This window comes from Anabaena sp. EIM26 (assembly GCF_057568715.1).
In genome coordinates this window covers 2,220,172-2,277,842 of record NZ_CM172472.1, presented here as the reverse complement: position 1 = coordinate 2,277,842, position 57,671 = coordinate 2,220,172, and the positions used below count along the sequence as shown (strand labels likewise).

Below are 57,671 nucleotides of genomic sequence, written 5' to 3'. Positions count from 1 at the left end.
CCGGGAGCAAATGCGGTATTAAGTCTCTACAAAAGTGACTTGACTGGCAAGATTTTGAAAACAGCTAAGTTGACGTTAGAAGGTTTTCCTGTCATCCATGATTTTGTGTTAGCGGGACAATATTTAATATTTTTTGCACCTGCGGTACATTTGAATGTTTGGCCTGTTTTGTTGGGAGTTAGTAGTTACAGTGATTCGCTGCAATGGCTACCACAAAAAGGAACTAAGATTTTAGTAATTGACAGAGAAACTTTATCTTTAGTGAGTGAAGGAATTACAGAACCTTGGTTTCAATGGCATTTTAGCAATGGTTATGTTGATGATAGCGGTACGGTAATTGTAGATTTTTCCCGTTATGCAGATTTTCAAACTAATCAATATTTAAAAGAGGTGGCATCTGGAGAAACTCAAACAGTTGCTAAAACTACGTTGACGCGGGTACAACTTAATCCGCTAACAGGGAAGGTGACGGGAATTGAAACTCTGTTAAATAGAACTTGTGAATTTCCTAATGTGCCACGGCAAAATGTGGGTAAGTTTTCTCGTTATAGCTATATGTCTATTTTTCGGGAAGGAACGGATATTGATGGCGAAATATTAAACGGTATTGCTTGTTTTGACTATCAAACTGGAACTCTGTCGGAAGCGGACTTGGGTGAAAATCGCTATCCTTCTGAGCCTCTGTTGGCACAAGACAGTCACAACCCTGAGCAAAGTTGGATTTTGACGGTGGTTTATGATGGTAATACTAATAGTAGCGAGGTTTGGATATTCGAGAGCCAACGCTTGAATGATGAACCAGTTTGCAAACTAGGACTACCTAGTGTAATTCCCCACAGTTTCCACGGTACTTGGAAACCTGGTTAAAATAATTCATAATTCGTAATAATTTGATAGAATGCTTCGATGTTAAAACTAAAACACCCCCAGAAGACAAAATTAGGGTGGTCTTTGGACGAGCGAGATCCAAAGTTCATCGAAAATCTGATGCCTGTATTAGGCGTTTTATATAACTACTATTTTCGAGTTCAAACCAGTGGTTGGGAAAATGTCCCAGAGGGAAAAGTCCTGGTAGTTGGTTCTCATAACGGAGGACTAGCTTCCCCGGATACATCCATGATGATGTATGACTGGGTGCGTCGGTTTGGGGCAGCAAAACCACTTTACGGTTTAATGCATCCTAAAGTCTGGGAAGTTGTTCCCCCGATTGCAGAAATGGCTATGAAAGCTGGAGCTATTATGGCTCACCCCAAAATGGCTTATGCGGCTTTGCATTCTGGGGCTAGTGTGTTGGTTTATCCCGGTGGGCCAGAAGATGTATTTCGACCTCATCAAATGCGGGACAAAATTTATTTTGCTGAACGTCGGGGGTTTATCAAGCTGGCTTTGCGTGAAAATGTGCCAATTGTACCGGCTATTTCCTGGGGTTCTCATGACACTCTGATTGTGTTGGCTGATGTGTATGAAGTTATGCAGCAATTGCACAAATGGGGGATGCCTTGGCTGTTTGGGGTTGATCCTTTGGTTTTTCCCGTTTATCTGGGATTACCTTGGGGTTTAGCAATTGGCCCGTTGCCAAATATACCTATGCCAGTGCCTATGTACACAAGAATTTGTCCACCAATTGTATTTGAACGTTATGGTAGGGAAGCTGCGAGCGATCGCTCTTATGTTAACGAATGCTATGAGTTAGTGAAAAGCCAAATGCAACAAGAGTTGGATGATTTAATCAAGTTAGCTAGTTCGTAGTTATAGCAGGAGTCAGGAGTTCGGGGTTCGGGGTTCGGGGTTCGGAGTTCGGGGTTCGGAGTTCGGAGTCAGGAGGCAGGAGTCAGGAGGCAGGAGTTCGGAGTTAGAATTCAAGGGGAAAGCAGAGTTTGAGTGGTTTTTAGGTAAGTTTCCTAACTATCAAAGCCTAAATCAACCTAAATAAATGTCGTCTTTGGTATATTGTCAAGGAATAATAGAATGGGTAACTGGCTAAGGTATTGCAGTGCTGGGAATAGTTATTGTTTCTCACAGTAAACAATTAGCTTTGGGAGTGCGGGAACTAGCCGCACAGATGGTTCAAGGACAAGTTCCTCTTGCTGTTGCAGCAGGTATGGATGATCCTGAAAATCCACTGGGTACAGATGTAATGCAGGTTTATGAAGCGATCGCATCTGTATTTTCTGATGACGGTGTTCTGGTGTTGATGGATTTGGGTAGTGCTTTAATGAGTGCAGAAATGGCTCTGGAGTTTCTACCCCCAGAACAACAAGAAAAAGTATATCTTTGTGCTGCACCCTTAGTAGAAGGGGCTATTGCAGCTACTGTTGCTGCTGCTGCGGGTATGAATATCCAGGAAGTCATGGCAGAAGCAAACGGGGCATTGTTAGCCAAAACCACACAGTTGGGTTTAGATGCTCATCCATTACCAGTGGTGAGTATTCAACCCATCACTAATGCCGAAGTTGCCACCAGAGAAATACGGCTAAAAGTCAGTAACCGCTTAGGTTTACACGCTCGTCCTTCTGCCCAATTTGTGGCAACTGCATCCCGCTTCCAATCACAAATCCAGGTACAAAATTTAACCAGAAATACAGAAGCTGTCCGGGGTGATAGTATTAATCAAGTTGCCACCTTGGGGGTACGTCAAGGCCATGAATTGCGGATTACTGCCACTGGTGTTGATGCCCAGGAAGCCCTGCAAGCTTTACAAGCATTAATTATCAACAACTTTGGCGAAGATGATAGCATTGTCGAATTAATAGCACCTGCCCAGGAATTTGTCGCCCCGACTCAGGGTGAACTAGGGGGAATTGCAGCTTCTCCAGGAGTTGCGATCGCACCATTATTTCATTATCAATCTGCTTCAGTGGCAATAACCGAATATCATATAGAAAATGTAGAAATAGAGTGGCAAAGATTACAATCTGCTATACAAATAGCAAAACAGGAAATTGCAACTTTACTCTCCCACACATCTATTCAAATTGGTGATGCAGAAGCGGCAATTTTTGATGCTCACCTGCTATTTTTACAAGATCCTGTCTTGCTCGATGCCGCACGTCATCATATCGTAGAACAACATCTGAATGCGGAATTTGCTTGGCAAGCCGTAGTTGATGGAGTGACTAATTCCTACCGCAGACTTGAGGATGCTTACCTACAAGAACGAGTTGATGATGTGGTCGATGTGGGTAGCAGAGTATTAAGAATCTTACTGGGTAATGCTCCCACTGACTTAGAACTGACAGAACCTGCGATTATAGTAGCAACAGATTTAAGCCCTTCAGATACGGCTAAACTTGACCCCTGTAAGGTAATGGGTATTTGCATGACCTCTGGGAGTGCGACTTCTCACAGTGCCATTATTGCCCGGACATTGGGGATTCCTGCGGTTATGGGTGTAGATGCTCAGGTATTAAACTGGGAAAATGGAACTTTGATCGCACTAGATGGCGAAATCGGTAAAGCTTGGGTAGCACCAGATATAGAGACATTAAATATACTAGAATCCAAGCGGCAGATATGGCAGCAAACCCAAGCAGAAGCTCGAAAGCTGGCACACAAACCAGCAATTACTCGTGATGGTCAACACATTAAAGTCTTTGCTAATATTGGTAGTATTGCGGATGCCCAAGCGGCGATAAATCATGGTGCTGAGGGTGTGGGATTACTTCGCACCGAGTTTTTGTATCTAGAAAGGAAAAATGCACCAGGGGAAGAGGAACAACTAGAAGTTTATCAAGCCATAGTCAAGGTTTTAGAAAATAAACCGTTAATTATTCGCACTTTGGATATAGGTGGAGATAAACACCTTCCTTATCTGAGTTCGGGAGTGACAGAAGCTAACCCGTTTTTAGGTGTGCGGGGAATTCGTTTTTGTTTAGAAAATCCCCAGTTATTGAAAACTCAGTTACGGGCAATTTTACGCGCTAGTGTGGGAAAGAATATCAAAATCATGTGGCCGATGATTGCCACTTTAACAGAATTACGGGCAGCTAGGGCAATTTTGGAGGAGGTACAGAAAGAACTGCGACAAGCGGGAATCAGTTTTGATGAAACAATGAAAGTAGGAATGATGATAGAGACACCCGCAGCAGTAGCTATAGCTGACCAGTTAGCAAAAGAAGTTGACTTTTTTAGTATTGGGACAAATGATTTAAGCCAGTATGTCATGGCAGGCGATCGCACAAATCCTAGAGTAGCAACTTTAGCAGATGCCTTGCAACCTGCGGTATTGCGAATGATTCAGCGAACTGTCAAAGTTGCTCATACGGCTAATATCTGGGTAGGATTATGTGGAGAAGTCGCAGCAGAAACCATTGTTGCACCCATTTTATTAGGTTTAGGAGTAGATGAACTGAGTGTCAATCCCCAAGCCATAGCCCCACTCAAACAGGTGATCTCACACATGACTATAACAGAAGCTCAAGCTTTAGCCAAAGTAGCACTACAGCAAGACTCAGCAACCAGTGTTAGAGAACTAGTTTATCCCATCGGTTAAAATCCAATTTCCTCTGCGTTCTCTGCGTCCTCTGCGGTTAGTTCCATCTTTAACCCAAATCCTTCAACTTCTGAACATCCCTATTTATCACCTGCCAAATTTTAACAGTTTTATCAGCACTCCCACTAGCTAGAAACCTACCATCTGTACTTAACGAAATCGAATTCACCACCCCAGAATGTCCCGTCATAGTTTGCAGAACTTCACCTGTAGAAATACGCCACATCTTAATAGTATTATCAGCACTACCACTAAACAAAAATTCCCCATTTAGACTAACAGCAATAGATTTTACCTGATCTGTATGTCCAGTTAAAGTATTTAGCAATTTACCTGTACTCAAATGCCAAATTTTAATTGTTTTATCAGCACTACCGCTAAATAGAAATTTCCCATCTGCACTAATAAATATTGATGTCACCTCACCTACATGACCAGCAATAGTGCGTAAAGGATCACCTGTGTGGGGATTCCACAATCTAATTTTAGAATCAGAACTACCACTAGCAAGAATTGTCCCATCTGCACTTATAGCAATAGCATCAACAGTTGACGAATGCCATAAAGTGCAAATTCTTTCTCCTTTTTGTAAACTCCAAATTTTGATTTTATGACTACCACTAGCCAGAATTGCACCATCTGGACTAATAGCCACTACATTAACAGGTTTTTGATGTCCTAAAAGAGTATGGATAAGTTTACCAGTTTTTAGATTCCATACCTTAACATTACTTTGTGGATGTTCACAAATACCAACAGCAAGAAAATTGCCATCAGGACTCACAGACACAGAAGAAATAGCACCTGAATTACCTGTAAAAGTGCGAATTAATTTACCAGTTTGCAGATTCCACATATTAATAGTTTTGTCTGCACAGCCACTAACTAAAACTTTGTTATCTGGACTTATAGCCACAGAAGAAACTTTACCAGAATGTCCTGTAAGGGTATATTTAAGAGTGACATTTTCTAAACTGCATTTGACTTTAAGAATCGCTATTTCTTCTAAAAGACTTTCCACATAAACAAGATTTTTGCCATCACCAATTTCAGTAAAATATTCTTTTAATTTGCTGATATAAGTTTCATCTTCTACTCTCAACGCTAATTGCATCGCTTTTAAAGGATGAATTACATCTGTTGTTGATACTTGCCGCATCTCTAACCAACTATCAATAGAGTAATCAACTTGTTCTTGTGACCAATTAGAATTAGGAATATGAGATAAACCTTGAGCTAATTGCAAAGCTAACTCTGGAACCCTAGAATTTCGCTCATTTTTCAAAGCTTGGTAAACTTGTTTATAACTATTAGCAATTAGCTGTAATGATTGTAAATCGACCGCATCATTGAGTAAGCTTGGTAGCAATTTTGGTAATAAGGGATTTACATCATAATTAACTAAATGATAAGCATCTGTCACCCAAGCAGTAACTAAACAGTGACAAGCAATTAAAACCTGGAAAAGATGTTCCCAATCATGATGACCAATGTGATATTCTAAAGATAACTGACTAACATCAATTCCTTGAGATTGCCATTTTTCTAATTTTTCTAAAATTTCCAAGTTGAGGTTTCTTTCTTCACCTAAATTGTTAATTACTTCTAAATCCTCTCCGAGTGCTAAAAGTTGATTTTTAACCTTCTTCCATTCCCAAGCCCGATTTTTAGCAGACTCTTGTAAAATTTGCCGATAAGGTAATCGAGAAATAGTTTTATAGTAATAATTTTCCTGTCCTAATCCCCAATAAGCAATGCGGAAATTCAGATAATCTCCATCTTTTTCAGATTCTAAAATTAAAGTCGGTTGATTTTTTAAACTACTAAACAAAGCCTTAATGCTAGATTCACTATGAAACCGCTTACTATCCCAAGCACCAGCTAAAAACTCAATTGGTCTTTCTGGATGATGCAGAGAATAATTATTATTGATAAACTCACGCAAACCCTCAGCCAATTTTAGTTCAATTTCTTCAGTAAGTTGGGAATTTTGAAAATCAAATTTATCAAACTGGATTTGTGGTGCTGCGAGAAAAACTTTGAGGGGGACACGTTGACAGTTGAGAGAAGAATCTAAAAGTTGGGAAGGATACAACCGCAAAGGCCAGCTATCAAGAATTTTATGAACTTCTGGTAACTTAATAGCTGTTTCTCTCTCTTGATTAGCGATTTTTAATTGTGTTGCGTGATGATAGATAGCTAATTGCTGTTGCTGGGTAAATTCAGTTGCAGTAATATCTATGTGTGTAACATTATCTACAGTTTTAATAAAATCTTGGATTGCTTTAGGAAGTGGAGAAATATTGTTTTTTAAATTACCTTCTGTTTGCTTTTGGATGATATTCACCATCACAGGTGCAAACTCTAATACCAGTTGAATGAGTAGATTTAAACCTGGTTGCATAAGTAATTTCCTAGCTAATAACTTACATTAATAGCACAATAAAAAGTTAGGTAATATTCTTTACCAACCTCTATTATGAACAGGACTTACGCAAGATGTGACCGAAAACCTGATTCTTCCGTAGCGGTAATTCATGAATTACCGCTACTTTCGTTGTGTTATGCGTAAGTCCTAATGAATAGAGAAAATAAATAGACAACAGCTATATTACTATCTTAAGGCATAGTTTTTTTTTATAAAAAGAATAATAATAACAGTTAGGTTGGTTAGAACGTAGAGAAACCCAACACACCCATAATAAAGAATACGATAGATAGCTTGAGTAAAATATAGAAAAACCTAACAAATCTCTAAAAATGTTGGGTTGCGTTCCTTAACCCAACCTACACATCTAGAGAAACCTAATAAATCCCTATTACTCACTTCCCACTACCTGTAGACGTAGAGGTCTTAAATCCTTTCATTTACAAAAAAAATCCTTCATTCCGTGCAATCCTTAAATCCGTTAAATCAGTGATAAAAATTAGAATTTAACTCCTAGCTGTCCATTGAAACCACGTACAGAATTATAACCAGCACCAACAAAAACGTGTTTAGTTGCGTTAGCTTGGACACCACCAGAGAAAGCAAAACCCTTATCTTCTGAATAGTAACCAACTCCAACATAAGGAGAAATTACAGGTAAATTGATGAATTTTAGGATATCTACCCCTGTTGCACCGTCAGCACCAGTTCCCACTTCAACACCTAAACTAAAAGCCTTCGCACCCACAGCATAAGTAACATCACCATCTTTTCCACCCACGGAAACCCAAGGTTGGGGTACAATTTGTGCTGATGCTTGACTGGGGTTCAACAACACAAACAAACCCAGTGATGTGATGAGAGTTTTGATCATAACTACTGGTTTCATTTATTCCTCCTCACTATTTGCCACAATAAATAATCGTGACGTATTTCACCTCAACTAAGTGCCTGAATATTTTCGGTATCGCTATAGAAGAAGTATTGCTAAAAGATGTAGGACTTACTCAAAAAACCTCTCAAACTCTTATTTCTCTGCGTCCTCTGCGGTTTGATTTTCCGTAACTGGTGCGTAAGTCCTAAGATGGTTGAATAGAAGATACATATGCCATATTTTTAGTCATATTCAACATTTCTCAATGATTGGGAGAGCAATTTCTAGTTCTTGAGGGTGCGATCGCAGATTTAACTCCCCATAAAATCAAACTACTACACCCACCAGGGTTTTTCTCCAGTCCGGGGATCAATTTCTGTCCAGGGTAATACGCGGTTCAAGCTTCACACCAACAAGCTTGAAAAGCAAAACTCAATCCTAGCCCTTTGGTGGTGCTTTATTCTCTGCCATGCACGGTTCTCTAGTCACCTCCTCCTTAGTGCGAGAAACCACTGAAACTGAATCCCAAAACCAAGGTTATAAATTCGGACAAGAAGAAGAAACCTATAATATTGTTGCGGCTCACGGTTATTTTGGCAGATTGATCTTCCAATACGCATCTTTTAACAATAGTCGTGCTTTACACTTCTTCTTAAGTGCTTGGCCAGTAATTGGTATCTGGTGTGCAGCCTTAGGTGTATCCTCTTTTGCTTTTAACCTGAATGGTTTTAACTTTCACCATTCCCTTCTTGATTCTCAAGGTACTGTAATTAATACTTGGGCTGATATTTTAAACCGCGCTAACTTGGGAATTGAAACAATGCACGAACGCAACGTTCATAACTTCCCCTTAGATTTAGCGGCTGGGGATATTCAACCTGTAGCTTTAGTTGCTCCTGCTATTCACGGTTAATTGATTCTGAATTCAGTTTTTTCTAATCCTATCAAAAACAGTCCAGGCAACCCAAGTAAAAAAGACTTCGGGTTGCTTTTTCATTGATGAACTTTTTCTCATAAATTATTTAAGTAAATTTCATATAACAGTGTGAGATTGATAACTGTAACCTTTCACAAAAACTTTAACCATAATGCTAAAATCAATTTCTGGTGTTGCTGCAATAACATTGATTGGACTCAGCACTGGTCTAATGTTCTCTAACATTGCGATCGCAGAAGAAATAGCCTGTCAAGGAAGCTTAGGTGCAATCACCGTTGATAATGTGAAAGTACCTCAAGGCAAAACTTGTACACTCAATGGCACAACTGTTAAAGGAAATATTGTTGTCGAACAGAGAGCAACCCTCAAGGCCGTGGGTGCAAAAGTAAATGGCAGTATTCAAGCAGAGGGAGCAAGTCTAGTTGATGTAAATTCTGGTGCTACTGTGGGTGGAAGCATCCAAGTCAAGCAAGGTAGTGCTGCACGCGTGGTGAGTACACGCATTACTGGAGATGTGCAGTTCGAGTCAAACTCAGGAAAAATGGTTGCTAACCAAAACCAGATTGGCGGAAATTTACAAGCCGTTCAAAATACTGGAGGGGTGACGATTCAGAAAAATCGCATCAACGGCAATTTGCAGTGTAAAGAAAATGCTCCTAAGCCGACTGGTGGTGGCAATATCGTCCAAGGTAGTAAAGAGGATCAATGTGCAAAGTTATAAAAATCACATTAATTTTTGATAAGAATACTTTGATAAACTCCACTTTTATTTACTCAGGACTTACGCAAAACAGAACGGAAGTAGGGGTAATTCATGAATTACCCCTACGCAAGAATCAGGTTTTGAGTTTAATCTTGCGTAAGTCCTATTACTAACTCTGTACCAAGGAGCGATTCGCTTCCCTCGCAGTAGGATCACTCCTTGGTAAAATTGATTGATACTACCTTAATTAAACTCCGAAAAGAAAGTTTGACTGAATTTATATATGCATAACTAGATTTAATTCATAACTGTAATTAGTTTTATGTGGAATTATCGAAAAATCATATTTACCTCTATTCGGTCAAGAATTTTCATTTTTTATTTTATTTTATTATCTCTATTTTTAGTGATTACAGTACCATTAATATTCAAATTTGTATTTTCTGCAATTGCTAATCGGGTTACTGAAGATATTAGAGAAGAAGTAGAGATATTTGAAAGACTCCTTCATAATGACAGTCATATTAAATCTAAATTAGCTCTCAGGAATCAAGAAATACAATATCCAAAAGATGCCGGGCAACTCGCTAACTTATTTAACATTTATCTCTCACGACGCATCCCAGAAGATGACACTTATCTCATCGGTGTCTTGAATGAAGATTTTTATCGTTCCAGCCCAGAAGCAATGCCTAAGGAATTGCAACCTGAATCATCATTGATGCAGTCTTGGATAAAACTAAAAACAGTCCATGAGGGGATTAAACTGCAACCTAATACGAGGACTGGCAATATTCTATATATCGTTAAACCAATTCGCTTTCAAGAACAGATTATTGGACGCTTGATTATCGCCCATGCTGTATATGGAGAGCAAGAAGAAGCTTTTGATACCCTAAAAATAGTTTTTTGGGTGATGATAGGTGTCTTTATATTATCTGTTGTTGTTACCTGGTTTATGGCAGGAAAAGTCCTTTCTCCTCTTAGCTCCATCATTTCTACAGCAATTAAAATCACTGAGACAAATCTCAACGAACGAATCGAAGTACAAACAAGTGGAGAATTGGCTGAATTAACAAACTCTTTCAACGCCATGATGAATCGTTTAGAGGCTGCCTTTGTCAGTCAAAGACACTTTATGAATGATGTCGGTCATGAACTGAGAACACCGATCACAATCATTCGAGGGCATTTGGAACTAATTGATCTAGATCAGGCTTGTGGTATTGAACAGGAAACTATTAATTTAGTCATTGACGAGATTGACCGCATGAGTAGGTTGGTAGATGATCTGAGTTTACTAGCAAAGTCTGAGCGTCCAGACTTTTTACTACTAGAAACCATTGATGCTAAATCTTTTTTAGACACACTATCTGTTAAAGTACAAGCTCTAGCCAATCGGAGTTGGCAATTTCAGATCAAGGTGAAAGGAATATTAGTAGGCGATCGCCAGCGACTCACCCAAGCCGTCATGAATTTAGCCCAGAACGCCGTCCAGCACACCCAGGAAAGCGATCGCATTACACTAGGTGCTGCTCTCAATCATGGGGAGTTGAAAATATGGGTTCAGGATACGGGAGAAGGAATAGACCTATCTGAGCAAGAACGAATTTTTGAGCGGTTTGCTCGTGTCAAGAATAGTCATCGTCGTTCAGATGGTTCGGGGCTGGGATTATCAATTGTCCGAGGGATTGTAGAGGCTCACCGTGGCTCGATTCAACTCCAAAGTCAACCAGGAACCGGATCGACTTTTTTGATTGTCATACCCCTTAATCCTCTTCAAGAGTAGAAGATAGATGTCACAAATTCTGATAGCAGAAGATGAACCCCGCATTGCCTCCTTTATTGAAAAAGGTCTCAAGAGTCACGGTTTTATTACCACGGTTGCTACTAATGCCCAAAAGGCAGTGTCATTAGGGCTAAGTGGTATGTTTGAACTTCTTATCCTCGATTTAGGACTACCTGGTAAAGATGGTTTTGAGGTCTTGAAAGAGTTGCGCGGACAAGGTGCAACTTTACCCATCCTGATTTTGACTGCCCGTGATGACCTCCAGGATAAGGTATTTGGTTTAGAAGCTGGTGCAGATGACTACATGACAAAACCCTTTCGATTTGAAGAGTTACTTGCCCGTATTCGAGTTCGTCTCAGAACAGTCAATCAAATCTCTACATCAGAACAATTTACTCTGAATGCTCATAATATTGTTTTAGATTTGAGAACTAGAAAAGTAAAAATAAATAATCAGTGGCTAGAACTACCTTTCCGTGAATTTATCTTAGCGGAAACTTTTTTTCGTCATCCAGGACAGGTTCTAAGCCGCCAGCAACTGCTGGATAGAGTCTGGGGATATGATTACGAGCCTGGGTCTAATATTGTCGATGTCTATGTTGGATATTTGCGAAAAAAATTAGGTAGCAACCTCATCGAAACCGTTCGTGGAGCAGGGTATCGCTTAAATACATGAGAAGATTCTTATAGGATTGCTATAGAGTAATTAATAGCTAACTATTCCACCAATCGATCTACAGTCAAAATTTGATCATCAACAACTAACACAACTCCGGGATTGACTGTTACCGATGCTGGTGAATGGACAGGTTAGCATTAAGTAGGGCTTGCTGATAGCGTAACGTGGCGTAAGCCATAAAAGCTATCTGTAAACACGATTAATAATATTAAAATATAGACAAATCGGCAATCAACTATCAAGGAAATAAATGATGCAACAGATAGACATTACCCAAGTTCAAATTCAACTACCTCAATTATTTCAAATTGCCCTGCAAGGAGAAGAGATCATTATTACCCGTAATAATCTCCCTATCCTCAAAATCACGCAAATATCACCTACTAAAAGACGACAACGGGGCAGTGCCAAAGGACAGATAAAAATTGCTCCCGATTTTGATGCTCCTCTCGAAGAATTTAAGGAGTATATGTAGGGCTTGCTGAAAAAGTCTTTCCGTTAGGGCTAGAAGTCAGGAGTCAGGAGTCAGGAGTCAGGAGGAAGAATTAGAAGGAGATCAGAATATTCTCAAATCTGGGTAAATGAACGGTTTTTGATGATTTCATCGCTTATTTCTTGCACCTTCTTCTACTTTTTTAGCCTGAAACTGTTGATATATATAGGTTTTTGGTTTATTCAGCAAGCCCTATGTAATGAAAATACTCCTAGATACCCATACCTTTTTGTGGTTTATTAACGACAGTCCCGAACTCAGCAACAACGCTGCCGAATTACTAGAATCAGATATTGATTTATTGATTAGTATTGCTAGTCTTTGGGAGATTGCCATTAAGGTTAATCTCAAAAAACTAACTTTACCAGATGACTATGAACAGTTTATCCCTCATCAAATAACTCTAAATAGTATGAAAGTTTTACCCGTGAGTTTTCAACACCTAGCTGTTGTTGCCAAACTACCACTACATCACCGAGATCCTTTTGATAGGCTAATTATTGCTCAGGCAATTGCAGATGATATTCCCATCATTAGTATTGACAACAAATTCGATAATTACGCAGTTGATAGACGATGGTGAAAAACTGACAAATTCAATAAATAATCTAACTATATAATTAGCTTTTACAAATACTAATGAACGGAAAAATCAGCGTTAGTTAAATGTATCATTACACAATTTATTTGAGGTAAACCTGATGTTGCAACTACAAATTAAATCCGATTATCCTGATATTAAAATTGTCCAAAACTTAATTAAAGCAGCTATTGAATCTGAGATTAAGAGCTTACAACGCTCATTAGCAAAAACCAATAACTTATTGATGGAATTTGAAGCAAAATATCAAGTTTCATCCGAGTTTTTTTTCACTAATTGGACAGCAGAAGACCTGGCAGGAGGTGACGAAGAATATGTGAGTTGGTCTGGGGAGATAAAAATCAAAGAAAAATTAACTAATTCTCTGCAAAATTTAGAAGCAATTGAATATGTTACTCAACAATTACCAAGCTAATATTATTTCTGTTATTCAAAAAACTGTAGTAAGCGAATAGAATACTACTATCTGTCAGAATAATAGGAGGATAGTCCTTCATTAATTATGTTTTTGATGACGATTTTGGATATATTCTGCAACGGTTCTTTTACGATTTTCTCGTAATGATAAATCAGGTGAAGCATCCTGTAATAGGTATTCAGGGTGGCTTCCTCGTCTTTGAGCTAAGGTTTGACGAGGTTTTAAGGTTTGCCAATGTTGGTAAATTAGGTTTTTTAGCAGTTCTTCAGAGGTAATATTCTCTTGGGTAATGATTTCTGCTAAGTAGCTTTCTGTTTCTTGATCTAGGTTGATAGATAACATTTTCACTTTGTGCAATAGGTTTATATATCCTAAATTATAGTTTGAAAAAGATGATCACCAATATCTAATATAGGGCTTGCTGAAAAAGTTTTCTAGGATAGCGTGATGTTATCCAACAGATCTGTCGGCAATTTTTTTCTGGTTATCACTTACCCTACGCCAAAACCAGGCTTTACGGATTTTTCATAATCTCTGCTGATAGATGCACTCTTTCATTGGCATTTACGAAAACAAAAACTGCCCGTTTTAGTCGAGAAAATTTCGCTATTTTCCCCCTATAAATTACATACGAATTTTATTAATGCTTCATGGTATCCTGGGGAGGATGGTTTCTGCCAAGGATCTACTTGGCTTATGTAGTTAACCCGTGTATCTGATTGAAAATCTCCTTGTCGTACCGCGCGAAATTTACGAGTTTTGCAATTTGTTTGTACTTGTGTATATCCAGCATCGGGATTAATCAAGTCATATGTTAATATGTTTCCTTTCTTTTTGATTGCATTAACGTTGACAAACGCAGGGCTATCATATTCCTCACTTTGATCACCTTCTAATTTCGTGCCAGGAACTTCTTGCCAAGAAGCATTCTTTATTTCTTCAACTTCAGCTTTTGCTGACATTGGGACAGATAAAAAACTAATGAAGAGAAATGCAGGAATAAAACTAGATGTAGCGATAATTTTAGTAAGTTTCTTCATAATTAAATACCCAACTATTTCTGAATATTGATCGCAGGGAGTTATGATATTTTATTTCCGATACTATTAGTCTGTCAAGAAATAAATAATTGATGTGAATTTGCTAAAAGCTATATAAGTAAGTCGGCACGATAAAACCGATGTATGTTGAGTTTTATAAAAACCGTGAAATGACCTATTGATAAGGCATTGATTGAATTTACATTTTGTTACATAGTTATAAATTTTCCCGCCGACTTACTTAATACAATACAAAGCTTCTCGATTATAGCAACCTGTAAAAATAAATTTGTCAGGCTACTAGAGTAAAGTATAATAAATATTTAATACCCTAGCATTAAGATTATATAAAAATCATGAAGTGCATTATATGTAAAGAGAATAAATCTAATGAAGAATTTAGTGAGGAACATATATTTCCTGATAGTATTGGTGGAAATTTAATACTAAATTGCGTTTGCAAACCATGCAATGATTTTCTTGGACATTCAGTAGATTCATTTCTTGTTAATCATGATTTTGTTGAATTATACCGTCTTCTTTTAAAGATACCTGGAAAATCAGGAAAAATTCCAAATCCGTGGAAGAAAGTGCATCTTATTGATACTAATGAAGAAGTTCAATTTATATTCGATAGCAATGGTAATGCTCAAGGACTAAAAGCATTTCCAAAAATCAATAAAAATTGCATAAATGATAATCAAGTAGAATTAAAAATCCAAGTTGACGTAAAAGATAAAGATAAACTACCATCAATTTTTAATAAAAAACTAAAAAGAGAAGGGTTAAATAAATTAACCGAAAAAGAAATAGAAGTAATTGGAAATAATCAATCAATAATCAGCTATCGACCACAAGTTTATAAAAAATTTTCGATTGATTTATTTCTTTATAAACGCGCAATCATAAAGATTGCATATGAATTATCTTATTATTATCTTGGTTGTACTTACCTCAATGATGAAATGGGGGAATTATTGCGCTTGACTATCAAGGATAAATCTCCAGAAGGAAAGCAATTAACTAAATATTCAATTAATGCTTCTATTGAAATTTCAGGAACAATATTATTTCCTTATTTTAAAAATGAAGATGAACATCATATTGCATTAATAATGCGACATGAAGGTTCTCTAAAGTGTTACATTAGGATTTTTGATGTTTTTCAATGTAGAATTACTATTAGTAATGATGCCAATCTATATCCAAATTTTACAGATAAATTTATAGCAATTAATGCTAAAACAAGAAAATCACGACAATTAGAACTTGAAGAAGAAATGTTAAAGATAGCAAACCAAATATGTAACAATTCTTCTAGTTTTGAATCATCTGTTGATTTTTGGATGAAAGCATAGTTATGGCTTGTCCGTTTCTATTTACCTTCATGGTAGATAAAACCCTTTATTTATAAGGGTTTTACTATTCTACACGAAAATGAAATTTTCTAGCATTATCTCGCTTTTACATCCTTTCTAACACCCTAATTCCCAATAAATCTAATCCGAGTTTCAGCGTTTTTGCAGTCAAATCACATAACATCAACCGCGATGTTCTGATTGGTTCTTCAGATTTCAGCACCGGACAATTTTCATAGAACTTGTTAAACTTATCGCTGAGATTATATAAATAATCACATAAACGATTTGGTAATAAATCTTGTTCAACTTCACTAATCACTTCATCCAGTTGTAATAAGTGTTTTGCTAAAGTTAATTCTGTATCTTCTTTCAGAAGAATTTTGGCATCTGTTCCCAAATTACTAAAGTCAATATTACCTTCTCGACTAATGCCTTGAGTTCTCACATAGGCATATATCATATAAGGTGCTGTATTGCCTTTGAGGGAAAGCATTTTATCATAACTAAAAACATAATTGCTAGTGCGATTTTGGCTTAAGTCTGCATATTTCACCGCACTAATACCAACCACATCAGCAACATTATTAATAAATTCTTCAGTCTCTTCTCTACCTTCTTCTTTTAATCTCGCTTCTAAATCTGCACGAGTGCGAGAAACTGCTTCATCTAATAAATCTCTTAATCTTACGGTATCCCCAGAACGAGTTTTGAATTTCTTCCCGTCATCTCCTAAAACCAAACCAAAGGGAACGTGAACTAATTCCACATCATCAGGTATCCAATTCGCTTTTTTTGCTACTTGCATAAATTGAGCAAAATGGTTTGCTTGTCCTGCATCTGTAACATAAATTATCCGTTTGGCTTGATCTTCTTGAATGCGGTAACGGAGAGATGCTAAATCTGTGGTGGCGTAGTTATAACCACTATCTGATTTTTGGACAATTAATGGTAAAGGTTCACCTTCTCTATTTGTAAAACCATCTAAGAAAACACATTTCGCACCTTGGTTTTCTTCGACTAATCCGGCTTTTTCTAAATCTTCTATAACTGCTGGTAAACATGAGTTATAAAAAGATTCTCCTCTTTCTTCTAATTTGACATTCAGCAAATCATAAATTATTTGAAACTCTTTTCGTGACTGTTCACATAATAATTTCCACGCATGAAGTGTATCTTCTGCACCTGCTTGTAATCTCACAACTTCTTGACGTGCAGTTTCTTGAAAATCTGCATCTGCATCAAACCTTTGTTTAGCTTGACGATAAAAATTAACTAAATCACCAATATCTAAAGCGTCAGCGGTGGTAAGTGCTGCTGGGGAAACTTCCCGCAAATAGGTAATTAACATCCCGAATTGCGTACCCCAATCACCGACATGATTTAACCGCAATACATCATGTCCACGAAATTCTAAAATTCGGGCTATGCAATCACCAATAATTGTTGAACGCAGGTGTCCGACGTGCATTTCTTTAGCAATATTCGGACTGGAAAAATCGACAATTTCTTTTTGGGGATTTTTGGCTTTGGGAACTCCTAAGCGAGAATCTGCTTTAATGGCGTTCAGTTGTCCTTCCAGGTAGGATGTTTGCAGTTTAAGGTTAATAAAACCAGGCCCAGCGATTTCTGGTGGTTCGCAAATATCAGATATATCTAGTTTTTCTACAATAGCAGATGCGATCGCTCTCGGTTGCATTCCCAATTTCTTACTCAGGGATAAAGCCACGTTCGCTTGAAAGTCACCAAATTTAGGATTACTCGCACTCACCAAAATCGGATCTACCCCGGTGTAGTCAGCGCCAAACGCAGCTACCAAAGCCTGTGCTAATTTTAGTTTAAGTTGTTCTTGTGTAGCGTTCATATTTAAATATAATCTCTTTAAAGCCGGGATATTCACAAATGCTTGATTATTCTAGCCTTAAAATATATTTATCTCAGCATTTGTTTTCGTTGAATACCCCCTCCTCCTCATTCCTTTCTTCCCTTCGCGTTCTCTGCGCCTCTGCGGTTGGTTAAAGATTTTTTCCCGCAGAACCTAGACAGATATCACCTGAGTTAGGAGTTAGGAGTTAGGAGTTAGGAGTTAGGAGTTAGGAGTTATGATTTTTCAACGAGAGAATAAGGGTTTGAAACTCTTACTGGGGGCGAGTTTTCCACAAATTATCTTATGTCGAACTCAGGTGATATTAACTACTGACTCACACCGAGATTTTTCACCACGGACATACCCTGAATTCGCCATGCACCTTCTTTGCGAATTAAATCATAACGAACTCGCAAGCGTTCCTGAGAAGACTTTTTATTCTGACCCAGTTCAAAAAATTGCGTAACTTCCTTAACTGTAGCTTCTACCACAGCGTTATCTGCAACACTAGGAATCTGATTGACAAATTCCACCTTCAAATCATGTTCATACGTGCGATAGCGGCTGTCTTTGATATCTTGTTGAACTATTAACCGCCATTGAGATACCGCTGAACCAGTCAAAATTTCATCTAAACGATTAATTTCATGATTGGGTCCCAAGGCTGCGGCTTTGGTAGATAGCCAAGTTTGAATTACTTCTTGAGCGATCGCATTTGTTATTATACCCTCAGCTACTTCTGGTTGGCTATTGGGATCAGGAATGCTAATCGGTGGTTGACTCAGTTCTATAGCCAACTGTTCTCCTTGTAGAGATGGTCGAGGGAAAAACAGATTGTTTAACCATCCAAAAGCTGTGGAAACTAGTAACCAAAAAACTAATAAACCCCCCAAAGACAAGAAAACCATCCAAACTAAGCGGGTTTTTGCATCTAAGCTGTGAGCAAAATTGCGCCTTGGTCGAGATTGAGATGGACGATATTCCCCAACACGATTTCGACTATTAGCCGCAGTTGGCTTGCGTCGTTTCCGCTTTTGAAGTTGACCGGGTGCAGTTGTCTGAGTAGGGATATTCATTTGCTGATGATTTCCTTTGGCTGCTACTTCTGCCGTCGCCGAATGTTCTCCAGGCATTGCTGGTGTTTGACTACCACTAGGTCTAGGTGAAGTATGCCATCGAGGTAGGGAGAAATGTCCAGATTCGGGTACTTCACGGTTTACTGGTTCTGCTAACTCAGTATCAGGTGTGTGATTGATGGGTTGAGTAGTTGCATTATGATAGTTGTGATAACGAGGACTATTTATTTGTGGTGGGGTTAAAGGTTGGTTGTTAATTGCAGACCATTCATGAGTTGTTTGGGTATCCGTTGGTAAAGCTTCTAAATAAGCTTGTACCTGGGCATCAGCGAAGTAATCTTTTAAAGAAGCTTGCTTTCTGACTAAATCCCGAAAATGAGGAAATACCTCTTGTTGTAACCACTGTTCACAGTACAAACAAAGTCCTGGTAACAAGTCTGGCGAATCTTGGGATTTTTCCCGAATAATCGCTAAGGCTTCATATTCCTGACTTAATTCTAAAACACGGGTTGCTTCTTCGGTTTGTCCCAATAACAAAGCACACAGGGATTGTTCTAAATGCACATCTTGGCGTTTACCCAAACGAATCAGCATTTGCTTGGCTTGGCGAATTAAAGCTGGTTGACGTTGGGTAAAACCTCTAGCGATTAAGGCATAGACTGCTAGATATGTGGCAACTGCGGAGGGGCGCTTGCTTTCGGCTTCAAAGAGTTTATGTTGTTCTGTAACTGTTAAATGATTGCGTAACTGCTGAATAAATCTGAGAAAATCATCTATATTTAAGCCGGATTGATCATTGCCAGCGCCATCAATTCCGCCCCGTTCTTCTAAAATATTCTGTAATAATTCCAAGCCTTGACGGCGTTCTTTAGTTTTCTCTTGAGGTAGTGCGAGTAACTCCAGAATGCGATATGGTCGCAACTTACAAAGATCCGCTGCAATTTCTGATTGCACGCTAGGGAATATGCCTTCGCGCATTAATAATTCTTCCCCGGTTTCTAAAGATATGGCAGCATTTTCATAATGATTTTGTTGCCATTGTTCACGTCCTAGTTCTAGACAGGCTAAGGCCACGGTGAGAATAATATCTGCTAGTTCAGGACTAGCTGAGTATTCCTCGCCGGATCGATGACTACCGACTCTGACACCGACTCCATTTTTATTGACCAGGTATGGACGACCTAATTTGAGTACTAGTTCGTATTCCCCTAACTCTTGGAGGAGTAATAAAGCACCAACTAATTCCTCAGGGGCAATTTCGATGCTGAGACTTTGAACATCGTGATTACGGCTGTTGTTTTCGGCGCGATTTTCTAATCCAGATGTATTTGCTGCCCGATCTGGATCATAGGCGTGGGCGAGATAAATCTGATCATACCTGCTGCGTTCTTTGGAATCTGATAAAACCACGTAAGCTTCTTCTATGAGTTGTTTACGAGAAGAGATGGCTGTAATTGAATACTCGCGTCGGGGCAATTGAACAATGCGATCGCTGTATGCTTGCCGCAATTGCTCCTCACTTGCCGCTAACGGTAATCCTAAAATTCGGTAGTAATCGAGCGGAATTCGCACAGCCTACTTCCCCTGCACCGTGGTCGCGTAGTGTCTCCTAGAGATAGACATAGTTCACCTAGATGATTCCAGGTATGTAAAACCGTGCCATAATAATAGCTTTATTAATACCGTGTCAAGTATACATCTGAAGTGTATATTATCACAGTGCTTTTTGTTTTTTTCTCCCACAGTAAATCATATCCTCAGAGTTGATTTTTGGCTTTGGCGTAACCCCCCTAAGGTACCGCACCTAGCTTATGATTTGAACTCGCCTCACAAGCTGTAGCCTTTAATTGTGATTCTTAGTATATGCTACTGCAACATAAATACACCCTAGTTATCCCTCAACATCTGCAAGCCCAAGTACCGCTTTTGATAGTGGTCGAGATGTTGCACCCAGTGTAGTCTAAGATTTATGATCTTTTTGGGTTGTTGCCAGTCAGGTAGTTGAATAAACACCACCAGCACTGGTTAGTTATGGATAACTAAAAAAAACAATATATCACGATTAAAATTTAATGGCAATTACCTAGTGCAAAGTGATTTGAGTTACAAATTAAATTGTTTTCCAAGTCAGATAGCGGGCAGCCAGGGAAAAATTTTCCAGCCAACAGGGATCTCAACTTTTTTAATCTCAACTTTTTTAAATTGTTAATGGGTATGCAGACAGACAGCTATCCGAATTGCTAACGTTAAAGACTTCCAGAGCGATCGCTAAAAGCGACGGTTTTTACTTCAACATTCTTATAAAATTTGATTGTTGACTCTTACTAACCCTGGCTTACTAAATAGCTATTTAACTTTTACGATAGGGATACTTTACAAAAATGGTTCAAGAACGCACGTTACCCACATTTGATGCTGCCACAGTCCAAATTACCAAAGCAGAAGGGTTAGGCTTATACGAAGACATGATCCTCGGTCGCTTTTTTGAAGATAAATGCGCCGAAATGTACTACAGAGGAAAAATGTTTGGTTTTGTCCATCTGTATAACGGTCAAGAAGCCGTTTGCAGCGGCATCATCAAAGGAGCAATGCGACCCGGCGAAGACTTCGTTTCCAGCACCTACCGCGACCACGTTCATGCTTTGAGCGCAGGAGTGCCAGCAAAAGAAGTAATGGCAGAATTATTTGGTAAAGCCACAGGTTGCAGCAAAGGGCGCGGTGGTTCCATGCATATGTTTTCTGCCGAACATCGTCTATTAGGCGGCTATGCGTTCGTAGCAGAAGGCATTCCCGTTGCAGCTGGTGCAGCATTTCAAAGCAAATACCGGCGGGAAGTCTTAGGAGACAAAAACGCCGACCAAGTAACAGCGTGTTTCTTTGGTGATGGTGCAGCTAACAACGGTCAATTTTTCGAGACATTAAACATGGCAGCACTATGGAAACTGCCAATCCTGTTTGTGGTAGAAAATAATAAATGGGCGATCGGCATGGCTCACGAACGGGCAACTTCCCAACCCGAAATTTACAAAAAAGCCAGCGTGTTTAACATGGTAGGCGTAGAAGTAGACGGAATGGATGTTCTCGCAGTTCGTCAAGTAGCTCAAGAAGCCGTAGCCCGCGCTCGTGCTGGAGAAGGCCCCACCCTCATAGAAGCGATGACCTATCGCTTCCGTGGTCACTCTCTAGCCGACCCAGACGAACTCCGCAGCAAAGAAGAAAAAGAATTCTGGTTTGCCCGTGACCCCATTAAAAAATTAGCTGCTTATTTGCTGGAGAAGAACCTAGCAGACGAAGCAGAATTAAAAGGCATTGAAAAGAAAATTCAGGATATCATCGACGAAGCAGTGAAATTCGCCGAAACCAGCCCCGAACCAGACCCTAGCGAGTTATATCGCTTCATATTTGCCGAAGACGTTTAAAGAGTACCGAGTATTGAGTACCGAGTATTGAGTACCGAGTACCGAGTATTGAGTGCTGAGTAGAGAAACTTCAAAATTCAGTATTTAGTACTCACTAGTACTCAAGATTAACCATAACTTTGTACCGAGTACCGAGTGCTGAGTAGAGAAACTTCAAAATTCAGTATTTAGTACTCACTAGTACTCAAGATTAACCATAACTTTAGGAATAAACCCGTGTATACCATTGCCGTTGAACAACAACAATACAAAACCTACATCCTTACCGATGATAGTGCTGGTACACAAATAGAAGTTGTACCTGAACGGGGTGGTATCATTACCCGTTGGCGTATTCAAGATCAAGAAGTCTTTTATTTAGATACTGAACGCTTTACACACCCAGATTTGAGCGTCAGAGGTGGAAACCCGATTTTATTTCCTCTGTGCGGTAACTTACCAGATAATACTTACACCGTTAACGGTAAACAGTACACTATCAAACAACATGGTTTTGCTCGTGACTTACCTTGGGAAGCAACTGAGCAAAAAACCGATGGTAAAGCTAGTTTGACCGTTGTTCTCAAGAGTAACGACGAAACCAAAGCAGTTTATCCTTTTGACTTTGAACTGGCTTTCACCTACGAATTACAAGGCAATGCCTTAGTAGTACGTCAAGAATATAAAAATCTGTCATCCACACCAATGCCCTTTTCATCTGGTTTCCATCCCTATTTTCTCTGTGGTGATAAATCTCAAATAGATGTGGAAATTCCTTCTGTGCAGTATCAAGACAATAAAACCAAAGAGTTTCACGCTTTTAACGGCAAATTTGACTTTAACCAAGATGAAATTGATTTTGCCTTTGGAGGGTTAACTAGTAAATCTGCATCTGTGACAGATGACAGCCGCAAGTTAAAGATAACCCTAGATTATGATGATTTCTCTACCTGGCTGGTTTTCTGGACAGTGAAAGGCAAAGAATTCTACTGTCTAGAGCCTTGGAGTGCCACCCGCAACGCCTTCAACACTGGAGAAAACCTGACTGTGTTAGCACCAGGAGCTAGTTGCACAGCCTCTTTCCAGTTAACAGCAAATTTTTGCTAGAAACCCCTTGACAAAACCCATGCTTTTAATGGTATATTGGGAAAGTTGCAAATCACTGCAAAAGGGTCGCTAACTCAACGGTAGAGTACTCGGCTTTTAACCGATTAGTTCCGGGTTCGAATCCCGGGCGACCCATAAAAAGCTGAAGATAATTTTTATATTCAAAAAAGATGGATATTTACCATCTTTTATTAATTCCTTTCGATGACAAGAGAGTTTTATTTTTTCAAAAGAGTGCTGATTCCTGAGTACTACTGAATAACTTCATCCACAGGTAATACATCGTGAAAATAATTATAATCAACGTAGCGATGTCCATCTGGTGTCCGGTGCATAATATCAACAAATCTGCTATTCCATAAAATATCGTTAGCAGTATAACTATGACGAGCATGGACAACCTGCGCCACAGTTTCATCAATACCACTAACGGAAACCATAAATAAGGATTGTGTCTTCACCAGTGATTCTGATGTCATCCCAAACAAAGGACTAGATTCATCAATTATATGCATAATTGTCCAAGATAAAGAGAAATTAGGTGTTTGGTTTCTGACTAACTTGAGATCATGAATTTTCCTTAAAGAAGCTCCATCTTGATTTACCTCATCACGCATTAAATACAGCCGTATCTGCGCCTCTAAAATCATATTGCGGCGCTGATTTGCAGTACGAAATAATAGAGTTGATAATCCTTCCTGTGGCATAATTACTGCTACACGGCTAAACATCACACGGGCAGTGGGTCGGGAAAAGCGAGCAAAAGCTAATCCTGTCATCACGGCAATTCCCACCACACCAATCATCGCCTCAATAGTGACTATGATATTGGCATAAGTTGTGGTTGGATACATTGCACCATAGCCAATAGATGCCAAGGTTTGCACACTAAAAAAAAAGGCATCTAGAAAAGAACCAGGTTGAGCATTAGCAATACAATCTCCTCCTAATCTATAAGCTAAGGCAAATAGAGTGTTAATAGCTACATAGAAAATACAAATCAGGATCAAGAAGCCAGTCCAAGGAATAGTTAGTAGCAAATGATAAGGATCTCGCCAGTATGAATGCCATACACCCATACCCATAATTTCAAATTGTCCATTACTAACTTGGATATGAACTCGTGGAATTATAGGCTGTTGGTGCTTTTGGGAAGGTTTTTTGTGTCTAAATTTCATGAAGAGTAGTTGAAAGCATGGTGAATGGTACTATGACTGGAGTTGAATACAACCATAAAGCAAAAACCCGGTGGTTATTAATTACTGATGAATCGCAATTTTTGGATTACTGCTTTAATTGCCTTTGTTAACTCCCTGAGTCTGACGATTTTAATTCCTATTATCTATCTTTATGGCAAACAATTTGGTCTGAGCGATTTCCAAACCAGTTTATTATTTTCTATTTACTCTATAGCTCAATTTTTTGCAACTCCTGTCATTGGCAAACTTTCTGACCGTTTTGGCAGGAAGCCTTTATTAATAATAAGTTTAGCCGGGACTGTCATTGCCAACTGTATAGCTGGAACTGCAACAACTGCAAGCCTGTTATTTTTTGCCCGATTTTTAGATGGAATTACAGGTGGTAATGCTTCTGTGGCTCAAGCAGTAATTTCTGATATTACCAGTCCCAAAGATCGCGCCCATGCATTTGGTATTTATGGGGCTGCAATGGGTCTAGGTTTAGTTTTAGGCCCGGCTATCAGTTTATTAGCACAGCAAAAGTCTTTGGGAACTGCATTTTTAGTTTCTGGTGGAGTTGCGCTTGTGGCTTTGTTGATGACTATTTTTTTCTTACCCGAAACTCTCAAAAATAAGGCTGCACGATCTAGTAATATATTCGATTTAGGTTTGGGAAATTTAATCAAAGGTTTAGTAATGCCAGGAGTTGGCATTTTGCTATTCATTAATTTCTTAACTGGCACGACTTTTACTATGTTTACCTATGCTTTTCAACCTTACTTCATCAAGGTTTTAGCTCAAACTAGCCAGTCTTTAACACTCCTCTTTTTGGTCTTTGGCACATTAGGCGTAATTATGCAAACCTGGGGAGTGTCTGTGATGATCAAGAAATTTGATGTAGTTAAAATTTTGTTTTTAGGCCTATTTTTTCGTAGTCTGTCATTTGCATTAATGCCAGTTTGGCCCAATATTACCTATTTTGTAACTATCAGTATCTTATTTTCCCTGTTTAATTCTCTCGTGCAACCAATGATTAGCACTTTAATTTCTCTCAATGCTAAACCTGATCTTCAGGGGACTGTATTGGGTTTGAATGCTTCTTATTTAAGTATTTCTAATGGTATTGGCCCTGTAATTGCTGGACTGATTGTCAAACAATCTAACCCTATTACCTATGGCTATCCTTTATATTTAGCAGGGGGGCTAACATTTTTAGTTTTAGCTTTTGCAATATATAACCGAAAAAGATATACACCTAGTAATTCATAATTCATTAAAAAGGTGGGCATTGCCCACCTTTTCATTAACTAGAAGTACAACGATTAAACCATTCTTGATACCTTTGTTGCTGAGATTCATTTTCTACAATAATTGATATTTTTATGTGCTGACAGCCCTGATTTTTTTCTAGGTTAATAGCATTTAAGAGTAAGCTGGCAATTTTTGGTGAATTGAACTCTCCACTGACAATTAAACTACTTTCAAAATTACTCACTTCCGATGTTTTTGCAGCATTTAAAATTTCAGAAATCTCTTCTTCATTTAAATCTATCTCGGCTAGTTGTTTGTGTTCTGGGCTTACTTGTTCAATAATCAATTTTTCCCGACGGACAGGAATTTGTATCATCTGAGTTTCGATTTCTTTGCGAACAATTACTTCTCCAATTTTTTGTTTGCTATGATCAACAAACAATCTTTCTTCTAGAAGAGGAATAATTTTTTCTTGCTTGTCTATAGAGATATCTTTCTCTTGTTGTTCGCTAGGTGTTTCTGAACTTAAATATTCAATCATATACTTTTTCGATGTGGCTATGTTTGGCAACAAATTTATGGTAATGATATGAATGCTGGTAAGTATCCTTACCAATTACAAATACAGGTAAAGCTGATAAAAAGCCTCACCTGCACTGGCTTTAACTAGTTATGAATGAATTCATTTTTCTCAAAATCAAAAATTATCGTTCTTCAATAGGTATATTAGGTGCATTCACATCTAATTCTTCACGACGCACACTTGCTTGGGTTTCAACTGTGTCTTGCTCTACGACTTTTTTGACTCTAACTTCTTCACGGACAAATGCTTCTTTACGAACTTCTGGTGTTTCTTCGTAAATTTCCACGCGAGCTACTTCACCTTCTCGGAAGTTGGCTTCACCAGGAGCTACAGCTCTACCAGCATCTTCAGGTGTGACACGTTCAACAACAACGTGTTCTCTTTCCACTGGTACTGATACTCGTGCTGTTTCGGTTTCTACGTGCTTGCCAACGGTAACATCCCCCATTTTGCGGCGATGTTTACTGGTAATAAGCCGCTCTTGATACAATTTCAGATTTTGATTATTTTGATCATTTAAATCGAACAGATCAGGTTCCTGTTCGTAGCGATAAGTATCACGGTTGTAGGTTGGTGTAGTTCTGGCAGAGGTTGTTCCTACCCCTACCCCTGCGGATTCTACAGGTGTTGGTGATTCTAGGGGTGTTGGTGATTCTACAGTTGAGTTGCGGTACTGGGGATTGCGATATACACCACGTACCCGTTCCTCATACTCGTAATCTGTTGTTAGACGTTCGTTAAACTCAGGTAAATTTTCTGCTTGTTCTCTTGTCAAGCCAATGGCATAAACACGTTTAGCATTATAGTCGATGCGGGTACGTCCAATAGGCATCAAAACTTTCTTCCCAAAAATCCAGAAGCCTAAGTCAACTACTAAATAGCGAAAGTGTCCTTCTTCATCAACTAAAGCATCATGTACAGTACCTATCTTTTCATCTGTTCTGTCTGTATATACTCCTAGACCCTTAATGTCATTACCTTCAAAACTATCGCGGTACTGGGGATCAAAATCTTCTAATTTGTAAAGAACCATTATATTCTACCTCGAAATACTATAGCATTTCCTGATTTATATGTTAAAAATGCATTCGTTATTTTTCCTCTTTCTATTGAATGAATTACCTAAAAATAGGTTCATCTAAAGTTATAGATATTGGTATTGCTTTATTGCTAGTAATAAATACGAATATTACAAGAAGTCAAAAATTATATAGGAATCATATAGGACTAATATTTGATTTTTGAAATACACGTAGGGTGTGTTAGCGGAGCGTAACGCACCTTCCTTGAAGCCTTTGGTGCGTTACGGCTTACGCCTAACACACCCTACATATACCTAGATTTTTTCAGAAATCAAATATGATTACTATATTTGATTTTTGAAAAAATAAGTAGGGTGTGTAAAGCCCTTGCAGGCATGGCTACGCTTAGAGGGACAGCGTAACGCACCGTAAATTTGATTAATGGTTAATGGTGCGTTACGGCTTTGCCTAACACACCCTACAAATACTTAGATTGTTTCAAAACTCAAATACTATTGCTATAGGAATCCGATTTGATTGCTGTTCGCGGTAGAGTGCCGTAGGCATATTTACTTGCGTAGTCAGAGAACTCTAGAACAGGAAAAATAGAATTTATACCTACTGAGTCTTGTATGGCTACGCCACGCAAGCTATCAAAAATCAAATAGGAGTCCTATAGGTAGAATACTATTCAAAAATTCGTAATTTTACATGATCAAACAAAAAGTTTCATTGTTTTATTGATTGACCTTATCACTGTTTTCCTGTAAATGTAATGTACCAGAAGTATCAATATCTAGCTCTTCCCTGCGAATGACATCTTGAGCTTCTACCATATCTCGATCTACTACTTTTTTCACTCGCACTTCTTCTCGAACAAATGCTTCTTTATAGATTTCTGGTGTTTCTTCAAAAACTTCTATGCGTGCTACTTCCCCTTCTTGAAACTGGATTTCATCAGGATGTAATGACGTTTCTGTACCTGTAGGTTGAACTCTCTCAATAACAACACGTTCTTTTTGAACAGGTACTGTAACTCGTGCTGTTTCCGTTTCAATATGTTTACCAACTGATACTTCTCCGGTTTTAACACGGTGTTTATTGGCAATTAAGCGCTCTTCATACAGTCTGAGAGTTTGATGATATTGATCGTGCAAACCATATAAATGCGGTTCTTGTTCGTAAGTGTAAGTTTCAGGATTATAAGTTACAGCACTGCTGGGAGAACGATAAACGCTGCGTACCTGTTCTTCATAATCATGATCAACAACTATGTTGTCATGGTACTCAGGCAATTTTTCTACTTGCTGTTTACTGAGTCCATCAACATAAACACTTTTTGCTGGATAATTAATGCGAGCAAGTCCAATAGGTAGTAATATTTTCTTCTCCAAAGAATCAGACTCTCTATTAGTCTCAATAACTAGATATCGAAATCTTCCGTCATCATCAACTAAGGCATCATTAATTGCGCCAATTTTTACTCCACTTTCTGTATAGAGATGTAAGCTTTTAATATCATCTCCATTAAAAGTTTCTCGATAGTTTGGGTCAAAATTTTCGAGTTTATGAAGCGGCATATTGTGTTTCCAAACAAATTGTACATTTTTCTATTTACATACAATAGTAAGAATTATTTTTCTATTTGTTATCTCGCTGATGACTGAAGTTAGGAGAGATATTACATGGCTGATAGAGATATAACTAAAGATAGAAAAGTAGACAGAGAGGAAGTAATACTGCTAGGTTAATATGCACTATCTTTGGAGATAGATTTTAGAGATTTTCAAGAAATAAATTACCTAAATAAATGAACTACAGAAATACAGAGGACACGGAGGATTGAGAGATTTTTTGCGTTAGGTGGTTGATTGAGTATCTTTGATAACTTCTAAGGCTTGATCACACCAATCTATCCATTCTAATTCATAACGAATACCCGCATTTAACACTAAATATCTGAGTTTTTCTTTTCTAGTTGATGCTTTTGGATTAGGGAATTTCTCCTGCTCAATTTGTCGATATTTGGACAATTTTTCTATATGTGTTTGACGACGGCGTTTTATATCTTCTATCAGTACACTAGCTGGTACTAAACTACCAGAAAAAACTTTTACTAATATGTCTTCTCTAATTATGTCGGGTTCGCTAGGTTGTCGCATCCATTCTAATAAATGTTGTTTACCTAGTTCTGTAATTGAGTAGATTTTTTTATCTAAGCGTCCTTGACGGGGAATAATCTCGGAGACAATTAACCCTTGTGATTCTAATTTACTCAGTTCTCGGTAAATTTGCTGCTGTGATGTGTTCCAAAAACAACCGATTGATTCGCTAAATACCTTAGAAAGGTCATAGCCACTATGGGGTTTTTCAATTAAACAGGTCAAAATGGCTTGCGGTAAACCCATAAAAAACTACTTGACAGATATTTTCTTTAGGTTACACTAAATTTTGTATACAACAAGTTGAATAAAAATAGTTTAGTTAAATAAATTGAGTAAATTAATTCAGGTGGTGAATTAAGTGCAGAATTTTCAGGACTTACGCAACTGGCGCAAGCGATCGCTCATTGTCAGTACCCTAGTTTTAGCTGTCACCAGTATTGCAGCATCATCATATTTTTTAATCAATCAACAAAATAGCGCCCAGAAAGCTAACACCCTAACAGCAGAAAGTCTTCCAGCAATTAAAGCGGTGACGGCTTTGGGAAGAATTGAACCCCAAGGGGAAGTTATTCAAGTGTCTGTGTCGCAAATTGCAGGTAGTAACCGAGTTGATAAACTATTAGTTAAGCAAGGTGAAAGCCTTAAAAAAGGACAAGTAATTGCTATTTTGGATAGTAGCGATCGCCGTTTAGCAGCACTGAATCGCGCCAAGCAGCAAGTCAAAGTGGCCGAATCTCAATTAGCACGGGTAAAAGCTGGCGCAAAACAGGGAGAAATTGCTACTCAAATAGCGACAGTTAGTGAATTAGAAGCAGAATTACGTCAACAAAGTGCAGCAAGAATAGCCACAGTCAAACGATTGGAAGCAGAAGTAAAAAATGCTCAATTAGAATATCAACGCTATGAATATTTACAAGTAGAAGGTGCTATTTCTACATCCATTCGTGATAGTAAAAAATTAATTTTAGAAACAGCAAAAGCCAGTTTGCAAGAAGCTATTGCTAACCAAAATCAAACATCAGAAACCCTCAGAGAAAAACTCATACAAGCTAAAGCAACGTTAAATCAAATTGCAGAAATACGCCCCACCGATATCCAAATAGCAGTAGCCGAAATAGAAAGTGCAAAATCTGCCGTTCGTGAAGCGCAAGCAGATGTAGATTTAGCTTATGTGCGTTCTCCCCAAGATGGAAAAATCCTAAAAATTCATACTTGGGAAGGAGAAATTGTCAGTGATAAAGGTATTGTAGAAATTGGAAAAACCGAGCAAATGTATGTAGTCGCTGAAGTATATGAAGCCGATATTAATAGTGTAAAGATAGGACAATTAGCAACTATTACTCAACTCAATTTACCGGGAATATTAGCAGGAGATGTTGAAGATATAGGCTTACTAATCGCTAAAAAAGATGTACTCAATACTGATCCTGCGGCTGATATAGATGCGCGAGTTATAGAAGTTAAAATTCGCCTCAATCCAGAATCTAGTCAAAGAGTTAAGACTTTAACTAACTCTAAAGTAAAAGTAGCAATTCAATTATAATAAAAACGGTTGGGAACTTTACTTTTAAACGCAGAGTTTCGCTGAGGTAAACGCAGAGTGACGCAGAGTTTTTATTGGAGTTTTTACTTTGAATTTTGTTATCTATGAAGTCGAGATATTAGCCGTTTTTAGTATAAATAATAATTCGTGATTAGAAAAAATATGTGGAAACGCAAAATACCATTAGCATGGTTACAGTTGTCAAGAGAAAAATCCCGAATGTTAGTTGCTATTGCTGGTATTGCTTTTGCAGATGTATTAATGTTTTTACAACTTGGTATTCGTGAAGCTTTATTTGATGGTGCAGTACAACTACATAACAGTTTAGAAGGAGAAATTGTTTTAGTTAGTTCTCGCTATAAATCCTTAATTTCACTAGATCAATTTTCTCAAAGGAGATTATATCAAACATTAGGTTTTACAGGTGTAAAATCTGTAAGTCCTATTTATTTAGGTTCTCTTCCCTGGAAAAATCCTGACAATCAACAAACTTGGAATATTTATGCTATTGGCTTTAATCCAGAAGAAAAAGTAGTAAATCTAGCTGGAGTTAAAGAGAATTCAAACAAATTAAGAGAGGCAGATACTATTTTATTTGATCGTGGTTCTCGTCAAGAATTTGGTACTATTGCTTCCCAAATTCAAACTAATAATACTGTCATTACAGAATTAAACAATCGTCAAGTTAATGTTGTGGGTTTATTCCGTTTAGGTACTTCTTTTGGTATAAATGGAAATATCATCACCAGTGATGTCAATTTTCTGCGTTTATTTGGAAAAAAGAGAGAGAGAGGATTAATTGATTTTGGACTAATTAAGTTAGAAACTGGAGCGAATTTAGATTGGGTAATAGCCAATTTAAAAGCCAAACTCCCGAATGATGTACAGGTTATTTCTAAACAGGAGTTTATGGCTAGGGAAAAAAGCTTTTGGAATACTAGCACACCTGTAGGATTTACCTTTACATTAGGTGCAATAATTGGCTTTATGGTTGGTGCGGTAATTGTGTATCAAATTCTCTATAGTGATGTTTCTGATCATTTACCTGAATATGCAACTTTGAAAGCAATAGGTTTTAAAAATAGCTATTTAATTGTTGTGGTATTTCAAGAAGCATTAATTTTAGCAGCTATTGGTTTTATTCCTGGAATTACTATTGCTCAAGGTTTATATATGATTACCAAACAGGCAACTCTGTTACCAATCATGATGACTTTAGAAAGAGCAATTTTGATATTTATGCTCACAACATTAATGTGTTCTATTTCGGCATTCATAGCTATGCAAAAATTACAATCTGCTGATCCTGCTGATATTTTTTAGGTGAATTCTTACTAATCATTGCCACTCACCTTGTAACATAAATGCAGCCCAGTAAAATGGGGAATTCCATTTTTGTTCTTGCCACATTTCAATTTGTGCTTGACGCAATGCCGCTGCGGGTTTTAAATTTTCTTGTAACATCTTTTGGTAAAATTTCTGCATTAATATGGAAGTTCCTTCATCATCTACACTCCATAAACTCATGATTACACGGGGACTACCTGCATACATAAATCCTGTTGTTAATCCTACTAATCCTTCTCCACGAATATTTTCACCTAAACCTGTTTGACAAGCACTAAGTACAACTAATTCCACGGGTAGATAGAGGTTATAAAAATCAATTAGTCGCAAAAAGCCATTTTGGGGTTTACCTTGTTCGTCAAACAGTGATAAGACTACCCCAGATAATTCTGGCCTTTGATTATTGATGATTCCGTGAGTTGCAAAATGAAGAATTTGATATTGACTGAGTTGGCTACTGGTAACGAAATCACGGTTAGCAGCAAAACCTAAAACTTGCAATCGCTGATCTTCAGGTACTAATTCTAAAATTTTGTCTGCTTCTTTGCGGGTAAAATACAGACGATCAAATTTCACACTATAATTATTGACGGCTCTGTTTAAAGCTAGGGTATTTATATTATTAATTGGTGATAGTTGGGGAAGTGGAGTTTGTTTAACTGTGAGGCGTTCGTCAGATTGACTAAATACGGGATCTGCAATTACAGCTAGTTTTTTGGGAGGTAATTTACGTCCTTGGTGTTCACGTCGAATGATGGCGAGTGTGGAAGCTGAGGGGAGAGAGATAATTTCGTGTTTGAGTAGTAATGGTTCATATTTGCTGCTTGTGGTTAGCGCCCCAAATGGTAGATACTGTAATGCACCATCGCTAACGATGACTAGGCGTTTGTGTTGTGATATTGTCGCAGCTGGGGGTAGAAGTATTTGCGTTAATGGTGTTGCGGCTTTCGCTATTTGGACAAAGCTATTTCTCTGACTGGGTGCGGTTAAAGCTACGGAAAATTTCTGGGCTGCGGCTTCGATTTCGATACGTTTGGGTAGTTCATAAGTGGAGATATTGGTTTTGCTAATTACCCAAAGATAACTGCGTTTTTCTCCTAGAAAGTATTGCAATAGCAAAGTATCTTTGTCTAATACTTGCTGCTGAATTTCTGTTAGTGTCAGGGGTTGGGGCTGAGTTAAGGCGGCATAGCGCGGACTGCTAGTGCGAATTTGTGCTTTTAGTTCTCTGTATTGATCTATAAGTGCAGCAATTTCTGTTTCTATGACTTGGATTTGTTGTTGGGTGTGTTGACTATTGAGTAAATCTAGCCGCTGTTGTTCGAGAGTATCAAATTTTTTTCGTAGGTTGCTTTCTGCTGCGAGTAGGTTTGGATCTATGCCTTGGCGGATATCGACTTTGGCTTCTGTCAGCAATTCTAATAGACTGCGGGCGCGGGTGCTTTCACTGGCTTGGAGTGCGATCGCATCATAACCTTTTGTTGGTTGCTGTTTGTGCAGTTGCATCAATAAGTCAATATAGAAGGCATAAACCTTGTGCTGTGTGGCAAAGTAGAAAGCACGTAAAACTTTACTGGCGATGTTGGTACGTAAATCTTCAATAATCTGGATTGCGGCTTCAATTTGGATCAGTGCTGCTTGCAAGTTACCGCGATCGCGTTCTAAATCTGCAATCTTAACAAGAGTATTAGCCTCACCCTCTTTATCCCCTACTGCTTGTCTCAAGGGTAGCGCCTGTTGATAGTACGCCATTGCCTTGTTGTCATCTCCTAAATTGGCATAAACTTTGCCCATGCCAGTCAAGGTAATCGCTTTGCCAGTGGTATCGCCTACTGCCTCTCTCAAAAACAATGCCTGCTGATAGTATTCTAATGCCTTGCTGTTATTTCCTAAATTTGAGTAAGTTAAGGCAATATTATTCAGAGTAGCGGCTTCACTGCCTCTGTTACCTGTTTGTTTGGTAATAGGTAAAGCCTGCTCAAAAAAAGCCAATGCTTTCTGTTTTTCTCCTAAATAACTGTGAACCCTACCAATGTAATTGAGAGTAGCAGCTTCACCATCTTGATTATTTGTTTGCTGCATGAGAGGTAATGCCTGGTGGTAGTATTCCAGTGCTTTCTTTTTCTCTCCCAGGTATGAATAAACTAAACCAATATTATTAATAGTTATGGCTTCGCCTCTTTTATCACCCGCAGCTTTTCTGAGAGGTAATGCCTGATGGTAGTATTCTAATGCTTTTTGTTTATCTCCTAAATGAGAGTAGATTTTACCAATGTTATTGAGAACAGTAGCTTCATCTTTTTTATTATTTATTTTCTGGATGAGAATTAGTGCTTGATTTAAAAATGTCAGTGCCTCATATTCTTCTCCCAATAAGTTGTAAACTCTGCCAATTTGACTGATGGTTCTAGCCTCACCTTCTTTATTACCCAATTTTTGCATCAGAGATAGCGCCTGTTTTAACAATTCAAGTGCTTTGTGCTTTTCTCCTAAATCAGAATAAACTAAGCCGATATTGTAGAGGGTTTCAGCTTCGTTTTTGGTGTCACCTATTTGTTGCCATAACTTTAAGACTGTTTGCCATTTCTCAATTGCCTGTCGTCGTGATTCTGCTGTGCCTTGCCATTCAAGTTGTAACCCCTCCTGATCAGCTTTTTTAGCCGCAGCACGTTTTGCATCTAGGGATGTTGTTTCTGCTATGGGCTGATATTCAGCAATTGCTAATCCAGGGTAGGAAAACAAAAGTATGCCCATTAAGAATGCGAGAGTACGATGATCGCTAAAAAATGAGAGAACTAGTTTTGGCATTGAATTATACTAAATCTCTAACAATTTCTGCATACTCAATCTTTCAGCTTCTTGGGGAGATTTTCCAGATTATAAATCATGACGTAAGACGTAAGGAGTCAGAAGTCAGAAGTCAGGAGTCAGGAGTCAGGAGTCAGGAGTCAGGAGTCAGGAGTCAGGAGTCAGGAGTCAGGAGTCAGGAGTCAGGAGTTCGGAGTCAGGAGTCAGGAGAAAGAAGGAAGAAAGAAGGAGTCAGGAGTCAGGAGTCAGGAGTCAGGAGTCAGGAGTCAGGAGTCAGGAGTCAGGAGTCAGGAGTCAGGAGTCAGGAGTCAGGAGTCAGGAGTCAGGAGTCAGGAGTCAGGAGTCAGGAGTTCGGAGTCAGGAGTCAGGAGAAAGAAGGAAGAAAGAAGGAGTCAGGAGTCAGGAGAAAGAAGGAAGAAGGAAGAAAGAAGGAAGAAAGGAGAAAGAATAGACCTCTTGAATCTTCCAATGATTGAGTCTTGCGAGCGCGTGTTCCAGTTCATCTGGTGATAGCACAGCGCAATGTACCAATTGATTACCAATCATACAATTTATGTCTCCAATCGATTTATCAAAATTGCGTCAAACTTGAAGGGCATCTAAGCCTGTTGGATGCCCTTCAAAGCCTGATCAACGGAAAGATTATGTCCTTAACAGTCGACTAATGGGCGCTGCGCTGCGAGGGTGGGGGCGATCGCATCCCGCAGATAAGGACGGCTATACCAACTCCAGAGTCCTTCGGTCACTGGCACAATGTTTAATTCGGCACGCCACTCGTCTAGAGGACGTTCCAGTCCTTCTTCAAACTTCACCGGAAACAAGGGTGTAGCTTGCCGTGCAATGCGGATGCCTTGAGAAACCAGGTCAAACTTATATTCCAGAGGAGAATCGATGCCTTCTGATGCTTGATTAGCCATAAACGTTAGCAACGAACCAACCAAATCAATGAACGTGAATGCGGGATAGCCAATTTGCCCAACCGTCACTGAAATCACTCCCAGTTCACCGTAGTCATCAAAGCTAAAGCCCGTCAAAATATGATGCAGGTCATGAGTTTTGCGAACGCGATGGGTAATGTAATCGGCATCTGATTCAATTTTTCGGAGGCGATAGAACTGTAGATCATAGTTCATGGCACTGAGTACCCGACCATAAATCCAACCCAATGAGCCTTCCGGCAGCTTCAGCAAGGTTTCCAGATCAAACTCTGGGCCTATATAACGCTCATCAACTAATTGTGCTGAGGCTGGATTTTGGCGGACAACCTGCAAACATTTTTTCATTTGCTCACTACCAGTCAAAGCATCCTCAATATCGAAGATGTTTTGCGTGTCAAATCTCCCCCCAGCAACCATATCAACTAAAGACAGCAGTTTATCAACATTTTCAGGAGTTGCTAGTTCATTGATATATTTGAATCCCATGATTTTTACCTCGCGGTGCGTTGTTTGTTTTCGACAACTGCATCCTACGGTGACTCCACAAGTAAGCAACAGGGGATTTTTTTGATATATGTCAAATTTGATATTGATCAAATTTCCTGGGCTAGATGACGGCGGCGTTGCTGATTTCGATATCTGGCGCGGATACGACTGAGGGTTTCTTGGGTTATTCCCAAATAGGAGGCAAGATGTCCTAGCTTGACGCGCTCAAGGATATCAGGGTGTCTCTGAACAAGATCCTCATATCGTTCAAAAGCGGTTTGAGTTTTCATTAGAAAAGCCCATTCTGCTAACTCAATATAATAATTTTCTATCAATAATCGTCCAATCTTATTCCATGCAGGGTCGTTGTCGTAAAGATATTGCAACCCCTCATAAGTTGTCACAAAAAACTGGCAATTTGAAACTGATTTAATATTTTCTTTACTTGGTTTTCTCGAAATAAAGCTATGAGGTGAGTAAATAAAATCATCTTCAAATGCAAACCTTGACGTGATCTCCTTGTCTTCAACATAGTAAAATTTCCGAACTACCCCTTTAACCAGAAAATACAAATAGTTTGATATTTCACCTGACTTCAGGAGTTGATAGTCTTTTGGGAACTCCTGGTACTTGAAAAATGTACGAACATTTTCCTGCTGTTGTTTACTGAGTATGACTACTCGATCTAAAACTTGAAATAGCTTTTCGTATTGATCAATTTCTGGCTGCATTTGCATCATGTATAATCCTGGCTGAGAAAAGTTTTGATTGCAGGTCTGAGCGATTAGTATTGCAGGTCGCTACACTTACGAAGAAAATATGGGGAATATAGTAGAACCTATAAAAACAGATTGTAGCCTTGTGAACAGTGTGTCATATCCATGAAAAATAAGGGTTTTAGGTCGTTTAGGCGATGATTTTGACTTTTGTTTGCGAACCAACTGGTGGCAAAAGTATTCTACAGTCAAGGAGATTCCAAGTGAAAGACGGAGTATTTTTTCATCATCAAAAAGTAATTCGGCAAGAGGTCTAATATTTTTTTCTTCTATTAAGAGTTCCCTGCTATCTCAAAAATTCTGTATCCTGAATCCTTACATCATGACTATTATCATCGCCATTCACCCTGTAAGGTAAAAGCAGCCCAATAATCAGGTTTATAAAAACGCTCATCCTGTAACATCTCAATCTGTGCTTGTCTTAATGCCGCAGAGGGTTTCAAACCATCTTTGAGCATTTTTTGATAGAATTTTTCCATCAGTACCGAAGTCCCCTCATCATCGACATTCCACAAACTCATCACCACGCGAGGACTACCTGCATATATAAAACCAGTTGTTAAACCAACTAATCCTTCTCCTTTGATTTCCTCACCTAAACCAGTTTGACAAGCACTCAAAACTACCAAATCTGCTGATAGGTTTAAATTGAAAATATCATGCAAACGTAAAAAGCCATTTTCTGGTTTACCTTTATCATTAAATAGGGATAAGACTAAACCGGATAACTCCGGTTGTTTACTGTCGATAATACCGTGAGTAGCAAAATGAATTATTCGATATAAGCTGAGTTGGGGATTTGTTACAAAATCACGATTAGCAGAAAAATCATAAGCTTGTAAACTTTGATTTTTAGGAACCAACTTTAAAATTTTTTCTGCTTCTTTGCGGGTAAATGGTAAACGGTTAAATTTGATGTCTGTATTACCTACGGCTCTTTTTAAAGCCACATTTTCTAAATTGTCTGTGTTTGGTTTTGTTGGTTTTCCTTTATTAATAAAACGTTGATCATCAGTTGTAAATACCGGATCTGCTAACATTGCTAAACTTTTCAGTGCGGTTTTTCGTCCTTTTTGTTCAGTGCGAAGCAGTGCGACTGTAGAAGCTGATGGTAAAGTGACAATTTCGTGATTGATTATTAATGGTTGATATTCCTGGCTATTGGGTATTGATAAAGCTGTAAAGGGTAAATATTGCAAAGCCCCATCACCAACGATAACTAATCTTTTATTACCTAACTTTGCTGCGACTGGTTCTATTAAGATTTTTGTTAATTGTGCAGATGCTTTAACGATTGTTTTTTTATTTGATGAAGGTTTGACAATTTCATTACGGAAGTTTTTAACTAAGGTTTCTATTTCGCTACTTCTAGGAAGTTCATAACTTGTCATTCCTCTTTTAGTAATTGCCCACAGATAACTCTTTTCTTCACCTAGAGAATATTCTAAAAGTATGGTGTTTTCATCTAAAACTCGCTGTTGAATTTGTGCCAATGTCAATGGTTGTGGTTGAGTAATAGCAGCATAACGAGGGCTGTTAATACGGATTTTTGTTTGAATGTCTTGATATTGGTCTAAAAGTTTAGCAGTTTGTGTTTCTAAAGCTCGTTTTTGTTCTGGTGTGTATTTACCACTGAGTAATTGAATACGGTGTTTTTCATGATTATCAAGTTGTTGTTGTATATTCCGTTCTGCTTGCAGTAATTTGGCATCTACACCAGTACGAATATCGGCATTAGCTTCTGTAATGAGTTCTAACAAACTACGGGCGCGGGCGCTTTCGCTGGCTTGCAGTGCGATCGCATCGTATCCTTTTGATGGTTGCTGTTGGTGTAGCTGCATCAATAGGTCGATGTAGAATTTGTAATAACTTTGGACAGTGGCAAAGTAAGAAGTGCGTAATTCTAGACTAGTGATTTTAGTGCGTAATTCTTCAATAATATTGATGGCATACTGCATCTGCTGAAAAGCTTCAGCGAGGTTCCCTTGGCTACGTTGTAGATACGCAAGGTTACGGTTGGTATTGGCTTCCCCGACTCTATCTCCTACTGACCTATACATAAGCAATGCTTGGTTGTAGAATGTCAATGCTTTCTGCTTTTCTCCTAAATCGAAATAGACTAAGCCAATGTTTTTGAGATTAGTGGCTTCCATACCTCTATTTCCTACTGCCCTTAATATAGGAAATGCTTGGTTGTAGAATGTCAATGCTTTCTGCTTTTCTCCCAAGTCGGAATAGACTAAGCCAATGTTGCTGAGTGTAGTGGCTTCCATACTTTTATTTCCCACTACCTTGAATATGGGTAATGCTTGGTTATAGAAATCTAATGCTTTCTGCTTTTCTCCCAAGTCGGAATAGACTAAGCCAATGTTGTTGAGGGTAGTGGCTTCCATGCTTCTATTTCCCACTGCCCTTAATATTCCCAAGTCGGAATGGACTAAACCCATGACACTCAGGATACTGTTTTCCATAATTCTGTTACCCACTACCCTTAATATGGGCAATGCTTGGTTATAGAAATCTAATGCTTTCTGTTTTTCTCCCAAGTCGGAGTGGACTAAGCCCATGACAGTAAGGAGACTAGCTTCCCCACCTTTATCCCCTACCTCCCTAAATATGGGTAATGCTTGGTTGTAGAACTCCAATGCTTTCTGCTTTTCTCCCAGGGACGAGTAGATATAGCCCATATAAGCAAGAGATAAGGCTTCTAACCCTTTTTCACCAGCTTGACTATATAGTATGACTGCTTGTTGAAATTTTGTAATTGCTTGTTTTAATGATTCTACTGAGCTTATCTGATACAGTTTGTCTGCCTCTGCAAAGGCTTTGTCAGCAGAAATTTTGAAATTTGATGATGTTGTCTGTGTTTGTTGGGCTATCTTGACAGACTTATAGCCAGTAGTTGCGACACCAGGAGAGGACAATAAAAATGTACAAACCAAGAAAGAAAGAGAAAAATGATTTAAACAGAACAGAGATAGTTTTAGCATTTGTCATAAATGTTTTCATAATTTTATCCAAAAACCCTAGAAATCTATGTTTAATTTTAATTGATTTAGGCTTTTTGATTTATTATCTCCACTCTCCCTGTAAGGTAAAAGCAGCCCAATAATCAGGTTTATAAAAACGCTCATCCTGTAACATCTCAATCTGCGCTTGTCTCAATGCCTCAGAGGGTTTTAAGCCACCTGTAAGCATTTTTTGATAAAATTTCCGCATTAGTAATGATGTGGCTTGATCATCGACATTCCACAAACTGACTACAACTCTAGGACTACCTGCATACATAAATCCCCTTGTTAATCCTACCAATCCTTCTCCTTTGATTTCCTGTCCTAAACCTGTTTGACAAGCACTCAAAACTACTAATTCTGCTGATAGGTTCAGGTTGAATATATCGTGAAGACGTAAAAAACCATTTTGCGGTTTTCCTTGATGATCAAATAGAGATAAAACGATTCCTGATAATTCTGGTTGTTCGCTGTTAAGAATTCCGTGAGTTGCAAAGTGTAAAATCCGATATTGGCTTAGTTGTGTATTGGTAACAAATTCTCGATTAGCCGCAAAATCATAAGCTTGTAATTTTTGATTTTCTGGAACTAATTCTAAAATTTTTTGGGCTTCTTGGCGGGTAAAAGGTAATCTTTGAAATTTAATAGCTGTATTGAGTGTGGCTCTTTTTAATGCTAGGGTATTTAAGTTGTTATTTTCTTGATTTTTGGGTAATTGTCTATCAATATTGAACCGTTCATCATCTTTTGTAAATACTGGATCTGCTAAGAGTGCTAAGGTTTTGGTTGCAGTTTTCTTTGTTTGTTGTTCCCGTCTCAGTAGTGCAACTGTAGAGGCTGATGGTAAGGTGATAATTTCGTGATTGAGAATTAATGGTTGATATTCTTGGGTATTTGGTGTGGTTAAAGCTGCAAATGGTATATACTGTAAAGCACCATCACCTACTATAACTAAGCGTTTTTTTCCTAATTGTTGGGCTATGGGTGTTAACAATATTTGTGTTAAAGATGTCGCTGCTTTAGCTATTGTTTTTTTATTTGATGTAGGTTTAACAATTTCGTTACGGAAGTTTTTAACTAGGATTTCTATTTCTGCACTTTGAGGAAGTTCATAACTAGAAATACTTGTTTTTGTAATTGCCCAAAGATAACTGCGTTCTTCACCAAGGGAGTATTCTAAAAGTAAGGTGTTTTCATCTAATACTTGCTGTTGAATTTCTTTGAGTGTTAATGGCTGGGGTTGGGTGAGGGCTGCGTAACGGGGGCTGGTGGCGCGGATTTTTGCTTGGATTTGGCGATATTGTTCTAATAGGTTGGTTGTTTCTTGTTGGAATGCCTGTTCTTGTTTGGTGCTGTCAGGTTTGCTTGATATTTCAATGCGGCGTTTTTCTAAAGCATCAAGTTGTTGTTGGAGGTTGCGTTCTTGGCTGAGGAGTTGGGGATCTACGCCTTGGCGGATGTCTGCATTGGCTTCGTTGAGGATTTCTAATAAACTCCGGGCGCGGGCGCGTTCGCTGGCTTGGAGTGCGATCGCATTATAACCTTTTGCTGGTTGTTGCTTGTGCAGTTGCATCAACAGGTCGATGTAAAATTGGTAATATTTCTGGACTGTGGCAAAGTAGGATGTGCGTAAGTCTTGGCTGGTGACTTTGGTGCGGATGCTTTCGACTATTTGTATGGTTTTTTCAATGGGGGTAATGGCAGCTGCTAAATTGCCTCGATTGCGCTCTGTGAGGGCGATGTTGTACAGTGTATCAGCTTCTCCGGTGCGATCGCCCAATTTTTGTCTGAGTTGCAATTCCTGATGATAAGTCTCAATCGCTGGTTGATACTGTTTTAATGAATTGTAAGTTTTAGCGATATTACCAAATATATTAGCTTGTGCCGCAGGATAACCCAATTTTTCAAATCTAGATAAAGCCTGACGCGAAGCTTCTAGGGCTTTTTGATCATCTCCTGACGCTAAATAAATTCTCCCCAAATAAGCTAAAGCTGTGGCTTCACTAAAACCATTTTTTCTTTGCCGTGATGCAATCAAGATTTTGTTAGCAGCATCTAAGGCTTGGGGATAATTTTTTAATTCTTCATGCACTCTAATTATCCCTGTTGTTATCGCTAATTCTTGGTTAATATCTGCCAATTTTTGGGATATTTCCAATCCTTGGCTATAATATTTTAATGCTGAATTATAATCTTTTAATTCTTTATAAACATCTCCAATATTATTCATAGTTTGAGCTAAACCACTGAAATCATCCATTTTTTTAAACTTCGTTAATGCTTGATTTAAAGTTTCAATACTCAATTGATAATTGCCTAAATATTGATATGTTTTAGCAATATATCTCAGGGTTTTTGCTTCTTCTAGCAAATTTTGTGTTTGTCGCTGAATTGTCAATGCTTGGTTATAAAAATCAATTGCTTTTTGATATTCACCAATTGATTGATAAACATCTGCAAGAGATGTGAGAGTTCCAGCTTCTTCAGGATTTTTGCTTTTACGTTGTAGTTCTAATGCTTGATTTAGGACATCAAGTGCTTTTTGCTGTTGACCAGTTTGTCGGTAAATCAGACTAATATTATATAAAATTTTGGCTTCAAAGGATTCTGGCTGTAAAGTAGGGTTGGTAATTTGTTTAAGTAGAGAACGTGCATTTTCAAACGCATTTAAAGATTTGCTGTATTCATAAAAAGTTAGATAAGTTCCAGCTATACTAGAAAGAATAGTTGATTGTTGTAATAAATTCAATTGTAAATCTAGCCCAGAAAGGTTTTTCTGTGTAGTTTTCTGTATTTCTAAAGCTTGATTTAAGGAATTAACACTTAGTTCTGTTTGACCAGCATAACCATATAATAAACCCAACATTCCCAGATTTTTAGCTTGTCCAGATAAGTCTTTTAGTTGACGACGAATTTCTAAAGACTGATTTAAATAGTTAATGCTTTGTTTGATTTCTAATAAATTTGCATAGGTTGTAGCAATGCTTTCTAATGTATCTGCTTCTCTAGATCTATCATTATTAGCCCGCTGAATTTCTAACTGTTGATTATAATATTCCAACGCTTTGTTTGTATCTCCAATACTTGCATAAGTTTTGGCAATAGCATTGAGTACAAAAATAATATAGTCTTGATTTTTCTCAGCTTTAAGAATAGAGAGGGATTGCTGATAAAATTCAATAGCTTTTTGTTTTTCACCTAATTTAACGTAGATATTAGCAATAAACAAAAGAATAGTAGATTGTCCTTGGCTATCTTGTATATTTCGTCTAATAGCTAATGCTTGATGATAATATTCTAAGGATTTAGGAATTTGGTTTAAATCAAAATAAATTCCTCCTAGTCCTACAAGTGTGGCTGCTTCCGAAGAACTTACTCCCAACGTTCGCCAAATTTTGAGTGCGGCTTCATATTTAGTGATTGCTTGCTGAAATGATTCTGCTGTTCCTTGTTGTTGCAGTTTTCCGGCTTCTACAAATAATTGTTTTGCTTGTGCAATAGCTGCTTGCTGTGCTGGAGTGAAAGTTTGCTGCTGGGCTATTGATAGTGCAGGATTAATGTTGATATTTTTGACAGATGCGATTGCTGTCAGAGGATTTGATAATAATATAGCGATTGCGCCAAGCGCAGTGCTGGAAGCGATCGCTAAAACTTGACGACATTTTCTCCCCTGCACCATTACACCACCTTTAATTGGTAATATCGGTCATCAGTGGTAAATGCTAAGTGGAGTCAAGCTTTTTGTCAATATCATTTAAGAGGTTGTTTGAAAAGTATTAGCTAAAACCAATAATCTCCAGAAGCCTTCCCTACCAGGGAATGGGTGTTGGGGGGATCTTCACAAGGGTAGGTTTTTAATATTGTCTGTGAAGGTAAGAGTGGGAAGACAAGGAGGGAACGTAGACAAGGAAGATTTTCTCCGCAAATACGAAACATACATATTGTTGTATGGTTTTCCTCCCTTGTCACCTTGTCCACCTTGTCTGCCAAGTCTTGCCCTCACGAGAATGTAAAAAACTACACCCGTCAGTTCGGGGGATCTCGATTAATTCTGATACTTTTCAAATATTCTCTAAGATACTCCCACCAGTTGTCTAACTTGCAATTTCACAGTTTCCACAATGGCATCAGCATCAATTCTAGCCGCATGGAGTAGTTCTTCTGGTGTACCGGAAGTGGGCATATCTCGAACAGCGAGTTTAATAATTTGCAGTTGCGAACCTTTGTAAGGATGAGTGCTACTATTACCGGCAAAGGCATCCAACACAGCGTCACCTAAACCACCTTCTAGCCAATGGTCTTCTACAACTACTAAGTTACCGTTAGTATCTTTTGCCGCTTGACGTAATGTTTGCACATCAATGGGTTTAACGGAATAGGCATCAATCACGCGGACTTTGATCCCTTCATTTTTCAATCTATCGTAGGCTTTAAGGGCTTCATGGAGGGTAATACCTGCACCAATAACGGTGGCTTGATCTTCGTGGGAACGGTGGAGAGTTTTGCTACCACCAATGGGAAATGTTTCTTCACTGCTATAAATTACAGGTGTGCTTTCTCTGGTAGTGCGAAGATAAACTATGCCAGTGCGATCGCTTCGCTCGCCGTAGGCATCGCTCATCTGTGCTACTAGTTTAGCAGTTTGATTAGCATCACTAGGATACAACACAGTACTATTCCACACAGCGCGAAAAGCAGCTAAATCTTCTAATCCCATTTGGGAAGCACCATCTTGACCAATGGAGACACCAGCATGGGAACCAACTAAATTAATGTTGGCACGAGATACAGCCGCCATGCGAACAAAGTCATAAGCACGAGTTAAAAACGCTGCGAAGGTGGAAGCAAAAGGTTTGTATTTTCTTACCTGCAAGCCTACCGCAGCGGCAATCATTTGCTGTTCAGCAATGTACATCTCAAAGTAGCGTTCAGGAAAGGCTTCAGCAAAATCTTCAGCATATGTGGAATTACTCACCTCAGCATCAAGGACAACTACATCAGGTTGTGATGTTCCCAAAGCTAATAAAGCATCACCATAAGCGCGACGGGTAGCAACTTTCTGATCTTGTTTATATGTGGGCAGTTGTAAAGGTTGAGGTACTCCTAATGCAGCAGGTTGGCTTTGTGATTCTGGTTTATCAACAGTGATAGTAATGTGACGTTCTCCACCCAATTCGGCAATAGCTTGTTGTTCTTGTTCTGCTTTCAACGCTTTACCATGCCAACCACCTATATCTTCTAAAGCCTTTACACCTTTACCTTTTTTTGTCTTCGCAATAATCACTGTAGGTCGGTCATTTACAGCCACAGCAGCACTAAACGCTTGATCAATTTCTGTTAAGTTGTGACCATCAATTTCTATAGCTTGCCAGCCAAAAGCCTTGGCACGATTAGCATAAGCTTGTGTATTCCAGCCTAATTCAGTTTGTCCACGTTGACCAAGGCGATTGACATCAATAATCGCAATTAAATTATCTAAACTATAGTGAGAGGCATGATCAAAAGCTTCCCAAATCGAACCTTCAGCCGTTTCACTATCCCCCAATAATACCCAAACGTTGTAGGGTAATTGGTCTAAATATTTACCTGCTAAAGCCACTCCCACACCAATGGGTAAGCCTTGTCCTAGAGAACCTGTAGCTACATCCACCCAAGGGAAAACAGGGGTAGGATGACCTTCTAAGCGACTACCAAGCTGGCGTAGAGATAGTAATTCTTGGTCAGAAATTACGCCTGCTGCTTTATACATCGAATACAGCAACGGTGCAGCGTGTCCTTTAGAGAGAATAAAGCGATCGTTATTAGGATTATCTGGGTGATCGAAATCGTAGCAGAGATATTTAGATAATAAAACAGCCATTAAATCAGCAGGAGACATAGAAGATGTAGGATGACCAGAACCGGCGGCAGTCGTAGCGCGAATACTATCAACACGCAACTGTTGGGCTAATTCCTGCCATTGATGTAGCTGTTCTTGGGTGGTCATAATGGTAGTTTCCTAAATAGAATTTCCTAAATAGAAATTGAAGTTATTGACAATGATTAAACAGTAACTTTGTAGATAAAATATAGAAAAAGATAAATTCTATATTTGTTTGGATTTACTATATATAATTAAGTTTATAAAAGCTTCTTGCTAATGGAATAAACAATTGATATATCTTTGGTAAGATGACAATTAGTTTATACAGAATTTTACATATTCTTATATTTTCTATTAGAGTGTTCCCAGCAATAAAATATCCAGTCATGTTGTACCTCACTCAACTGATAACCGCGATATTTTATTTCTCAATTGAATTATTCAATAGTTTTTTCCATCACAAAATTAATAAATAACTGTCCTCGACATTCTACTTCTTGTTCTTTTACTACAATAAAGTTTTTACTCATAAAAAAAGGCTTGGCTGTGATACTAGCTTCTGTAAATAACTTGGTTATTCCCAAAAATTTAGCCTGTAACTCGATACCATCTAAAATTTTTGTGCCAACTCCTTGCCTTTGAAAAGCATGATGACAATAGAAACAATCAATATGTCCATTTTTTTCTAAATTACTAAACCCAATAATTTGGTTATTCTCTTCTACAACATAAGTAAAACTATTACTCAAACGATTAATCCACATTTCGACATCTAACTTAGCTGAAGCCCAAGCTTCTACTTGTTTATCACTATAATCACGAATGTTTATATTATGAACAGTGTCATTAAACAAATTTATAATTTCTGCTGTATCTTCTATTTGAAAATTTCTCAATTTCATAAAATATCTCCATCAAAAGGTAATTGGTTATGACAAAAAGTACTAATAAAAATATTCAAGAAATACCTTCTGAACAAACACCAGGTAAGGACTTATTAATAGCGAAAGGTTGGCAGAAAGAACAATATATAGGTATTACGATTCTTTTTATATGCTTCATTGCCCTAGTCGGATTTTTTAGTCGTAGAGTTGAATATGCTTTAATCTTTGCCTTGACTCTGAGCATCATTTTAATTGTTTTCTTCCTCAGTGTTTAAAATTTGAGTACCGCATATAGAAAATAAACGAACCGCAGAGACGCAGAGGACGCAGAGGCAGACAAAAGAGGGGTGTATGCCTGCGGCACGTTACACGTACACATCTTATTTTAGGATCGCTATAGATACTCATTAGACATAGGAGTGAAAAAGATTGTAGAGCCGAGAATCCCTACCCAGGTCACGTCTCTACTAGGGTTTCAAGTCACGCACATTAATTCTCGAAGATGTCTATTGAATTTTAATAAATTTTAACTTTCTCATCTTCTTCAGATTAACTCTAGGTGCTGCCATTCCAAAAATATATTTTTGTAAAGCTTTCAGTAAATTTAACTTGTATTTAATGCTACTTTCATGTAATATCGGGTTTGTTTGTGAAAATAACCACTTATCAGGCAAAAACTAATTTACAAATTGCCTGTAGGTCTAAATCTCTTTTTTTAGTCAGGTAAAAAAATGTTGTTGTTCTTAAAGCTGATTGATTATCTATTAGCAGCTGTTTTTATTAGTGCTGCAATTATTATTTATTTCGATTCTAGTAATCAACAATATGTAATAGTTGGAGCCGGAGCTTTAGCTGTTGCAATTTTTTTGTTTCTACTCAACAGAAACTCTGTAAACAATGCTCGTAAGGAAGCACAAAAGACTGAACTGGAAAAAAAAGCTGAAATTTATACATCTTTATTAACTCATAGTAATTCCTTGGAAAACAATACTATAATTCCCGCTAGAGCTAAAGCTTTGGAGTATTGTCAAGACTTAATTGATGATTACAGAGGCACTAGAAATTGGGCAAGAAATCTTTACTATATCTTGCAAATATCTACTGTTATTTTGTCTGGTGTCACACCAATTCTAGTTTTGGTAGATAAATTAGAAGCTGGACAATCTTGGCTGAAGTGGCTGCCAGTAATTTGTCCGGCACTTGCATCTATTGTTGCTAGTATTGTCACATCTTTTCCGTTTCAAAAAAATGCAGTTGCTGCTAACACAATTGTTGAGTTATTAGAAGCAGAACAAGAGAAATTTATCTTGGGAATTACCCCGGCTTATCGTTGTTATGATGTCACTGATGAAGCTGAACAACAACAACGGATTAGTCAATCTGTAGAACAATTTATTACCCAAGTAAATAACATTCACCTACAACAAGTACAACAAACTGAACAACAGGATAAAAAGAAAGAGGCTCCCCCCACGGAAGAATCTAGTTCTGAACCAACTAAAAACGAACAGCCTGCTTGAAACCGAATCTGATTTGGGTGATATCATAATTGTAAGCATATTGCCGTTAGGCTTATGCTTACCAAAAATTAAATACAATTACTATATAAATGATTCAATGTAAGAAATCAGGAGTCAGGAGTCAGGAGTCAGGAGAAAGAAGAATATTTTTCTCTTCTGTTAATAGTTCCCTGCTTTATCAAACATTCTCTATCCTGAATCCTTACATATAGTGTTTCCTCATTACATGAGGTACATCATAGCCCCCTCCCCGCAAGCGATGAGGGGGTTGGGGGTGGGGTTATTGTATTTCACTCAACAGAGAACCGCTATAGATAAAATTAGGATTTATGCAAAAAATCTCCTGTTCTTCTTTCTGACTCCTGACTCCTGACTCCCGAACCCCTACGATTCAATTATTAGCAGATCCAGTTTCTGCTATTCTAAAAATTATCTCTTCCAATGTTCTCAATAAATCTTGTTCATTATAAGGTTTAGAAAAATAAGCTCGCGCTCCTAATTGCATTGCTAATTGACGATGCTTGTTACTACTCCGAGAAGTTAACATGGCAACAGGAAGACTTTTTAAATCATCATGAGATTTGACGCGTTCTAGAAAGCTATAACCATCTAGACGCGGCATTTCAATATCACAAATTACAGCTTGCACTTTTAAACCACTTTCTAATTTTTCCCAAGCGTCTTGACCATCTTTAGCCTGTTCGACCTGATACCCTCCCTTTTCTAGGGTTAGAGCTAAATAACGACGGACATTAATTGAATCATCAACAATTAAAATCATGCCCTTTTGGTGGCTAGGTCTGACTAGAGGTTGATTTTTTTGTGGTTTGAGAAAAGCTGTTTTTAATTTCGTTGTGGGTAATTTATTACTTCTATGAGGACGTTGATTGCTAGTAATCCAAGATACTAATTCACTTGTATTGACTAGTGGCACTACCCGACCATCACCGAGAATTGTACAGTTACTAAAACCATCTGGTAAAGGTATGTTGCCTTCAACTTGGCGAATTGCGACTTCTTGTTCACCCCAGCAACGATCTATTTGTACGGCTACTGGTTGATGATCATTTTTAATAATTAAGACGCTACTGGCATTAATTCCCGTGGGACTTTCTATTTCTAAATTATTGTAATGGGAACAATTAAACTCAAAGTAATTCCCAAGACGCATTAAGGGTAGCATGGTATCTTGCCATTTGAGGAATTCTCTACCATCCATTGAAAAAACTTGATCATTTTCTAATAAAAATATTTCTGCAACCACATCTGTAGGAAATGCCAAAACCATTCGGTGGTTGATACCGCTACCCGTATCACTCTCTACTAATAAAACTCGTGCTACAGACAGTGTAAATGGTACTGATAATGTAAAAGTTGTACCAATTCCTGGCTGTGTATCAACTGTAATATCACCCCGCACAAGTTTGAGGTTATTTTGAACTATATCCATGCCCACACCACGGCCAGATAAAGCTGTGACTTGATCAGAAGTAGTAAAACCTGGCTCGAAAATCAGTGTTAGTAGTTCTTCTTCACTGGCAGTAGCTATTAATGCTGTATCTAAGCCCATAGCTAGAGCGCGCTGGCGAATTTTTTCTAGAGAAATGCCTCTACCATCATCGCTCATGGTAATGATTGTGCGATCGCTCCGATGATATCCTTTAATCTCTATCAATCCTTGTTCTGGCTTCCCTTGAGCGTTACGGGTAGCTGGATCTTCAATCCCATGATCGAATGCATTACGTAATAAGTGCATTAGTGGCTCATTCAAAGCCTCTAAAATGGTACGTTCAATTAAGGTTTTACCACCTTCAATCTTTAACTGCACATTTTTACCATACTCAACATTCAAATCACGGATTGCCCTCGGAAAACGCTCTACTAAATCAGATAAAGGACGCATTCGCACTTGCGTTAATTTTCTCTGCGCTTGCTTAGATGTTTTATTCAACTTCCGGGCAATTTGATCTGTATCATCAACACTGAGTTGAATATCACTCGTAACTTCTGCTACCTGAACAATTGTTTCCATCACATCCTGAGATAGCAGGTTTAATTTTTGATAGCGATCTATTTCTAAACCTTTTACCTCAGAATCTTGCACCTCTTCCCCCGAAGTTAATACTCCAGCAGAGACACTTTGGGTCATAATTTTCTCATATGCCGAACGCACTTCTTGATGTTCTTGATCAAGAATTTGCACTCGTTGGCTCAGTCCTAATACCAGTTTGCGTAATCTTTCTAATTGGGAATTTAATCCATTTCGCTGAATAATTATTTCTCCAAATAAATCATTAATTTCTTCTAATTGTTTACTCGGAACTCGGACTGTATTCTCATAAATTTCCTTATCTTTAGAAACACCAACTATTTCGCTTTTGCGTTCAATATGTTTATAATCTATAGAGGCAATTTCTTGAGTAAATACTATATTAGGTTCGGGAAACTCAACAGCATTAATTTCTGGTGGTAATTCTACTTTTAAAGAGGTTAAATCAGGAATTAAGTCCTCTGCAATCAGAGGATTTTCATGTATTTTTACTTGTACAGGCTCAATAATCTGTTCTTGGATATCACTAACAACTACTTCATTTAACTTAATTTCTGTTGGTAAGCTATGGTGTTGATTTGTCAGGACTAAAGCTTGTGATCTTCTCCATGCTTGCAATGCTAATTGAGCAATTTCTAAAAAACGCTGAGGTTGAGTTTCTAAATAATTAGTAACTGATTCACAAAGCTGAGTAAAAGCAGGTAACTGAAGCATTTCTCCCAACCCACCCAACTCAGCAGCCATAACTCCTACTTCTGACTGTAACTTAGTTGTTGAACTATTTGTCAATAAAGATTCTAAATTCTGCAAACACTCTTCGACTTCCGTTTCAAACAGTAGGGGAATAATTTCTTGTCCATCTTCTGGTGATAGCATGGTTGTGATATCTTCTGGAGAAGGATCACCTAAACGATCATGCAGCTCATCAAAAATTGGATAACAAAAAGTTCTTAACCATTTATCCTCTGGAGATTTTTTTTCTGACAATAACTCTACAATCTGCCGTAGCCAGTCAACTCCCGATAATAACAAACTCTGCAAATGAGTATCAATTTCTAGCGATTTCTTGCGAGTTTTGAGAACCTTGAAAGAATCTTCTAATCGGTGCGCTAAATTACTCAACAACCTAAACCCCATCATCGCTGCACCACCTTTAATAGAATGGGCAGCCCGCATGGCAGCATTAATTTTATCTAAATCAATATGTTTACTAGTATCAATTTCCAGTAAAATACTTTCTAATGTATTTAAATAATCAGTTGCTTCCTCTAAAAATTGCATCTGAATTTCAAGCTCTTTATCATTAGTCATAAATCATTAGTCCTTAGTCGTCGGTTATTAATTATTAGCCAAGAACAAATTACTTAATCAATTGAGTTTAAAATTCTCAATATTCTTTTGTAAGTTTTGAAAAATCTCCATGTTTTTTTGTAAAACCTCACCAATTTGCTCGGTAGAATCACCCCTAAGTTGTGAAGTTTCAGCGATATTTTGCATCAATTGTCTCACAATTTGCGATGTTTCTAATTGCAAACCAGAAGCCATAGAAATTGATTTTACTAAAATATCTACTTGTTGAGAGACATCTAAAATTTCACTCAAACTTTGCTTGGCATCGGCGACAATTTGTGTACTCTCAATTACTTGATTATTTCCCACTTCCATCGCTTGCATAACTTCATTGGTATCTCGTTTAATTTTCTCGACAATTTGCTCAATTTCTTGGGTTGCAGCCGCACTGCGAGCTGCTAATTCTCCTACTTCTTCAGCTACAACAGCAAAACCTTGACCTTCTTCTCCGGCACGCGCGGCTTCAATTCCTGCATTAATTGCTAATAAGTTAGTTTGCATAGCAATTTGATTAATTAAAGAAACCACGCGGGAAATTTGTTGAGAAGATTCTCCCAAACGCCGAACTTTATTAGCAGTTTCACCTACGGTTTCTTGCAAAGACAGAATATTTTGTACTGTCAAATCCATTGCTTTTCCACTTTTGGTAGCGGTGTAGTGAGCATGATTAGCAATAGTAGTAATTTCTTGAGCGCCATCTACTAAAGCTTGCATAGAAATGGTCATTTGGTCAACTGCTACTAAGGTGCGGTTAATATCATCAGCTTGTGTAATTGCTGCTTGTGTTAAGTCCCGAATAGCATTTTGATTCGAGCCAAGGGAAGTATTTACTTGACTAGCAGCCTGTTGTACTTGGGTAACAATATCGCGGAGGTTTTCTAAAATTAAATTGAAAACATTGGCAATAGTCCCAACTTCCCCAGTTATTACATCAGCGTGTGCTGTCAAATCTCCTTTAGTGACACTTTCTACTTGGCTGAGTAAATTGAGAAGTTGCAAATGTAGCGTATCTTGTTGTTGCCATTCCTGCTCATTTGTAGATTCTCTACTCACTTTGATATCTTGTTCTTTAGTTGCAGCGGCTAATTCATTATTTTGTTGATTTACCAACCCAATTTTGATTTCATTTTCAATTCCAGTTTCTACTCCTGCTGATGCTGGGGAATTTGGCTTTGTTATGCCCTGAGCTAACCAAGCTGCAAGCAATGCAAACAATAATGCTACTAGTGCGGTTCTCTGAGTAACCAGCATTAAAAATTGTCTTTGCGGCTCAAAAGCGATCGCAGCATTTTTAGCCAAAATTAACTGCCAATTCAGATCAGGTAAACCTGCTAGTTTTTTTAATGGCACATAACTGACTAGTTCTGGCTGTTGTTTAATAGTCTGAATTCCTGTAAAACTATCAACATTTTGGATATCCTGCGGGTTAGCTAAACCAGGATATATTACTGTAGCGGCTTGACCTAATAAATCCGGCTTGAGACTGAGAAAAAACTTTCCCCTAGCATCGACTAAATAATATTCATCACTATCAGATACATAGTTTTTAACTGTTTCTACTAACAATTTTATGGGTACACGTGTGCGGACTACAGCAATAGTTTTTTGTGTTGCTAGATCTTGAATCGGTGCAGCAACATAAATAACCACTTCCTTATTTTTTAATGTTTCTGGTTGGCTAATAACAGGAGAATTATTTTGTAGAACCTCTTGAAAATATTGCAGATTTTTTTCCTGAGTACTAGTTCCACCTTTAGATTGAATAATCACTTTTCCATTCAGGTCAAAAACCGCCACATGGTCATAGGCTTTATAAGCTGTAATAAAGCGGTTTAGCACTGCTTGCTGTTCAGGAATACTCGTACTTTTACTAACTTGAGCGTTGATTAAAAATGGGAGAGTTGAGAGAACTTGAATATCTCCATATTTTGCCAACATAAAACGGTTAATAGTGTTACTTAAGCTCAAGGCTTGAGCTTCCTGATTGCTGACAATTTGCTTACTAATGGATTTACTACCGAAATTATAAGCCATCATGCCCAGTCCGAATACTGGTAAGGTGCCGAGTGCGATCGCTAAAATTACCGATTTCGTTCTTAATGTCAGTCGCTGTAAATACCTCACTGCATGATTTCCAGGGTAATTTCTAGTCGTGTTGACATGAGACTGGCTAACCATTTCTATTCTATGATCAGTAACTTTCGATGATGCTCTCAGAGATGCTTTTTTTTGAGTATCACCACTCTGAGCAGTATCAGTTTTATTAAACATAAAATTAATTTCCCTAAATTTATGTAATAATATCAGCAAAGACTGATTTTTATTACCTTGTTCAATTAATCACTCCGAGCATTAGCATAATTTACAATATTCTGTGCATCTAAGACCAGCAATATTTCTTCTTTTTGCTCAACGCAGCCACACAAATAAGGTACTAAACTAGTGGCCACTTGTCCCACAGGAGAGTGAATATCATCAGCCATAAATTTAGCTGTACCTTTTATTTCTTGGACAACTAAACCTAAAAGCATTGATTCTACCTTAACAACAATAATGTTGTACTGTCGAAGATGATAATCTATTCCTTCTAAATTGAACATTTTTGGCAGATCAATTACCCAAATAATGCGACTACGCCAATTCATTAATCCTAAGATAAATGTAGGCATATTAGGCATAGAAGTCACAGACTCTACAGGGATAATAATCGCTTCTTGGGTATGATCAATTGATAAAACAGCAGTAGTTTGTTGATTGAGTTTAAATTTAAGATAGCTATCTGCTAAAGAATTTTTACCTGGTTGATAATAAAGGGTTAAATTGGAATTTGTCATTGATTTAATTCAACAAAACTTACATTTGTTTTTCTTCGGTGGTAATTGCTAAATTAACCGATATGCTTAGATACCATTTTCAGCAAATCTTCTCTAGTAAAAGGCTTGGTTAAATAGCCTGAAGCTCTGACAATTTTAGCCTTTGCTTTATCAACAAACCCTGTTCTCCCAGTCACCATAATAATGGGAGTATTTTTAAAACTTGAATGTCTCCGTAATAATGAACATAGTTCATAACCATCTAAATTCGGCATTTCTACATCTAGCAAAATCAAGTCTGGCTTACTTCTAATAATTTGCATTAAAGCTTTAATCGGATCATTAATCATGACCACAGAAAATCTCTGTTCATCTAAAAAATGTTGAATAGAATTTAACACTGTTTGACTATCATCAATACAAGCAATTGTATATAACTTCGCCTGAGAATTTGATTGCAAATCGTTGTCTAATTTTTCTTCATAAAGAGGTGATTTTGCGGATTTTTCTCCTAGTTGTTTTTTATGTTTAATCTGAGTACCAAAATTGCTAACCGATGAAATGGTATTTTGAATATTTTGCCGATATTTTAATGGTTTTTGACAGTGTTCAACTATTAATTGCAAATCCAAGTGACAGAACTTTGGTAATTCATGTAAGTAATTATCGGCATTAAGTTGATAGTTACCTTCTTTTAAACCAAGAAATGATTCCAGTACTTCTTGAGCCAATTCTTCTATCAATATTCCCGCTTGTGCAGAGGTAATATAGTTTTGTTCTACTAGCCAGCAAATAGCATGATAATCCGCGTTTGCTATCAATTTATTTTTGGACTTGGGTGCTGACATCAATCCCATCTGTTCATAAGTTACACTGTTGAAACTAGGAATTTGCTGATTTAAGCGTTGTAAATGAATCTCAAGGCGCTCAAATAGTTGATCCGAATAAGTAGCATAAGTTAGTTTACCCCCTTCTAAGTATATTGACCAGGATACTATATCTGTAAATACACTTAAACAACCCGTTACTTTTCTAGTACTTAATTGTGCCAACAGGGATAAGGGATGTAGTTTATGGAACAACCTGTAACTACCTAGAGGTGCTGTCGTCATTTTGCTTTTACTTCACCTAAATTCAATACTTGTGATTTTAATTCGCATCATACATCACAATTAAAATCAAGTATAAAACATCAAATAGTTTGTAGTCCTCAATACAAGGTCTGATATTCTAGTTTGTAGTAAAACTCAACAATAACAGTGTTAATTTAAAGATGATCAAATCTTCAATAATTTCTAAGTTGTCATTAATTTACTTACTGATACTGCGATTATCCGGTATTTTTGTGTAATTACACAAAAAGCGTCAATACCATATTATATGAAGTTCGTTTAAATACTTATTTTTATCCCAAGTTTATAGATGGTAGGACTACAGCTGCATGTCACACCAAAAATCTATTAGACATCTCCAGTAATTAAATGTGCGTGCCTTGAAAACCTTGTAGAGACGTTACACCGGAGCGTCTACAATCATTTTCACGCTCTTGTCTATTGTAGGGTGTGGTTCGGCAAGCTCACCAACCACGTCAGACTGCATAAATCTAGTAAGTAAACAGATTTTTGATATCTGACGCACCTTCCCAATGTGCTATTTGCTTAAGTCCTGGATGGGAAAGCTGTTGATTAAGTTCTCTGTTATGGGTAATTAAAATTTTTATCCATGTTTTGTTGCGATTCGTTTAAACGAAAATACAAAATTTCAATATCCTATGAATTTCCCTCTCAACTAAGTAGGGAAAGACCAAAGGAAAAATATATTTCTTTTCTATAAGTGCGGATAAAAGGACTTGAACCTTCACTCCTTTCGGAACTAGAACCTAAATCTAGCGCGTCTGCCAATTTCGCCATATCCGCATCAGTATTTAATAATAGCATAACAAATTATGGGTGGCAAGGGGTAATTGGGAATTGGTGATTAGTAAAACTCTGATCCAGTTCCCAGTTCCCAGTCCCCATTCCCCTACATGACAGCTACACGAGGTAGACGATGCTTAAAGCCGCAGAGAATTTCCCAAGAAATGGTATTTAATTGATTAGCCCAATCATCGGCTGTGATTTTTTCTGTTCCCTGTTCTCCTAGTAGGGTGACTATTTCACCTTCTTGCACATCGGGTATAGAACTAACATCTAACATGATCTGATCCATTGTAATTGTGCCTATTTGTGGTATTCTCTGACTGCGAATTAATACCTGCATTTGGTTGGAAAGACTGCGGGGAACTCCATCTGCATAACCAATACCAACAACGGCCAGACGCATTTCTTTGGGTGCGATAAACTGATGACCATAGCTAACACCAGTCCCAGGTGCTATGGTTTTAACGTGGGTGACACGTGCTTTGAGTTGTAAAACTGGTTGTAATTTGATTTTGTCTTGCAAATGGGATGCGGGATAGAGTCCGTAAATAGCTAAACCTGCACGCACCATGTCATAGTGTAATTCTGGATCTGCAAGGGTGGCAGCTGAGTTTGCTAAATGTAAACTCTTAATTTTGATGCCTCTAGCTTTGATTTGTACAATCGCTTCCTCAAATCTTCTATGCTGTTCTTGCATAACTGTGGCATCAGGACTATCGGCTGTTGCTAGGTGAGAATAAATACTCGCAATATCCAGACGAGGTAATCCCTGTACTAGCTGCACAAAATCAGCGGCTTCTTGCCAATTTGTGCCTAATCTCGACATTCCTGTATCTAATTTGATGTGTACAGGCATGGGAGAATTATAATTAATTGCTTCGAGTGTATTAGAAAATATTAAAGC

General features: G+C 38.0%; 41 protein-coding genes, 2 tRNA genes and 1 pseudogene (2 of these 44 only partly in view). 20 read left to right on the top strand and 24 right to left on the bottom strand.

The window, feature by feature from the left end:
- The 3 genes from AC012T_RS09800 to ptsP all read left to right on the top strand — a co-directional run.
- Window positions 1–867 carry the 3' portion of a carotenoid oxygenase family protein gene (locus AC012T_RS09800; RefSeq protein WP_487065255.1) on the top strand. It extends 567 nt beyond the left edge of the window, so only the last 867 of its 1,434 coding nucleotides appear in the window; its start codon lies off the left edge, out of view; it ends in the stop codon at window positions 865–867.
- Window positions 868–906: 39 nt separating this feature from the next.
- Window positions 907–1,749: a lysophospholipid acyltransferase family protein gene (locus AC012T_RS09795; RefSeq protein ID WP_487065253.1), complete on the top strand. Its 843-nt coding sequence runs from the start codon at window positions 907–909 to the stop codon at window positions 1,747–1,749.
- Between the two features lie 244 nt (window positions 1,750–1,993).
- Window positions 1,994–4,492 (top strand): phosphoenolpyruvate--protein phosphotransferase, encoded by a 2,499-nt coding sequence (gene ptsP, locus AC012T_RS09790; RefSeq protein WP_487065251.1) that lies wholly within the window; start codon window positions 1,994–1,996, stop codon window positions 4,490–4,492.
- 49 nt (window positions 4,493–4,541) lie between these two features.
- Here the strand turns inward: ptsP and AC012T_RS09785 are convergent, their stop codons facing one another.
- On the bottom strand, window positions 4,542–6,896 hold the full coding sequence (locus AC012T_RS09785; RefSeq protein ID WP_487065249.1) for a WD40 repeat domain-containing protein: 2,355 nt from the start codon (window positions 6,894–6,896) through the stop codon (window positions 4,542–4,544).
- A 523-nt stretch (window positions 6,897–7,419) separates the two neighbouring features.
- Window positions 7,420–7,809 (bottom strand): hypothetical protein, encoded by a 390-nt coding sequence (locus AC012T_RS09780; protein WP_487065247.1) that lies wholly within the window; start codon window positions 7,807–7,809, stop codon window positions 7,420–7,422.
- A gap of 430 nt (window positions 7,810–8,239) precedes the next feature.
- Between AC012T_RS09780 and AC012T_RS09775 the strand changes: the two are divergent.
- From AC012T_RS09775 to AC012T_RS09745, 7 genes and pseudogenes are all read left to right on the top strand, one after another.
- Window positions 8,240–8,707 (top strand): annotated as a pseudogene (locus AC012T_RS09775) (photosynthetic reaction center family protein); the annotation flags it as partial.
- Window positions 8,708–8,882: 175 nt separating this feature from the next.
- On the top strand, window positions 8,883–9,452 hold the full coding sequence (locus AC012T_RS09770; protein WP_487065245.1) for a hypothetical protein: 570 nt from the start codon (window positions 8,883–8,885) through the stop codon (window positions 9,450–9,452).
- Window positions 9,453–9,840: 388 nt separating this feature from the next.
- The gene (locus AC012T_RS09765; RefSeq protein WP_487065243.1) at window positions 9,841–11,223 is read left to right on the top strand and encodes a sensor histidine kinase; all 1,383 of its coding nucleotides are present in this window, start codon (window positions 9,841–9,843) and stop codon (window positions 11,221–11,223) included.
- Window positions 11,224–11,230: 7 nt separating this feature from the next.
- Window positions 11,231–11,899 carry a response regulator transcription factor gene (locus AC012T_RS09760; RefSeq protein WP_487065241.1) on the top strand — a complete coding sequence of 223 codons (669 nt, stop codon included), beginning with the start codon at window positions 11,231–11,233 and terminating at the stop codon, window positions 11,897–11,899.
- Window positions 11,900–12,152: 253 nt separating this feature from the next.
- Entirely contained in the window at window positions 12,153–12,377 is a 225-nt protein-coding gene (locus AC012T_RS09755) for a type II toxin-antitoxin system Phd/YefM family antitoxin (protein ID WP_487065239.1), read from the top strand.
- A 217-nt stretch (window positions 12,378–12,594) separates the two neighbouring features.
- The gene (locus AC012T_RS09750) at window positions 12,595–12,978 is read left to right on the top strand and encodes a type II toxin-antitoxin system VapC family toxin (protein WP_487065237.1); all 384 of its coding nucleotides are present in this window, start codon (window positions 12,595–12,597) and stop codon (window positions 12,976–12,978) included.
- Window positions 12,979–13,096: 118 nt separating this feature from the next.
- The gene (locus tag AC012T_RS09745) at window positions 13,097–13,411 is read left to right on the top strand and encodes a hypothetical protein (protein WP_487065235.1); all 315 of its coding nucleotides are present in this window, start codon (window positions 13,097–13,099) and stop codon (window positions 13,409–13,411) included.
- 81 nt (window positions 13,412–13,492) lie between these two features.
- Here AC012T_RS09745 and AC012T_RS09740 read toward each other — a convergent pair whose 3' ends face one another.
- Together AC012T_RS09740 and AC012T_RS09735 are read right to left on the bottom strand one after the other, a co-directional pair.
- Entirely contained in the window at window positions 13,493–13,756 is a 264-nt protein-coding gene (locus tag AC012T_RS09740) for a hypothetical protein (protein ID WP_487065233.1), read from the bottom strand.
- A 275-nt stretch (window positions 13,757–14,031) separates the two neighbouring features.
- On the bottom strand, window positions 14,032–14,454 hold the full coding sequence (locus tag AC012T_RS09735; protein WP_487065231.1) for a hypothetical protein: 423 nt from the start codon (window positions 14,452–14,454) through the stop codon (window positions 14,032–14,034).
- A 356-nt stretch (window positions 14,455–14,810) separates the two neighbouring features.
- Here AC012T_RS09735 and AC012T_RS09730 point away from each other — a divergent pair, with 356 nt between their 5' ends.
- Window positions 14,811–15,812: an HNH endonuclease gene (locus AC012T_RS09730; RefSeq protein WP_487065229.1), complete on the top strand. Its 1,002-nt coding sequence runs from the start codon at window positions 14,811–14,813 to the stop codon at window positions 15,810–15,812.
- Between the two features lie 106 nt (window positions 15,813–15,918).
- On the opposite strand, the gene argS is transcribed toward AC012T_RS09730, so the two are convergent.
- Window positions 15,919–17,676 (bottom strand): arginine--tRNA ligase, encoded by a 1,758-nt coding sequence (gene argS, locus AC012T_RS09725; RefSeq protein WP_487065227.1) that lies wholly within the window; start codon window positions 17,674–17,676, stop codon window positions 15,919–15,921.
- Window positions 17,677–18,005: 329 nt separating this feature from the next.
- A complete protein-coding gene (locus AC012T_RS09720) occupies window positions 18,006–20,327 on the bottom strand; it encodes an IMS domain-containing protein (protein ID WP_487065225.1) in 2,322 nt (773 codons plus the stop codon).
- An 809-nt stretch (window positions 20,328–21,136) separates the two neighbouring features.
- On the opposite strand from AC012T_RS09720, the gene pdhA reads away from it, so the two are divergent.
- From pdhA to AC012T_RS09705, 3 genes are all read left to right on the top strand, one after another.
- Window positions 21,137–22,174 carry a pyruvate dehydrogenase (acetyl-transferring) E1 component subunit alpha gene (gene pdhA / locus AC012T_RS09715; RefSeq protein WP_487065223.1) on the top strand — a complete coding sequence of 346 codons (1,038 nt, stop codon included), beginning with the start codon at window positions 21,137–21,139 and terminating at the stop codon, window positions 22,172–22,174.
- 216 nt (window positions 22,175–22,390) lie between these two features.
- Window positions 22,391–23,260 (top strand): aldose epimerase family protein, encoded by an 870-nt coding sequence (locus tag AC012T_RS09710; RefSeq protein ID WP_487065221.1) that lies wholly within the window; start codon window positions 22,391–22,393, stop codon window positions 23,258–23,260.
- A 63-nt stretch (window positions 23,261–23,323) separates the two neighbouring features.
- Window positions 23,324–23,395: transfer RNA gene (locus AC012T_RS09705), tRNA-Lys, on the top strand.
- 116 nt (window positions 23,396–23,511) lie between these two features.
- On the opposite strand, the gene AC012T_RS09700 is transcribed toward AC012T_RS09705, so the two are convergent.
- Complete coding sequence (locus AC012T_RS09700) at window positions 23,512–24,438, bottom strand: ion channel (RefSeq protein WP_487065219.1); 927 nt, start codon at window positions 24,436–24,438, stop codon at window positions 23,512–23,514.
- 87 nt (window positions 24,439–24,525) lie between these two features.
- Between AC012T_RS09700 and AC012T_RS09695 the strand changes: the two genes are divergently transcribed.
- A complete protein-coding gene (locus AC012T_RS09695; RefSeq protein WP_487065217.1) occupies window positions 24,526–25,707 on the top strand; it encodes an MFS transporter in 1,182 nt (393 codons plus the stop codon).
- Between the two features lie 34 nt (window positions 25,708–25,741).
- Here AC012T_RS09695 and AC012T_RS09690 read toward each other — a convergent pair whose 3' ends face one another.
- The 4 genes from AC012T_RS09690 to AC012T_RS09675 all read right to left on the bottom strand — a co-directional run bounded on the left by AC012T_RS09690 (window position 25,742) and on the right by AC012T_RS09675 (window position 29,702).
- Complete coding sequence (locus AC012T_RS09690; protein WP_487065215.1) at window positions 25,742–26,230, bottom strand: DUF2382 domain-containing protein; 489 nt, start codon at window positions 26,228–26,230, stop codon at window positions 25,742–25,744.
- A gap of 163 nt (window positions 26,231–26,393) precedes the next feature.
- Window positions 26,394–27,305, bottom strand: a complete 912-nt coding sequence (locus tag AC012T_RS09685; RefSeq protein ID WP_487065213.1) for a DUF2382 domain-containing protein — start codon at window positions 27,303–27,305, stop codon at window positions 26,394–26,396.
- Between the two features lie 726 nt (window positions 27,306–28,031).
- The gene (locus tag AC012T_RS09680) at window positions 28,032–28,874 is read right to left on the bottom strand and encodes a DUF2382 domain-containing protein (protein ID WP_487065211.1); all 843 of its coding nucleotides are present in this window, start codon (window positions 28,872–28,874) and stop codon (window positions 28,032–28,034) included.
- Between the two features lie 279 nt (window positions 28,875–29,153).
- Window positions 29,154–29,702 (bottom strand): PadR family transcriptional regulator, encoded by a 549-nt coding sequence (locus tag AC012T_RS09675; RefSeq protein ID WP_487065209.1) that lies wholly within the window; start codon window positions 29,700–29,702, stop codon window positions 29,154–29,156.
- Between the two features lie 115 nt (window positions 29,703–29,817).
- On the opposite strand from AC012T_RS09675, the gene AC012T_RS09670 reads away from it, so the two are divergent.
- Both AC012T_RS09670 and devC read left to right on the top strand, forming a co-directional pair.
- Window positions 29,818–31,002, top strand: coding sequence for an ABC exporter membrane fusion protein (locus AC012T_RS09670; RefSeq protein WP_487065207.1), 1,185 nt, complete (start codon window positions 29,818–29,820; stop codon window positions 31,000–31,002).
- Window positions 31,003–31,164: 162 nt separating this feature from the next.
- Window positions 31,165–32,325, top strand: a complete 1,161-nt coding sequence (gene devC, locus AC012T_RS09665; RefSeq protein ID WP_487065205.1) for an ABC transporter permease DevC — start codon at window positions 31,165–31,167, stop codon at window positions 32,323–32,325.
- A gap of 15 nt (window positions 32,326–32,340) precedes the next feature.
- Here devC and AC012T_RS09660 read toward each other — a convergent pair whose 3' ends face one another.
- The gene (locus tag AC012T_RS09660; RefSeq protein WP_487065203.1) at window positions 32,341–35,157 is read right to left on the bottom strand and encodes a CHAT domain-containing protein; all 2,817 of its coding nucleotides are present in this window, start codon (window positions 35,155–35,157) and stop codon (window positions 32,341–32,343) included.
- Between AC012T_RS09660 and AC012T_RS09655 the strand changes: the two genes are divergently transcribed.
- A complete protein-coding gene (locus tag AC012T_RS09655) occupies window positions 35,136–35,633 on the top strand; it encodes a hypothetical protein (RefSeq protein WP_487065201.1) in 498 nt (165 codons plus the stop codon). The genes AC012T_RS09660 and AC012T_RS09655 overlap by 22 nt on opposite strands.
- 174 nt (window positions 35,634–35,807) lie before the next feature.
- Here the strand turns inward: AC012T_RS09655 and AC012T_RS09650 are convergent, their stop codons facing one another.
- The 6 genes from AC012T_RS09650 to AC012T_RS09625 form a co-directional block, all read right to left on the bottom strand.
- Complete coding sequence (locus AC012T_RS09650; RefSeq protein ID WP_487065199.1) at window positions 35,808–36,581, bottom strand: Coq4 family protein; 774 nt, start codon at window positions 36,579–36,581, stop codon at window positions 35,808–35,810.
- Between the two features lie 107 nt (window positions 36,582–36,688).
- A complete protein-coding gene (locus AC012T_RS09645; RefSeq protein ID WP_487065197.1) occupies window positions 36,689–37,321 on the bottom strand; it encodes a Crp/Fnr family transcriptional regulator in 633 nt (210 codons plus the stop codon).
- 368 nt (window positions 37,322–37,689) lie between these two features.
- A complete protein-coding gene (locus AC012T_RS09640; RefSeq protein WP_487065195.1) occupies window positions 37,690–40,347 on the bottom strand; it encodes a CHAT domain-containing protein in 2,658 nt (885 codons plus the stop codon).
- Between the two features lie 82 nt (window positions 40,348–40,429).
- On the bottom strand, window positions 40,430–44,047 hold the full coding sequence (locus AC012T_RS09635; RefSeq protein WP_487065193.1) for a CHAT domain-containing tetratricopeptide repeat protein: 3,618 nt from the start codon (window positions 44,045–44,047) through the stop codon (window positions 40,430–40,432).
- Window positions 44,048–44,440: 393 nt separating this feature from the next.
- Entirely contained in the window at window positions 44,441–46,354 is a 1,914-nt protein-coding gene (locus tag AC012T_RS09630; protein ID WP_487065191.1) for a transketolase, read from the bottom strand.
- Window positions 46,355–46,668: 314 nt separating this feature from the next.
- Window positions 46,669–47,133 (bottom strand): GNAT family N-acetyltransferase, encoded by a 465-nt coding sequence (locus AC012T_RS09625; RefSeq protein WP_487065189.1) that lies wholly within the window; start codon window positions 47,131–47,133, stop codon window positions 46,669–46,671.
- 29 nt (window positions 47,134–47,162) lie between these two features.
- Here AC012T_RS09625 and AC012T_RS09620 point away from each other — a divergent pair, with 29 nt between their 5' ends.
- Both AC012T_RS09620 and AC012T_RS09615 read left to right on the top strand, forming a co-directional pair.
- Window positions 47,163–47,390: a hypothetical protein gene (locus tag AC012T_RS09620; protein WP_487065187.1), complete on the top strand. Its 228-nt coding sequence runs from the start codon at window positions 47,163–47,165 to the stop codon at window positions 47,388–47,390.
- 456 nt (window positions 47,391–47,846) lie between these two features.
- On the top strand, window positions 47,847–48,635 hold the full coding sequence (locus AC012T_RS09615; protein ID WP_487065185.1) for a DUF4231 domain-containing protein: 789 nt from the start codon (window positions 47,847–47,849) through the stop codon (window positions 48,633–48,635).
- A 391-nt stretch (window positions 48,636–49,026) separates the two neighbouring features.
- Here AC012T_RS09615 and AC012T_RS09610 read toward each other — a convergent pair whose 3' ends face one another.
- The 6 genes from AC012T_RS09610 to alr all read right to left on the bottom strand — a co-directional run.
- The gene (locus AC012T_RS09610) at window positions 49,027–51,996 is read right to left on the bottom strand and encodes a hybrid sensor histidine kinase/response regulator (RefSeq protein ID WP_487065183.1); all 2,970 of its coding nucleotides are present in this window, start codon (window positions 51,994–51,996) and stop codon (window positions 49,027–49,029) included.
- 57 nt (window positions 51,997–52,053) lie between these two features.
- Complete coding sequence (locus tag AC012T_RS09605; protein ID WP_487065181.1) at window positions 52,054–54,306, bottom strand: methyl-accepting chemotaxis protein; 2,253 nt, start codon at window positions 54,304–54,306, stop codon at window positions 52,054–52,056.
- A 65-nt stretch (window positions 54,307–54,371) separates the two neighbouring features.
- The gene (locus tag AC012T_RS09600; RefSeq protein ID WP_487065179.1) at window positions 54,372–54,869 is read right to left on the bottom strand and encodes a chemotaxis protein CheW; all 498 of its coding nucleotides are present in this window, start codon (window positions 54,867–54,869) and stop codon (window positions 54,372–54,374) included.
- Between the two features lie 53 nt (window positions 54,870–54,922).
- Entirely contained in the window at window positions 54,923–55,960 is a 1,038-nt protein-coding gene (locus tag AC012T_RS09595; RefSeq protein WP_487065177.1) for a response regulator, read from the bottom strand.
- Window positions 55,961–56,682: 722 nt separating this feature from the next.
- A tRNA-Leu gene (locus AC012T_RS09590) sits at window positions 56,683–56,764 on the bottom strand.
- A gap of 106 nt (window positions 56,765–56,870) precedes the next feature.
- A protein-coding gene (gene alr / locus AC012T_RS09585; protein WP_487065175.1) for an alanine racemase crosses the window boundary here: on the bottom strand, window positions 56,871–57,671 show its 3' portion. It continues 387 nt past the right edge of the window; 801 of the gene's 1,188 nt are visible here — the last part of the coding sequence; its start codon lies off the right edge, out of view — the gene reads right to left on this strand; the stop codon is at window positions 56,871–56,873.

Excerpts from the sequence above, each read along its gene's own strand:
- AC012T_RS09650 (WP_487065199.1), bottom strand. The coding sequence starts at position 36,581 with ATGGGATTCAAATATATCAATGAACTAGCAACTCCTGAAAATGTTGAT.
- devC (WP_487065205.1), top strand. The coding sequence starts at position 31,165 with ATGTGGAAACGCAAAATACCATTAGCATGGTTACAGTTGTCAAGAGAA.
- AC012T_RS09680 (WP_487065211.1), bottom strand. The coding sequence starts at position 28,874 with ATGCCGCTTCATAAACTCGAAAATTTTGACCCAAACTATCGAGAAACT.
- AC012T_RS09700 (WP_487065219.1), bottom strand. The coding sequence starts at position 24,438 with ATGAAATTTAGACACAAAAAACCTTCCCAAAAGCACCAACAGCCTATA.
- AC012T_RS09780 (WP_487065247.1), bottom strand. The coding sequence starts at position 7,809 with ATGAAACCAGTAGTTATGATCAAAACTCTCATCACATCACTGGGTTTG.
- AC012T_RS09605 (WP_487065181.1), bottom strand. The coding sequence starts at position 54,306 with ATGTTTAATAAAACTGATACTGCTCAGAGTGGTGATACTCAAAAAAAA.
- AC012T_RS09625 (WP_487065189.1), bottom strand. The coding sequence starts at position 47,133 with ATGAAATTGAGAAATTTTCAAATAGAAGATACAGCAGAAATTATAAAT.
- AC012T_RS09690 (WP_487065215.1), bottom strand. The coding sequence starts at position 26,230 with ATGATTGAATATTTAAGTTCAGAAACACCTAGCGAACAACAAGAGAAA.
- AC012T_RS09745 (WP_487065235.1), top strand. The coding sequence starts at position 13,097 with ATGTTGCAACTACAAATTAAATCCGATTATCCTGATATTAAAATTGTC.
- AC012T_RS09795 (WP_487065253.1), top strand. The coding sequence starts at position 907 with ATGTTAAAACTAAAACACCCCCAGAAGACAAAATTAGGGTGGTCTTTG.
- AC012T_RS09655 (WP_487065201.1), top strand. The coding sequence starts at position 35,136 with ATGAGAGAACTAGTTTTGGCATTGAATTATACTAAATCTCTAACAATT.
- AC012T_RS09785 (WP_487065249.1), bottom strand. The coding sequence starts at position 6,896 with ATGCAACCAGGTTTAAATCTACTCATTCAACTGGTATTAGAGTTTGCA.
- AC012T_RS09760 (WP_487065241.1), top strand. The coding sequence starts at position 11,231 with ATGTCACAAATTCTGATAGCAGAAGATGAACCCCGCATTGCCTCCTTT.
- AC012T_RS09755 (WP_487065239.1), top strand. The coding sequence starts at position 12,153 with ATGATGCAACAGATAGACATTACCCAAGTTCAAATTCAACTACCTCAA.
- AC012T_RS09675 (WP_487065209.1), bottom strand. The coding sequence starts at position 29,702 with ATGGGTTTACCGCAAGCCATTTTGACCTGTTTAATTGAAAAACCCCAT.
- AC012T_RS09735 (WP_487065231.1), bottom strand. The coding sequence starts at position 14,454 with ATGAAGAAACTTACTAAAATTATCGCTACATCTAGTTTTATTCCTGCA.
- AC012T_RS09730 (WP_487065229.1), top strand. The coding sequence starts at position 14,811 with ATGAAGTGCATTATATGTAAAGAGAATAAATCTAATGAAGAATTTAGT.
- AC012T_RS09595 (WP_487065177.1), bottom strand. The coding sequence starts at position 55,960 with ATGACGACAGCACCTCTAGGTAGTTACAGGTTGTTCCATAAACTACAT.
- AC012T_RS09750 (WP_487065237.1), top strand. The coding sequence starts at position 12,595 with ATGAAAATACTCCTAGATACCCATACCTTTTTGTGGTTTATTAACGAC.
- pdhA (WP_487065223.1), top strand. The coding sequence starts at position 21,137 with ATGGTTCAAGAACGCACGTTACCCACATTTGATGCTGCCACAGTCCAA.
- AC012T_RS09695 (WP_487065217.1), top strand. The coding sequence starts at position 24,526 with ATGAATCGCAATTTTTGGATTACTGCTTTAATTGCCTTTGTTAACTCC.
- AC012T_RS09615 (WP_487065185.1), top strand. The coding sequence starts at position 47,847 with ATGTTGTTGTTCTTAAAGCTGATTGATTATCTATTAGCAGCTGTTTTT.
- AC012T_RS09620 (WP_487065187.1), top strand. The coding sequence starts at position 47,163 with ATGACAAAAAGTACTAATAAAAATATTCAAGAAATACCTTCTGAACAA.
- AC012T_RS09645 (WP_487065197.1), bottom strand. The coding sequence starts at position 37,321 with ATGATGCAAATGCAGCCAGAAATTGATCAATACGAAAAGCTATTTCAA.
- AC012T_RS09610 (WP_487065183.1), bottom strand. The coding sequence starts at position 51,996 with ATGACTAATGATAAAGAGCTTGAAATTCAGATGCAATTTTTAGAGGAA.
- AC012T_RS09635 (WP_487065193.1), bottom strand. The coding sequence starts at position 44,047 with ATGGTGCAGGGGAGAAAATGTCGTCAAGTTTTAGCGATCGCTTCCAGC.
- AC012T_RS09660 (WP_487065203.1), bottom strand. The coding sequence starts at position 35,157 with ATGCCAAAACTAGTTCTCTCATTTTTTAGCGATCATCGTACTCTCGCA.
- AC012T_RS09630 (WP_487065191.1), bottom strand. The coding sequence starts at position 46,354 with ATGACCACCCAAGAACAGCTACATCAATGGCAGGAATTAGCCCAACAG.
- AC012T_RS09600 (WP_487065179.1), bottom strand. The coding sequence starts at position 54,869 with ATGACAAATTCCAATTTAACCCTTTATTATCAACCAGGTAAAAATTCT.
- argS (WP_487065227.1), bottom strand. The coding sequence starts at position 17,676 with ATGAACGCTACACAAGAACAACTTAAACTAAAATTAGCACAGGCTTTG.
- AC012T_RS09770 (WP_487065245.1), top strand. The coding sequence starts at position 8,883 with ATGCTAAAATCAATTTCTGGTGTTGCTGCAATAACATTGATTGGACTC.
- AC012T_RS09640 (WP_487065195.1), bottom strand. The coding sequence starts at position 40,347 with ATGCTAAAACTATCTCTGTTCTGTTTAAATCATTTTTCTCTTTCTTTC.
- AC012T_RS09685 (WP_487065213.1), bottom strand. The coding sequence starts at position 27,305 with ATGGTTCTTTACAAATTAGAAGATTTTGATCCCCAGTACCGCGATAGT.
- AC012T_RS09740 (WP_487065233.1), bottom strand. The coding sequence starts at position 13,756 with ATGTTATCTATCAACCTAGATCAAGAAACAGAAAGCTACTTAGCAGAA.